This window comes from Pseudobacteroides sp., assembly GCF_036567765.1.
Classification (GTDB): Bacteria; Bacillota; Clostridia; order Acetivibrionales; family DSM-2933; genus Pseudobacteroides.
Map to the genome: position 1 here is coordinate 1 of NZ_DATCTU010000011.1, position 57,671 is coordinate 57,671.

The window sequence follows — 57,671 nt, forward strand, 5'->3', positions numbered from 1 at the left end:
AAATTTTTTCATCCTTTTACTGCAATAGCTTTTTTAGTTTATTCAAGCTCTTATCAAATATCTTTAAGTCTATCTTCATATTCATATTCATAATCGCTATATTTATACATGAGTCTTTTAGCCTTGTAAATGAAATCATCCTGATTTTTTTCTCGTTATTCATAATACTGTTTAATGAATAATCAACAGTAGCAAAACCGCCCAAAATAATAAAAACAAATAGTACAACGCATAAAAAAGACCTTCTTCTACGCATTCTCAATTCTTTAAACTTCTCAACTCTATTCATTTTTATTCCTCCGAGCCAAACTTTACTGAGTAAAAAAGTAATCACATTTACTCAAATAATATAAAAACAATATTATTTTACATTACTTTTCTGTCAGAATTTATATTTCCCCAAAATTAAGCTAAATAGACATGTAAAATTTTGATATCACTTTATTTTTTAACAACTTCATTAATTGCCTGTGCTAAGTACTTTGTGCTCTCAAGGCATTCTTCCATCAGGTTTCCATCTCCTCCGACCTCTATAATTAATGCCTTATTGGATACATGCTGATTATACCTGTTTTTGCTAAGATTAATTGGCTTCGCAAGTCCTGGACTTATTCGGTTAAGGCAATCCTGAAGCTTCAATGCAAACTTAAGGTTTTCCTCCCAATTCGGGTGATAAAGGCCGTTTTTATTAGTACCTATTACAAACATAACCTGTGCTGCCTTTTTTCCATTCACCTCCTTAACAACCCTGAGTTTCTTGCCTTGAACACCAAGACCGTCTCTGTGGAGGTCTATTACAACATTAATTGATGGATAACTTTTCAGAATACTTACGGCTGTATTAAGGGAATTTCCATAAGAGCCGTTATAATCCGGATAATCATGAACAGATCCGTTATGTATCACATCTATCCCATAGTTTTTTCTTAATATTGATGCAAGTTGTTCTCCCACTCTGACAACACTCTTATTGGGATCTTTTGTCCATGACGGATAATTTGCTTTATTTAAGTTGCCGGCCTTGTCAACATAGGATTCGGTAGTATGGGTATGATAAATTAAAACCTTTGGTCCTTTTTTGGCAGTCAATTTGCTTATTGGGGATTTTAAAAGCTCGCTAATATTGAGTTTTTCTTTTGTCTCGTTATTAATAACTATCTTACCTTGGGATTGATAACCGTTGTTTTTTGTTTTGCTTTCCTTTCCTGTTACATCTTCCTTTCCTGTTTTATCTTCAACTGTGCCTTCTTCAGAATATATGCTGCTCTGATCAACAAGCAGTCCACTTTTTTCAGTATCTTTAGTATTTTCCTCCTCGGAATAGTCCAGCTTGACCTGCTTCTCCCTTTCCAGTAAGACTTCAGGATAGTATTTGATATAATAGTTATTCAATATAACTGAATTTGAATTCAATACTGTCTCAGGACTATTAAAATCAAACCCGAATATACTACTGATGATACCTTTTATTTCTCCATAAAATGAAACACTTATGTTTCCACTATTATAAACCGAATCAATGATGGGAAATGAACTGCTTAATATTGATTTAAAGTTGTGAACATCTATTTTGCCCACAAATGTCCCTTCAAATCTTGATAGTAATGTGCCGCCAAGTGTTCCTCCCTTTACAGCTGCAATTGACAGAAATACAAATAAAGCAACCTTAAATATTGCTCGAACTAATTTACCTTTGTTTTTTAAACGTCTTGTCTTCATGTTTCCTCCGTTGCAGACTTTTTATAATAATATGCCAAGCCGTGGATGATTATTACCGTTTTAGCCTTTCCTTGTTTCCCATTGCAACACTACGTTAATTCACATTGAAATTTCTGTCGATTTTTTGTGTTTATTGTCGAAATATTTTCAATTGCATAATTTTGTTATATATTATAATTGCGTTGTTACAGCAATAATTCTTTAACAAACCTGTTATACTTCAGATTAATCGGGAATATTTACTATCATGGATTTATAATTCTTATATTTGTCCACATAAAAGTAATGGTAAAGTATGTTTAGTACAAAATCATTTGCGATTTTATTTCCTAGACATTTAAAAAATCCAGGCCTTAATTAAGGAGGAATTATTATGTACAGCTTCAAATCATTGCATTGTTACAATTGCAGAGCCGTTATCTTGAACCTGCCTGAATTGGAAATCAGCAAGCTCAACGGACTGAATTTTGTATGTGATTGCTGCGGACATCAGAATCTTCTTACAGAATTCAAGTTTTATAAGAGCAACAACAACGACCCTCAGCTTAACATTTTCAGCATGGAGAATTTGACAGCTTTCTGATACATGGACAAAATCACAAAGTGATTTTGCAATATGTGGACTTGATTTACTTCGCATCTGCCACTATAATATTAAATGTACATACAATATTATTGATTAGGCAGGTAGGATAATGAACACACAGATTATGGTTGTTATTGGAAGTTTAGTTGGCTTTACTGTTTTGGCTTTTTTCTTTTACAGGTCCATCAACAATCTGGAAAAGAAAAAAACAAGCAAGAAAAAAGGCCGTACAAAATATATGCCTCAGGCAAAAAATAAATTTTAAGAATTTCATGAGTTAAAAAGTACTAATATGAAATTAAAACAGAATGGTGGTGCTGCAAATTATTTAAATTTTGCAGCACCACCATTTTTATTTAAAGATTTTTAAATGCAGTCGAAAGCATTAATTTGATTCTATTTAATTGGTTCACTTCACTTGCTCCAGGATCATAATCAATAGCAACAATATTTGATTTCGGATAGCGTCTTCTAAGTTCTTTTATTACACCCTTACCGACTATATGATTGGGTAAGCATCCAAAGGGCTGAGTACAAACTATATTGCTTGCACCTGTGTGAATTAATTCAATCATTTCACCGGTTAGAAACCACCCCTCACCAGTCTGGTTGCCACATGAAACAATCTCTGAAGCCATTTTAGCCAAGTCTTCAATATGTGCAGGAGGATCAAAATGAGTACTCTTTTGGAATTCATCCCTCGCTGCAGAACGCAGCCATTCAATAGCCTTAATTCCTGCATTCGCTTTTATTGCCGATGATTTTTTCATTCCAAGCTTTTCATGCTTAAAGTTACTGCAATAAAAGCAGTAGAGGAAAAAGTCCAACAAATCAGGAACAACAGCTTCAGCACCTTCGGACTCCAGTAAATCAACGAGATAATTATTTGCAGCCGGCATAAATTTTACTAGAATTTCGCCTACAATACCAACACGTGGTTTTTTAATATCCTTACGAGGAAGAGAATCGAAATCCCGAATAATCCCGCGGCAAATCTTCTTATAAGTGGAAAATGAGGGATATTTGCTTTTTGTTATAAATTCTATACACCTATCATCCCATTTTTTATACAGTGCATTTGCAGCCCCTTCCTCCGCTTCATAAGGACGAGTGGCATAAAGGCAACGCATCAAAACATCTCCAAATACTACGCCAAATATTGCTTTCATTGCTAACTCCGGAGTTATTTTAAATCCCGGATTCTTTTCCAATCCAACTAAATTAAGCGAAAGCACGGGAATATTAGGATAACCCGCTTTACGCAATGCTCTGCGTATAAATCCAATATAATTGCTGGCACGGCATCCCCCACCTGTTTGAGTTATCATTAGTGCAGTTTTATCCAAATCATATTTACCTGACAATAAAGCTTCCATCATCTGTCCGACTACCATCAAGGAAGGATAACATGCATCATTATTTACATATTTAAGACCGACATCAACAGCCTTCTTTCCATCATTGTTCAGGAGTACAATATTATAGCCACATGACCGGAAGGCCGGCTCTATTATAGAAAAATGAATGGGTGACATCTGTGGAGCAAGAATTGTGTAACTGTCACGCATTTCTTTTGTAAATAGTACTCTTTCGAACTTAGCTGGTACAATTGTTCTTTTGGCTTTGCTTTGCTTTCTAACTTTTATTGCAGAAAGAAGAGAACGAATACGGATACGTGCAGCACCTAAGTTATTAACTTCATCTATTTTTAAACATGTGTAAATCTTGCCAGAGTCCTCCAGTATATCATATACCTGATCAGTAGTTACAGCATCAAGACCGCATCCAAAGGAGTTAAGTTGAATCAAATCAAGATCATCACGTTGTTTTACATAGTTTGCAGCAGCATAAAGCCTTGAATGATACATCCACTGATCCACTACAAGAAGAGGCCCTTCCACCTTTGATAGATGAGAAACGGAATCTTCAGTAAATACAGCTATGCCATAGGATGTAATAAGCTCCGGAATGCCATGATTAATTTCCTGATCGATATGGTATGGACGTCCGGCAAGAACAATTCCATGTCCGCCTGTTTCTTCCAAATATTTAAGGGTTTCTTCCCCTTTTTGCTGCATTTTCTTGTGGACCAATTCTGCTTCAGCCCAGGCAATTTTTGCTGCTTCTGCAACTTCTACAGCAGAAATATTAAACTGTTTTCCAAATTCTTCAACCAGCCTTTTAGTTAATACCTTAAGATTGGTAAATGGAAGAAATGGACTCATAAATAGAATATCCGGGTTCTTAAGCTCATCTATATTGTTTTTTATGTTTTCTGCATACGATGTAACAATCGGACAATTATAGTGATTGTTGGCATCTTCAAATTCCTTACGTTCATAAGGAATACATGGATAGAATATAAAGTTAACTCCCTTTTCCAATAGCCACATAACATGACCATGAGCTAATTTTGCAGGATAACATTCCGATTCACTAGGGATAGATTCTATACCAAGCTCGTAAATTTTTCTGGTAGATTCAGGTGATAATACCACCTTGAATTTAAGTGCTTTAAAGAACTCTGCCCAGAAAGGGTAGTTTTCATATATGTTTAAAACTCGTGGAATACCTACTGTTCCCCGCGTTGCTTCTTTTTCTTGGAGGGTTTCCCTGTCAAAAAGCAGTTTGGCCTTATAGTCATAAAGGTTTGGGATATTGTCCTTATTCTTTTGACCACCGGCACCCCGTTCACAACGATTGCATGTAACGAACTGCCTTCCTCCGCTAAAACGATTGATGGTTAAAAGACAATTGTTTGTACATCCCTTGCAATGTGACATTCTTGTAGTAAATTCCAACGTTTGGATTTTTTCGATAGACAGCATTGTTGTAGGTTTATCTTCGCTATATCGTTCCCTTGCAATCAGGGCTGCACCAAATGCACCCATAATACCTGCAATATCCGGCCTTATAGCTTCACAATCCGCAATTCTCTCAAAACTTCTGAGGACTGCATCATTATAGAAGGTCCCGCCCTGTACAACAATATGCTTTCCGAGCTCAGATGCGGAACTTACCTTAATGACCTTATACAATGCATTTTTTATTACTGAGTATGCTAGACCTGCTGAAATATCTGCAACCTCAGCACCTTCTTTTTGAGCCTGTTTAACCTTGGAATTCATAAACACAGTACACCTTGTCCCAAGATCAATAGGGTTTTTGGCAAATAAAGCAGCTTTAGCAAAATCCTGAACGGTGTAATTCAATGATTTGGCGAAGGTTTCAATAAAGGAACCGCAACCTGATGAACACGCTTCATTAAGCTGCACATTGTCTACAGTGCGGTTTTTAATTTTAATACATTTCATATCCTGACCACCGATGTCTAAAATACAGTCAACATCTGGATCGAAAAACGAAGCAGCATAATAATGTGCAACGGTTTCAACTTCGCCTTCGTCAAGTAAAAGTGCATTTTTAATTAAAGCTTCGCCGTATCCGGTAGCACATGAATGTACAATTTGTGCATTTTCAGGAAGCTTTGAGTAAATATCTTTTACTGCATTGATCGTTGTTGTGAGAGGACTGCCGTTATTATTGCTGTAGAAAGAATATAACAGTGTTCCGTCTTCGCCAACCAAGGCCGCTTTTGTAGTTGTAGAACCGGCATCAATACCGAGAAAACATTTTCCTTTATAGTCTTCCAGGTTACCGCGTTTTACCGATTGTCTGTCATGTCGATTCTTGAATGCATTATAATCTTCATCGGTCTTAAACAGCGGATCCAACCTTTCAACTTCAAACTCCATCTTTATATCACCTGAGAGTTTTGATTCCAAGGCAGAAAGAGAAGTATTAATTTGTTTGTTTGCAGTTATTGCAGAACCCATAGCTGCAAACAGATGAGAATTTTCAGGTGATATTCCATGTTCCTCATCCAATCTAAGAGTTCTTACAAATGCTTCTTTAAGCTCAGATAAAAAGTGAAGAGGTCCACCCAGGAATGCTACATGGCCGCGTATTGGCTTACCGCATGCAAGGCCGCTGATTGTCTGGTTAACAACAGCTTGAAAAATTGATGCTGATAAATCCTCTTTTGTTGCCCCTTCGTTTATTAATGGCTGAATATCTGACTTGGCAAACACACCGCATCTTGCGGCTATAGGATAAATTGCCTTGTAATTTTTTGCATAGTTATTAACACCTGTAGCATCGGTCTGCAGCAGGGATGCCATCTGGTCGATAAAAGAACCAGTACCCCCGGCACATATACCATTCATTCTCTGTTCAACGTTTCCGCCTTCAAAATATATGATCTTGGCATCTTCACCGCCGAGTTCAATTGCAACATCTGTCTTTGGTGCAAAAGTCGACAATGCAGTGGAGACCGCAATTACTTCCTGTGTAAACGGCACGTCAAGATGATTGGAAAGTGAGAGCCCACCAGAGCCGGTTATCATAGGTGCAACTCTTAAATCCCCCAATTTACTATGAGCTTTCGTAATAAGCTCACAAAGACTTTCCTTAATATTGGCAAAATGACGCACATAATCGGAAAATAAAATATTATTTTTATCATCTAATATTGCAATTTTTACAGTTGTAGAACCAATATCAATTCCTAAATTATAAATAGTTGTATTATACATAATAATATGCAGACAAAGTCAATCTGCTATATACCCCCTAATCAATTTGACCCTAAACTATAAAATGTATGAAACAAAATCAGGTTACATTATACAACAAGAAAAATCAAAATACAATATGGTGGGTGTTTTTACATACTCCCCAATTGGCATTATCCAAAAATCCATTTTCATATAATAAATTTACTAAAAAAGTGCAGCATTTATTCTAAAAAAATTAATTAATTCATACCCTTAATACAAATACCTAAACAAATATATTAAATTAGCCACTAAAAAAGTGGGGCTATTGCAAAACAACACTTAATCACACCATATTGTCCAGGTTTATAAATGCAAACCACAATATGGGCAACTAAAAGGCATTTTGCAACAGCCTCACTTTTAAAGTCATAACATATTTAAAACTGTCTCTTTGGGAAAAGTGATTTATCTCATACATTAAATGCACTTTTCATTTAGCTGCGGAAGTTATTTTTTGATGATGCCTAATTTTGAAATTCCGCACCATGTTTCTTTGGAGTTCCCATATTATCTAAGGGCCAGAACCTGAATACTGCTCTTCCTCCCACCCTTGATATATCAAAAGGCCCAAGTGATCTACTATCAAGGCTTCCTCCTGGAGTACGGTTGTCCCCTAGAACATATATTTGCCCCTTTTTAACCGTTAGGTCGCTGTATTTATCATTTACAATTTCTGTAGAACCCCCGTTAATGTAATCCTCTTTCAAGGCCTTCCCGTTTAAATACACCTTACCGTCTCTAACTTCTATCTTATCTCCCTCAACACCAATTACCCTTTTTATAATGGGACTTCTTTCTACGCCGTTCATATCACTGACGTCTATTGTAACAATATCACCATATTTTAGCTTTCCCACCTTCGGAGTAATTTTTTCGATTATTAGCTGATCGCCATCCTGCAATGTAGTTTCCATGGAAGAACCGCTTACAATAGTCCTCTGCCCCACAAATGCCACGATTAAAAAACCAATAAGTACTGCAACAGTAATATGGACTCCCCAGTCCAGAACTTCTCTTAAAACCGGATTCTTAATTCTTTTAAACGTAATAATCCCTCCCAGAATTATATTTTTTGTTGACTAAGTTTACAAAATAATTATAGCTAAAACATATTACCACTTTGTTAACAAACTTTGAATAATTCCAAAATTTCTTTATATAGCCAGTTTTATTTGCAACATAATGGCTTACGATTGGTCAGAATTAAACGTTATAGCCTTCCGATTTTATATGAAGTTCTTTTAACTGTTTAACCTCAACTACATCAGGTGCATTTGTCATTAAGCATGATGCGTTTTGAACTTTAGGGAATGCAATAACATCTCTTATGCTGCTCTTTCCTGCCATTATCATTACAAGCCTGTCTAAGCCGTATGCCATACCGCCGTGAGGAGGTGTTCCGTATTTAAAGGCTTCAAGCAGGAATCCGAACCTTGCCCACGCTTCCTCTTCCGCAAACCCTAGAAGTTCGAACATTTTTGACTGCAGTTCCTGGCTGTGTATTCTGATACTTCCCCCACCTATTTCAACACCGTTTAGTACAATGTCATAGGCTTTTGCACGTACTTTGCCTGGATTAGTTTCCAAGAAATCAATGTCTTCATCCATAGGTGATGTAAACGGATGGTGTTTTGCCACATAACGCTTTTCTTCTTCGTCATACTCATACAACGGAAACTCTGTTACCCAAACAAATTTATATTCATTTTTGTCAAGAATATCAAGCCTTCGTGCAAGCTCAAGCCTTAACTGGCCCAAGGAATCATAAACTATATCATTCTTATCAGCACTAAAGCATATTAAATCTCCTGGCTCTGCTTCTACTCTTTCTAATATTTTCTTTATTTCATCTTCACTCAAAAATTTGGTTATTGCAGATTTAAGTTCATTCTCCTCTACTACAATCCACGCCATTCCCTTTGCCTTATATATCTTTACAAATTCAACAAGGCTGTCAATTTCCCTTCTGCTGAATTTGGCTCCACAGCCCTTTGCATTTATAGCTCTTACACTACCGCCGTTTTTGATGGCATCGGTAAATACTTTAAAGCCGCAGTCAGCAACAATATCCGAAACATCTTTAAGTTCAAATCCAAATCTTATATCAGGCTTGTCAGAACCATATCTATCCATAGCTTCCTGATAAGGTATTCGCTGGATTGGAGTCTCAATATCGATATCCATAGCCTCTTTGAACACCCTCTTTATAAAGCCTTCATTTACGGTAAGCACATCCTCCACATTAACAAAGGACATTTCTATGTCGATCTGAGTGAACTCGGGCTGTCTATCTGCCCTTAAATCCTCATCCCTGAAGCATTTTGCAATCTGGAAGTACCTATCAAAGCCAGAAACCATCAAAAGCTGTTTAAAAAGCTGAGGTGACTGTGGAAGTGCAAAGAACTTTCCTGGGTGCACCCTGCTTGGAACAAGGTAGTCCCTTGCACCTTCAGGTGTACTCTTTGTAAGTATAGGGGTCTCAACTTCAAGAAATCCGTTTTCATCATAATAATCTCGAGCAATCTTTGCAACCTTGTGCCTAAGTATAAAATTTCTCTGCATGTCAGGTCTTCTTAAATCTATGTATCTGTGTTTGAGCCTGACTGTTTCGTTTACATCAGAGTCTTCCTCTATATAAATCGGTGGTGTTTCAGCTTTGCTTAAAATCCTGAGCTCAGAAACCATAACCTCAATTTCTCCTGTCGGAAGTTTAGGGTTTACTGTTTCAGGACTTCTCTTAACAACCTCACCTATTACCGCAAGGACATATTCACTTCTTATGGATTCGGCTTTTTCAAATATTTCAGCACTGACAGCACTGTTAAATACAACTTGGAGTACCCCGCTTCTATCTCTTAAATCAACAAAAATTACGCCGCCCAAGTCTCTTCTTTTATGAGCCCAGCCCATAACTGTAACAACCTGCCCCACATTGCTTATTCCTATATCACTGCACATGTGGGTTCTTTTTAGTCCGTAAATCGATTCTCCCATAAATTACCTCCTGTTAATAATTTCTTCATGTATATTATCTAAAGCAACCTCTATCTGTTCTCCGTTTTTCATACTTTTAAGAGTTGCCTTGTTGTTTTTTATTTCGTCATCACCTAAAACAATAGTATATTTTGCCCCAAGTTTGTCCGCATATTTCATCTGTGCCTTTAAACTTTTTTGGAGCAAGTCCTTTTCTGCAGGAATTTGCCTTTTTCTTAATTCATAAACCAGCTTCCCCGCATAAGTATCTGCTATTTCACCTATTGTGGCAATGTATATCTCAACTTCTTGTGGCAGCGGAATAGGCACACCCTGGCTCTCCATTTCCATCAAAAGCCTTTCAATACCGAGCCCAAATCCTATGGCTGGAGTTGAAGGGCCACCACATGCTTCAACCAATCCGTCATATCTGCCGCCTCCGCAAATGGTCCCCTGGGTACCTACATTCTCTGAAATAAACTCAAATACAGTCTTTGTATAGTAGTCCAGCCCTCTAACAATGTTCTTATCGATGTTATAGGCAATTCCCAAATTATCCAAGCCTTTTTTAAGCCCTTCAAAATGTTCTTTGCATTCCCCGCATAAATTATCTAGTATGGCCGGAGCACCGGAGGTAATACTTTTGCATTTTTCCTCCTTACAATCTATAATCCTTAATGGATTCCTTTCAAACCTGTTATTGCATAACCCACAAAGCTTTTCAAGGGATGGTCTGAAATAGTTCATAAGCTTTTCGTTATAGGCTTTTCTGCAAACAGGACAGCCTATGCTGTTTATATTAAGACCTACGTCCTTTAGTCCCAGACTTTCAAAAAACAGGCTGATCAAGCTGATTATTTCAACATCTATGGACGGACCCTTTGAGCCGAAAGCCTCCACACCAAACTGATGGAACTCTCTGTACCTCCCCTTTGCCATCTTTTCGTATCTATAGGCAGAAATATTATAATAAAGTTTTACAGGCTGAGGCTGAGACGACATACCGTTTTCGATATAGCTCCTGACCACGCCCGCTGTGCCTTCAGGCCTTAATGATATGCTCCTGTTCCCCTTGTCTAAAAAGGTGTACATTTCCTTCTGTACAATATCAGTAGTGTCTCCCACACCTCTCTGAAAAAGCTCCGTATGCTCAAATACGGGTGTTCTTATTTCCTTGTAACCGAAATTTGTACATACCTTGGCAATCTGACTTTCTATATACTGCCACTTGTAGCTCTCTATGGGTAAAATATCCTTTGTTCCCTTTGGTGTTTGTGTTAACATAACTTCCTCCAAATCAAAACTTTTTTAGGCATAAATAAAACCTCCAATCCCTGACAAGGGACGAGAGGTTATTCCCGCGGTACCACCCTAATAAGCTTATTAGCTCGCTTTTGCTCCTTTAACGCTGAGGTAGGCGGATCTGCCTAATTAGATAAAAAGTGATAAATCTGTAAGATTAGTAACACTTTTAATATATTTTCAGCAGACCGACTCTAGGGTGTTCTTTCACTATACTTTTCCTAAAAGCACTTTCAGTCACGGTGCTTTCTCCCTTAAGGCAGTTTATAATTACTTTTCCCCGTCATTGTCGTTCAATAGTCATAGACCATATAGTATATTTTAATTATGCTTATAAATATTGTCAACAACTTATTTTTAATTGCCATAATTTTACTGAGGCACGACTAAAAAACCAATCTATACCTAACCGAAAATAATAGATTCTTTTCTTGCGATCATTTCATCAGTCCGGTTTATATATTCGGTTACACTTTTAACATTAAAGACCCTTTCTATCCTGTTTTCTTCAGGGAACACCATTTTTGTAACAGCACCTGCTCCCATTGCAATAATGGGCTGTTTTTCCTCCATTATCTGAATATTATATATACTTTCATGTCCTTTAGTAGAGTACCCGATATTCTCCAGATTTCCAAGTATGTTTTTCTGCCTGTACAGATAATAAGGCTTCATATTCATCGTTGAAGCATAATCTGCTGCAACTCCTGCCATATCTTCTATACACCGGTTATCAATACAGGTACGATTGTTCTTATCCTCTATAAGCTTTGATCCCCTTTTAAATGAAAGTGTATGGACAGTGAGGCTATCTGGTGAAAGCTGTGTTATCCTTTCAAGACTTGCCTTAAACATACTAAGTGTTTCTCCCGGAAGTCCTGCTATAATATCCATGTTTATATTATCAAATCCTGTCTCCCGTGCCTTCATAAAGGCCCACTCTATATCTTTGGCCGTATGGTTTCTTCCTATTGCCTCTAGCACCTCATCATTCATAGACTGGGGATTTATACTTATTCTATCCACCCGGCTGGACTTAATTATGCCAAGTTTTTCAACATTTAATGAATCGGGCCTCCCCGCCTCTAATGTAAATTCCTGAAGTCCGTCCATTCTAAAAGTGCTTTCGACACCAAATAAAAGCTTTTTTAGGCTTTCCTCGTCAATGGATGTAGGAGTTCCTCCACCTATATATATACTCTGGACACTCCATCCCTTATCGGCAATAATTGCTGCAGTTTTCTCCATCTCGTATAAAAGTGCATCAATATAATTTTTAACTATGTCGGATGACCGATCTATAGGGTTTGAAGTGAAAGAACAATAAAGGCATCGAGTAGTGCAAAACGGTATACCTATATAAATACTGACTGCATCAGGAGGTGTTGCATTGAGTATAGACCGCTCTTTTCCGGCCACCTCCAAAAGCACTCCTGCCTTTTCCTCTTTTACCATGTAATAGTTTTTAAGCTTCTCGCTTATGAAATTACGAGAAAATTTCATATCCAGCATTTCATGGACTATTTTTGCCGGCCTTATCCCCGTCAGAATCCCCCATGGCATTGATTTACCTGTAATAAATTCAAAGGCCAGATAGAGCTGCCTCTTAAGCTCCATTTTTATTTTCTTTTTGTATCTATGGGATTTGATATGTTCATTCCCATCATCACATATAACTCCAAGCTTGCTTTCTGCATAATATGCTTTTAAGCCCTCTCTCCATAGCTCAATATAAATCTTTTCACCTTCTTCTACCCTGCTTAATATAAAAATCCCACCAAAATTAATGGGGGATGTATCGGCATATATAATATCTTCATTATAAAAAAACATCCTTATTACATCTTCAACCTGATATTTATAATCATGCCCTTCCAGCTTTACATAAATCATATTATATTGTTCCTTTTTTCAAAGCCTATTGTAGAAGCATCATTATGTCCCGGATACACCAATGTTTCATCAGGCAGTACAAACAATTTGTCTTTTATGGATGTTATTATGTTATGTTTGTTTCCTCCAGGCAAATCGGTTCTTCCGATCGAGCACCTAAAAAGCGTATCTCCGGTAAAAACAATTCCTCCCACCTTTATACACATACCTCCAGGAGTGTGCCCCGGTGTATGGATTATTTCCAGTTTAGTACCACCAAGCTCTAAAATATCTCCATCCTTGAGAGTTATGTCGGCAGGTTTGAATATTCTGTTGGACCCGAAAACAAATGAACAGTTAAAAACCGGATTAGTCAGAAATTCAGCATCATCCTCATGAATGGCCGCACTGCCTCCAACAGCTGATTTAAGCTCATCAAGCTCACAAATATGGTCTATATGTCCATGAGTCAGAATTATATATTTTACCTTAAGTTTATTGTCGTCAACTATTTTCCGTACCTGCGTTACATCAACACCTGCGTCAATTATCGCACCTTCGCCGTTTACTCCTAAAACATAACAATTTGATTCAAACATTCCATTAGGTATACATTCCAATATCATACTAAAACTCCTTTTTGCTATCAATCAGTAATGTCACAGGCCCGTCGTTATTTAGCTCTACATCCATCATGGCCTGAAATTTTCCTGTCTCTACTTTTATACCAAAGCCCCTGCAGTACTCTACAAACCTTTCATAGAGTATCTCAGCTTCTTTAAGTTTTGCTGCCTTGTCAAAGCTCGGCCGTTTTCCTTTTCTACAATCACCATAAAGCGTAAACTGCGATACTATCAATAGCTCTCCCTTTTGGTCCAGCAGGGATTCATTCATCTTTCCGCCAGCATCTTCAAATATTCTTAGATTAAGTATTTTATCCGCCAGATAATGAATATCCTTTTCATCATCTTCACTTCCAACTCCCAAAAAGACCAGAAGGCCCTTTTGTATCTTGCCTATCAGTTCACCGTCAACAGTAACCCCAGCCTTTTTTACTCTCTGAACAACCCCTCGCATTCCTCTTTCTCCATTCTTATTTATAACTAAATATACTTTTATATAAGTGATTTTATTGTTTGTTTCTTGTGACTTCAAAAACTCCTACTACTTTTTTCAGTTTCTTAATTATCTTTTCCAACTGCTCGGTATCTACTATCTCAAGTGTGAGATTCATTATTGCAATCTGTTCCTTTGTGGTTCTTGCATTAATTGCTTTTAGAGGGATCCGAGCCTCCCCTATCACATTTGTTATTTCCATAAGAAGTGCTGTCCTGTCATTTGCCATAACAGTAATATCTGCCTTGTATGCCACATTGTTGGCTGAGTACCAGCTGACTTCTATAATTCTGTCGGCGGTATCGGGTGCATTAGTAACGTTAAGACAGTCCTTTCTATGAACAGACACGCCCCTACCGCGGGTTATATAGCCTATGATATCATCACCCGGAACCGGATTGCAGCATCTTGAAAGCCTTACAAGACAGTTATCAATACCCTTTACAACGACGCCGTTTTCAGGTGTAGTCTTTTTCTTCTTTTCAGTTTTTTGATTGTTGATTGATTCAAAAAACTGCTCTTCCAACTCTTCCGGTTTTAGTGTCTTCTTATATTCCTCTTTTAGTTTACTAATAACCTTGTTTATGGTTATACCACCAAACCCAAGAGTTGCAAACAAATCGTCCAATGAGTTGTAGTTATACCGCTTTAGCAGCAAGTCCACCCATTCCGGCTTGAAGAGCTGAGCGTAGGTTAGCCCGTTCTTCTTAAGCTCCTTCTCAACAATTTCCTTACCGCGTATAATATTGTCTTCCCTTTTTTCTTTTTTAAACCATTGATTTATTTTGTTTTTAGCCTGGGAGGTCTTAACTATTTTAAGCCAGTCCCTGCTGGGTCCATGGACATTTGAGGCAGTCAAAATCTCTACAATATCACCGTTTTTTAATGAATAATCAAGGGGAACGATTTTGCCGTTTACCTTGGCTCCCATCATTTTATTACCGACAGCACTGTGGATGGCATATGCAAAATCAATTGGCGTCGATGCTGCAGAAAGGCTTATCACATCACCCTTTGGAGTAAAAACAAAAACCTCATCAGTAAACAGATCGATTTTTAATGTCTCCATGAATTCTGTTGCATCGCGCATTTCCTTCTGCCATTCTAAAAGCTGCCTCAGCCATGATAGTTTATTGTCGAGGTCCCCATCATTGGATTTACCTTCCTTATACTTCCAGTGAGCTGCTATACCTACTTCTGCAATCCTGTGCATTTCCCATGTCCTGATCTGAACCTCAAAAGGGACCCCCTCATGACCTATCAATGTAGTATGTAATGATTGGTACATATTAGGTTTGGGCATTGCTATATAATCCTTAAACCTTCCCGGCATGGGCTTATAAAGCTCATGAACCAGCCCCAACACAGCATAACAGTCTTTAACCGAATGAACCAAAACACGTACAGCAAAGAGATCATAGATTTGTTCTATGGTTTTATTTTGCTCATACATCTTTTTGTAAATACTGTAAAAATGCTTGGGGCGACCATCCAGGTGGGCATCTATCTCAATCTCTTTTGTTTTTTGAGTCAGGGTTTCCATGATTTCATGGATAAAAGCTTCCCTTTCTTTTCTCTTTTTAGCAATCTTTTCAACCAATTCATAATACCCTTTGGAGTCTATATACCTAAGACTTAGATCCTCAAGCTCCCATTTGACTCTTGACATACCCAGGCGGTGTGCCAAAGGTGCATATATCTCCAGGGACTCCTTGGCCTTTTCAAGCTGCTTTTCAGGTGCCATGTACTTTAGCGTACGCATGTTATGCAATCTGTCTGCAAGCTTTATAAGTATTACACGAATGTCCTTAGCCATTGCCAGAAACATTTTTCTTAAATTCTCCACCTGCTGTTCTTCCTTGGTGGTATAGGGAATTTTACCGAGTTTGGTAACTCCGTCAACCAGATTTGCAATTTCCTCGCCAAATTTACTCTTAAGCTGTTCAAATGTAAATGTGGTATCTTCTATTGTATCATGGAGGAGCCCTGCAATTATGGAGGTACAGTCCAATTCAAGCTCTGCAAGAATTATTGCAACTTCCACAGGGTGAGTTATGTACGGCTCACCTGATATCCTCTGCTGCCCATCATGTGCAGCCTTTGAAAGCTCAAAAGCTTCTTTCAGAAGCTCAAAGTCACAATTTTTGTTATATTGCTTAACTTTTTCGTATAATCGACTAAAGCCTTGGCTCATGGACCTACTCCCCTCCAAATACATACTTTATGTAAATTAGAATGTTATAACAGAATCAACATTATAGCCCTCAATCTTTTTACGCCCTTCCAAAAATGAAAGCTCAATAAAGAATAATATTCCTACAACTTTTCCGCCCAGCTTTTCTACAAGGTCTATGTTGGATTTTGTTGTCCCGCCCGTAGCTAAAAGATCATCCACTATAACTACCCTTTGTCCTTCACTAATGGCGTCCTCATGAATTTCAAGTATATCTACCCCATACTCCAGCTGATATTCAACACTTATAGTCTTATATGGAAGTTTTCCTTTTTTCCTGATAGGTATAAACCCCTTGTTTTCTAAAATCGCAAGTGGTGAACCGAAAATAAACCCTCTGGACTCCGGTCCCACAAAAAGATCAAAATCACCGAACCCCTTAAGTTTCTCTTGCATTTGTGTTAAAGCATCCTTAAAACTTTCTGCGTCCTGCAAAACCGTAGTAATATCGATAAAATCAATCCCTTCCTTGGGAAAATCCATTACATGCCTAAGCTTTGACTTTAAATCCATTGGTTCTGCCCCCCTAAAAATTAATTTGATTATTTTATATTTATTTGATTATTGTATACTTGAAGTTTTCTATATAAGCCCGAATTATCAAGGCTGGTCTTTTCTTTTATATTATTATTGAAGACAATGGATACGTGGTAATCGTTTTTATATTCTATCTTTAATAAGTTTAATTCATCAAGAATCTCAATGCTTTTCTTTAATTTAAATATATTCATGCTGATTTTATAATTTAATGCAATCTTCCTTGCTAAGACCAAAATATTGGCAAACAGTATATTGTTAGTGCAGTGTGATCTTATGAACTTATAAACTGCCTCTATGTCCTGCCTTTTTAATACAATATCTACAGCAAGTTCGTCACTCTTTGCCAGAATAAAAATGCATTCGGCAGCATAAGCCTTTATTCTGTTATAGATCATCTCCATGTATCCGGGGACGGTCCATGCCCCGTAAAACACCACCCTACCCCTGCCTAATTTATCTATATGTTCTATATCGGGATTAATTATAAGCGTTGTCCCGGTGTTGTCTTGATCATTAAAACAAGTATAACAGATATTCAATTTCTTTTTAATACACCCCTGTAAATTTTCATGCAATATTTTTATTTTCTTAGCACTTTCCAAGGAATTGACAAGAAATGTAGTATTTTTGTCATCATTTATCAGATAATTTATTCTATTATCAATTTGTTCCAAGTTTTGAAAAACGGTGTCATCTGATTGATTGCTTGAGTAATCACTACCGACATTTTCAATTGTATAATCCACACACTTCTCCAAGCTGCTAAAATATTTTTGTTCCATCACAATCTCTTTGGAATACCTTATATCCTTTAATACAAGTTGTGCCTTATCCATAGAGTTCCAGGTATTTTTATCAAGAGAACATACCACATCTACAAAGTCTTCATTTGCCAGATTTTTTATAAGGTTCCCCATATTAAAGCCTATGGCGTCAACAGTCAGCCCTTGATCCTCAAAAACTGCCTTGAGATGTTTATTGTTTCCCACAGCTCTTAGATCAGCTATCCTAATATTCTCATACAGGAATACTGGGTTTGGATTTCCTACACCAAAGGGTGACATCATTTCAATTTCCGAGATGCTTTTTAGATTTATTTCATTTTTTGAAAGCCGAACGTCTATATTTATCTTTGGTACCAGTTCTTCTTCTTTCATATTATTATCGGCAAAAGTATTTAACAATTTATTAAATTCCTCAAGGTTTTCCTCTTTGAGAGTGAGCCCTGCAGCCATCTCATGGCCTCCGTAATTATCCAGCAGACTTTCACAAGTACTAAGTGCCATAAACATATTAAGTCCTTCTATACTTCTTCCGGAGCCCTTACATACTCCATTTTCACAGGATAAAATAATGCATGGCTTATAATACCTTTCGGTCACCTTTGATGCAACAATACCGATAACACCATGGTGCCAGCCTTCCCCGCTAATCACCATGACTTTTTTATTTTTCAAGTTAGCATCCGATTCAATTTTATTCAATACCTCATCTATAATACCTGACTCTATATCTTGTCTTGCCTTGTTTTCACGATCTAAAAGACCTGCAATATCTGATGCAATTTCCCTGTCCCTGGTGGTAAAAAGCGTTACTGCCCTTTTTGCATCACCAATCCTGCCAGCGGCATTAATCCTTGGTGCAATTACAAAGGCAACCATCCATGTGGTTATATTTTCATTTTTCTTATTACAAAGTTTAAGTAATTCCATCAGACCGATATTTGTAGTATTTTTCATTATCTTAAAGCCATTACTTACTATAACCCTGTTTTCCTCAACAAGAGGCACCACATCAGCAATTGTCCCGATTGTTACCAGATCCAGATATTTATAATGGATATCCCCCAGCTCAAGCCTTTTACAAAGTGCGGCCACAAGCTTATAGGCAATACCTACACCACACAGTTCTTTAAATGGATATGTGCAATCCTGTCTTTTGGGGTTTATAACTGCAAAAGCATCAGGAATCTCTTCCCTGCATTCATGGTGATCCGTTATTATTACGTCAATTCCCTTACTATTAATATATTCTACCTCTTTTATTGCAGATACCCCGCAATCAACTGTTATTACAAGGGGGCATCCAGATTTTGCAATAGTTTCAGCCGTATCAAGGGTTATTCCATAGCCGTCATTTATTCTGTCGGGTATAAAAAAATCCAAACTGGCACCTAAACTGCTTAAAAAATTATACAAAACCGATGTGCTCGTTACTCCGTCCACGTCATAGTCACCATAGATCAATATCCTCTCACTGTCTTGTACAGCCTTTAATATTCTGTCAACAGCTTTGTCCATGTCCTTCATCAAAAAAGGATCATGGAGAGTTTCTTTAGAAGGATTCAGAAAGTTCTTTATATAATCCTTGTCCCTTATTCCCCTGCTTAGGAAAACCTTTGCTAGAAGTGTTGAAATCTGTGTTTCCTGGGATAGCTCTAAAACAGCTGCATCTTCTACATCGTTACAAACCCACTTTTTATCAAACATTCCAAGTCCACCTATGCACCACAATTTATTAGACATAACAAAATCATGAAATGATTTTGCAACCTTGGTCGTTGTCGTGAGAAATTGTGGTGCAGTATGAACCATAATTTCCTAGACATAACAAAATTACCTCACACTACTTAAAGTGTGAAGTAATATCTTATCCCAATTATAATGTATTTAATTTAAAGATGCAATAAAAGCCTCAACACTGGTTATTTCTTCCTTTGATAAACTGCGGTGAAATAACTTGTCGTTGAATCGCTATATGTTTTTGCTATCCTCGCAGAGTTATCATGACCCAAAAGTACCAGCTCACTTGTTCCTATTCCCTTCATAATTGTAAGAAAAGTCATTATTGACGGTGGTGAGTCCATATTGTCGTTGGTCATTTTGCTTATGGCTTCAATATCCCATCCCTTTATTGCTTTTAAAGTTATTTCATCCATTAGATCAGCCTTTTGTGGCGTAAGATAGTGGGAGAAATCCACTGATGCAATGACCAGTGTTTTCTTTTGGCTAATCACACTATTTAGGTTTCGTCCCAGTTCTATTGAGTTTTTCAGCCCATAATTGCCATGGAGCAGTATTGGTACAATTTTAACATCAGGTAAATAATACTTGATATATGGCACAATCGAGGAAATAGAATGTTCCTCCTCTAAAAGCCTGGGTTTATTATCCGCCAGCTTTAAATCAGTCAGGCTTTTTGTCATCTCATAATCGCATTCCAAAATACCAAAGGGCGTAGACCAGTTTTCCATAGCTGTGTTGACCGGCTTAGCCCCTTCTCTTTTATGATTCGGTGCAATAACCACAACGCACTCATAGCTTTCTTTGGAAACCTTTTTAAAAAATGAGGCAATAAGATCGCACGCCAGAAGATGGTGGGGGACAATGCCTCCGGCAATATCCCCATCATAAGCCTCTACCTTATTTGCGACCCTTATGGATTGCATAAATTCTACTTCATTGTAATACCTGCACCTGATTAAATCCTTTGTTAATCGCTCATCAGTTTTTTTACTGTTTTGACCGCATGCAACAAGGCCTACAGATAAGAAAATCGCTATTAAACTAACGTATATACATCGAAAATAGTTATTCATAATATCTTTACCTTGTTATTTTGACTTTTATCATATCGGAAATACCTGCTGCACTGCTTCCATAATGCTTTATAAATGCGTTATCTGCAGTAAATTCTCCGGTAGAAACCGCTCTTGCAAAGTACTTGATTTCCTTTGGCTTATCTTTATTGTTTTTGCTGTAATAAATGGTAAAAATAACCTTCTGCCCTGCTATTTCATCAGGATAGTACCTGTTCTCCACATATTCCTTGCCGTCAACATATCTTAATCCACAAGGGAGTACGTCGGTTATTTCATAATAGCCATCCGGTGCGGCCTTTGAAAACTCAGGCTTTATGGTGATAGAAACCACATCGGATTGCTTAAAGGAATTGGTATTTTTTCCGTTGTACTTTCTGTTAAGTTTGACAAGTTTGTTTTCATTGGTAATTGAGTCTTTTATAGGTCCCTTGAAGATTGATGTTACAGCTATATCACCATCTATGTTGGTAAACTTTATGCTTGAAAGGCTTTTTGCCGTTACTTGGATACTGTATTTATCAGCCTTTATAATCTCTACATTCTTTTCCTTACCATCAAGCTCATAGGTAAATCTACCGATTTTTTGAGTGTCAGGTACAGTGCCCATTGCATAATTGATTCTTTCAAGGTTTGATATAATATCCCTTCCAGGATTTTGTGATATATATTTATGAAGTCCTTCCTTATCAGGCAGATCAAGCTTAAGTGCTGCTAAAGAACATAACGCTGTAGCCTCAATTATATCATCTTTATTTGTTCCAACATCCATATATGCAAGGGGATGAATGTTTTTAAGTTTTCTGTCAGTCACCTTCATATACTCCTCCCTGGCCGACTTTATATCACCCAGCTCGGCCATTGCAAGGCATAAGTATATCCTATCTTTATAAGTTAAACCTTTTGAAGCAAGTAGGTTTTTAGCATCATATAGAACAGGCTCATTTAAGGATGCCAATCCATAGAAAGCCGCCGCCACGTCTGTTGCAGTTGATTCCTTATCCTCTATAATACTATAGAAATACAATTTGAGGCTGCTTATATCAAATTCATCCTTTGAAACGGCACATATTTGGGCTGATAGCTGAGGATCTGAGCTATCATACTTAAGCAGTGCTATTCCTCCGCTATCCAACTGGTATTTAGAAAAATCAAAATCATCCTGCCAGGTATCTACCTGGAAGTATTTCTTTAACAAATCCTGTGAAAGCTTCCTGGAAAGCTTCTGATCAACCCGCTCTCCCCAGCTGCACTGCATTTCCCATAGGGTATCTGAGAACTCGGATATTTGGGCATTGTAAAATTCAAGTGTTGTGAGGGTATTACCTCCTCCAAGCTTAAGACTCTCGGTAAGTTTGTAAGTTTTGAATTGCTGTGCTTCCAAAATATTGGTAACAACCGAAAAATCCTTCCTGACTGCATCACTGAAACCTTTGCATTTTACATTTACAGTTACGGAGTACTGCCCCTCTTTAAGGCTTCCAAGAGAAAGAGTGGTAAACAGGTTTACCTTTCCCTTTTTATTAAATTCCTTTTGTAGACCCTTATTATCCTTCAATGTAATGTTATATTCTACTTCATCCCCGCTTTTTACTTCTGTTCCAAAAGACCTTAGTGTTATTTCAGGGCTATCATTTTCCATAAAAACCTTATTGAATATAATATCTGCAAAGAAAGGCAGCTTGACATTTACATTGGTCTTGCCGTTTCCAGCTTTTAGGTCCTCCGATATTCCCTGGTAGGTAATTCGCCATGAGGTAAGGTTGTCAGGCAATTTGAAGCCTGCTTTTGCTTTACCGTCAGCTCCCACTTTGATAGTATCAAAGTAAGCATTATCCCTAAAGTCAAAACGGACAGCCTTGTCTCCTCCTTCGCCGCCCTCAGCCCCACCAAATCTGTTAAGGTCTATAGGCTGATATGAGAAATAATTTGCATCCTCACCTTCTGATACATTTTTAGAATATATGGATAACAGTGTATTTACATACTGGTCTTGAATTGCAAAAAACGCCTCGTCTACAACGCTTATATTTATATCCGCAGAGCAAGGATTTCCAGATTCATCCTTAACTTCGATATCCAGGCTTGCTGTATCCCCCGGCTTATAATCGGTCTTATCTGGAGTTATATTTATTTTTAATTCCTTTTCCGAATAATCATATAATATGTTATTACTGCCTGCATTATAAACATTCTTGCCGTCGAAGTATACGGCTTTCACATATACATTGGGTATCTTATTCTTATCCATCTCAAAGGAATACCTGAAGTCCTCCGATATACCATACCCTGCCAACCCCTTCTTCTGAGCCACGAACAACACCCTTGAACCCGGCTTTTGCTGAAGGCTCTCACCGCCGTATTTAACCTCTAAAGTAGCCTTTTCACCCATCTTGTATGAGCTTTTGCCCTCTTCACTTATTAATGAATATGTCTTAAATTGTGAATTATATATATGGTAATAGTTATTGATGTATACCGTTTCCTCTATTTGCCTTCCCTTGCTGTCGGCCCCTTCAACCTTTACGTAATAAACCCTGTAATCCTTTTGGTCGTTTTCCATCGGAATGCTAAACTCATATGTGCCGTTGGATGTGGTGAAACTTTCTACCTTTACAATATTTTCAACTTCGTTGTACTCATACTTTTTCTCAACCCTTTTGTTGATAAAATCATAATAATCTCCAACTACCTTTGCCTCCCAATGCCTTTCGTAGACCTTTGCCTTTAAAGCCGTATCTATAGGTTTTCCCTTATAATGATTTTCTTCAATGTATTCCGAATCGGCAAGCTTTTTGGCTTTATCAATATCTATAAGGCTTGTTTCAACCTTGATTTTAGCTGTATTATCCGATACTTCCGACTTTACCTCTACCATAGTATCCCTTGGAAACACTGTTGCATAGCCTGAAGAACTTATTGTTGCTTCCTCTGACTGATTGTTGCTCACATACAGGCTTATTGTTGTGGGTCTCCATGACTTATCTTCATAGAGTGCTTCCGGAAGGAAGCTTAAACTGCTATGGCCATCATCTCCACATTTGACAGTTCCAGTCATATTCTTATTGACTCTTGAATCATAGTCAAGCTTTAATCCGGGAACGGGAGATCCCTCAAAAAAGCTGGCCTGAATATTAAAATTTACCTTTTCCCATGCTGCTGCAACTTTCTTATCCGGTTCAACATTTATTCTGTATGCCGGCTTTGTGTACTCCTTTACTTCAAAGGAGCTTTCAATAATGGTCCTTTTTCCGATTTTGAGCATAATGGAATAGTTACCCTGTGCAAGATTGTCAAGTGTGATGTCATCTTTTATAAGCCCTGAAGCAGGCAGCTTGATTTCCTTTGTTTGAAGGCCCGGGAGATCATTTTCCTCAAAGTATGAGTAATCGTACCTATAAAGAACCAACTCAGCCTTTTCCGGCATTGCTTTTGCATCTCTAGGCCTAATCATTCCCCATAACCTGACTGTGTCATTAGGCAGATACATTCCTCTGTCCAGATACATATAAGTCCAGTACATATCGTTTACAGGTTCTTCACCCGATGCGTCCATATACCAGTTGGTCTTGGTAACATAAGCAAAGAATGTAGGTCTGTTATTAGTATTAATTTTAAAGATTAAGTACCCTTTATCCTCAGGAATATCAACCTTGTCATTTATAAACGCAAGACCATCCTTACCTGAAACAGCTTTTTGCTTTTCGCCTGCAGTAATGGCTGCACCCTCTAATGGCTTGCCGGTAATGGAGTCATTTAGCCAAACCAGTGTTTTATCCCTGCACACCGAAATATAAGCCGATATATCACTTACCTGTATCAGCGTTCTAAATACTTTATTACCATACTTTATCCTTATAAGGTACTGGCCTTCGGAAAGTTTTGATGGGAAGCTTATATAGCTATAATAATAGTCATCATTTGTGCTTTCCAGCTTGGAAGTAAATGACGAAGTTTTTTGGTGCTTGATGGAATCCAAAGCACTATTATTTGTGTCCCTAACAGCCCAATAAGGCTGACTGTTCATGATTTCAACAGCCTTCAGAAAGTCATTATCTTCCTGAAACCTTAAAACATCTATTGATACATTATTGTCCTTTTTCTGATCGTATGTATTAACCTGAAGTACAGGGACAACATCCGAAGCAAAGTTATATATAGCCTGTGAGAACCATAACCCGGCCTCAGATTGATTATTGGAATTCTGAGGACTATTTGTCTGGAATTTAAAAACATAATCCTTTTCCAGCTTATCTACTCCGTCTTTAAGTCCTAATCCCTTCCTTAAGGTAACTGTGTAAATCTCTCCAGGTTGAAGCTTCTCCGGCACAAACACTGCTACCTTTTTATGGTATTGAAAACGTCCCTTAACCTTTGGGCTTATTTCAAAATAATTGTCAATGTCATTAAAATTCTCATGGCTCATTGTAAACTCAATACCGGTGTTGGTTTCCACATTGGTAGCTTTATCCCTTGGCAGAGTTCTAATAACCCTAAAGGTCTTTTTAGTCTGAAACGCCCATGAATAGTTGTTCGGCTTTGGAGGCTCAATCGTTCCTGCCTGCTGCCCCTGTGAAGCCTCAAACTTATACACACTGTTTGGAGTAAGCGGCTCTTCTGCGTTAACATTGAATGTTGTCGCAGAAAGCTTCTTTACAGCAAGCGACACCTTTGGGGTTATCTTTAAAGCCTTTTTAATAAAGCTCTCATCACATTCCTTGTCACAAGTAACTTTAAAGCCCGAATTGACTTCAATCCCCGTACCGTCAAAGCTAAGTGGTTCAATATCGGTTATCTTTATTGTCTTTTCCGCTTCTGTAAATGTTGTACTTAATGAAGTCTTTTCCTTGTTGTCGGAATTGAAAAACAGTCTGTTAACCCCAAATGCTGCTACTGCTATAAAAAGTATTACTGCAATGCTTATGACAGTTACTGCCGATTTATTGCTTTTAAGTAGATTTTTAATGTTCATCAAATTCCCTCCTATGAAATTTCATATACTGACCAATAATATTAATTCTTAATACCCTAATATAAGAGCTCAAAACGTGCCTATAAATCTATAATACTACATTTATTTACTTAAGAATTTACAAAATAGTTAAGGTCAGTTGGAGGTATGATTTGCAGTTTTTAAAAAGCTGACATACTTTATATCAAAGCATGTAATACCATCATAAAAGAATTATCCTTATCATAGCTGCTTCCATTAAAGTCACCAAAAAACTCAATATTTTTAAAGCCTGCATCTATAAGCATTTTCTTTGTATCCTCATATAAAAGCGGATAAAGAGGTATTTCATTTTCATAGTTTTCATCATTTACCGATAAAACAGTTTTGAAATAAACCCGGTTTTTCTCTTCATCATACCCATAAAGCCGCTCAAAGGTCAAACCGATGTCCTCATTATATATTGTGGGTAATGATCTTATTCCTTTAGAAATTACCCTGTCATAATTAATCACCTGAACAATTAAACTTCCGCCTTCAGATATAAGGCCTTTAGCATTATTAAAAAATTCATTTATTTGATCCAGATTATCCAAGTGCACCACTGAATTCCCGATGCAGAATACAGCTTCAAATTTTTTACCGTTAAAATTGTCCTTTAAATCAAGCATATCTGCATTCAAAAAATCTATTTTTACATTTAAACTTTTTGCTTTAGATCTCAAGCCTTCAATCATGCTGCTGTCTATATCAACTGCAGTTACATCATAACCATGCTTGATCAGTCCAAAGGAATAGCCACCTGTGCCGCATGCCACATCGAGTACGGATTTTGGAGGATTACCAATAGTCCTCCTTAAAAACTCCACAGTCTCCTTTGAAATAGGAAAGATATAATCGTAATACTTTGAGATTTCTTCATAAAAAGCCATATCACATGCCTCCTTCATAAATATCTTTATTTAATCTTAAGTGTTTAGATGTTATAGATAGTTTCTAAAATCTTATTGCCGGTTTTTGTTTTAAAGTACTTTTCTTTGATAGATTTAATTGATTGATTATCAAAAGAATCCTCCTCAATATTTACAATAAAATCTGCTTCAATAAGAATCTGAAAATCTATTCCTTCGATTTTATTGTAGCTATGATGATTTCCTATTAAATAGCAAACCCTATCAATAACAGTCTTTTCTATCCCCATTTCCCTAAGCATGCACTCCGCGATAGGAGGCCCCTCGATCTCCTGATACCTTCCTGCGGACGAGTTGTATTTTCTTTCAGCCTCTTTTATCCCTATATCGTGTAAAATCGCTGCCAGCTCTATAACTTTTTCGTTTTCTATAGAAACAGCTTCATTTCCAGCTATAGTCTTTGCAAAACCATAAACTTTTATTGCATGATTTATTCTTTTAACATCTTGCTCATAATAATTTATTAAACAGCTTAGCACTTTTGAAACCATATAATTTCCTGCCTCCTTATAAGCTACTCGAAACACCAAAACATTCAATATAAAAATTCTATAAATACTTTATGCTTCTATATTTTAAGATATCAAACCATTTATTTGCAAATGCAGCAAGCTTGTCTCTTTCCATCAGAGAAAAGGATGCGAAATGCACTTTAAAGTCTTCAAAATCTTCATCTGAGTTTAATCTAATTCCATACCCCATCATGTTTACAGAGGGTGTTTCATCATACTCATATTCATCAATACGTACAATATCGCATAGCCTTCCTTCTCTTATTTTTCCCACTAACTTAAAATGCAAATCTATTATATTAAAGGTTCCAGGAAACTCATATGTATCACCATTGATCGGGAGTAACTTACCAATTTTAAATGTACCTGCGTTTTTAGGAATAGGTTTTACTATGCTCTCGGAAATTATGAAATAGTACTCGTCAAAACAAGCTGTAATCATTTCTATATTACCCTTTATCAACTTGCTTATTACCTGTTTTTTTTCACTCATGTCCGTATCCTCCCACCATTTATTAATCAATAGTATTAGCCTGTATAAAAATTATAAATCCATTACCATTAATGTGCGGTATCCCGGGATACAAAATTCCCTAGACAGAACAAAATTACGAAGTGATTTTGCAACATTAGTCGTTGTTGTGTGAAATTGTGGTATAGCATGCACCGCAATTTCTTAGACATATAAAAAACGCCATATGGCGTTTTTTATACATTGGTTAGTGAAATTTTTTTATGTTCATCGCACATTATCATTTTCCGTTTATCGTCAAGTGTGGTAAGGAGCACTACCTTGCCGTCCCATAAATCCTCAACATGCTTCAATGTTTCATAGGCATAGTTTAATTCCAGCTCTCTGCCATCATAAAAGTGCTCTAATACAAGTGTGTTATCCTTCTGGACATATTCCAACACTTTAATAACCGGTATTCCCGCCATACCCACTGAACTTGCCAAAGTGTCCCTTATTTTCTTCCAGCCTTCTTCATCGGCCACCTCGGAAATTATATATTCATTGCCCTTTTTTCCATATTCAAAAAGATTCATCTCCTGGCATAGCTCATAATTTAAATATCGCCTTAAGAAGGACTGGTCTCTTTCCACTTCCCTTATTTCAAATATCTTTCGTGGATTGTCCGGATAATTGTTCTTGATGTATTCGAAAATCTTAAAGCCTACATAATACGGATTAATCTGCCCCAAATGTGGCCTTATTACCTGGTTGTGCCTTTTTAGGAACTCAAAATGCAGCCCCTGGGAAAGCTCCAGCTTATTAAGTATGGTATAATGCCAGAAGCTGGCCCACCCCTCATTCATTATCTTTGTCTCAATCTGAGGTACAAAATAGGAGGTTTCATACCGCACAATGTCAATAAGGTCACGCTCCCAGGAATTAAGCTTTCCATATCTGGATACAAACCAAAGTAAATCCTCCTCCGGCTCTAACGGTATCTTCCTAAAATCCGGTATATCTTCAGGCTGGGTCTGCTTCGGCTCTAAGAGGGGATATTCGCTCTTAGGCTTTTGATACCTTTCTAAAAGCTCTTTCCTCTTCTCCTCCTCACTTAGTCGCTTTACTCCTATTACTCTGGAACACTGGAATTTCAAAGCATGGGCAGCGTTTAAAATCTTCTCAACCTTTGTATAACCGATGCCGGGGTCTGCAATATACTCTCTGATTCTGTCTGCATGGTTTTTAAAAGTCTCAATTGTTAAGTCTGCTTTGGTACCATCTCTGAAAAGCCTGTTGTTCTTAAAAAAGTCGTTATGCCCGTATACATGGGCTATAGTGAGTATCTGAAGGAGCAGCGTATTGTCCTTCATGAGGTAAGCCAGACATGGGTTTGAATTTATAACCATCTCATAGGGTAAGCCTGTGAGATTATATTTATGCAATGTTTTTATTCTCTCATAGGATTTTCCATAACTCCAGTGTGGGTAGTGGGAAGGCATACCGACATATGCTTCATATCCTATCATATCTTCATAACTGCAAATCTCAAATTCCTGTTCATAGTAATCAAGACCTACAGCTTTTGCTATTTCTTCTATTCGTTCATTCCAAGCTATCAGTTCACTTATTGTATAGTCAGACATATTGGTCCCTCCCTCAATTGGAGTCATCCTTTTCAAGCAGCTTCTTTAGTCCGGGCAGCACATCTTCCTTTTTTGTCATAGTTACTATGGAAAAATTTTTATGCTTTACACCCTTTTGATACTCACTCTTTATTGTGCTAATTGAGGAATAATACCCGGGCACAATCTCTCCATATCCAAAAAGATTGCAAACCTCACATAGTTTGTTCGCATATTCTACTGCTTTTATATTATCCTCAACCCAGTTATCCCCGTCACTGCAATGGAATGCATATATGTTCCAGCTCGAAGGGTTATATCTTTGCTCTATGATTTCCAGTGCTTTTTCATAGCCGCTGCTTATATAGGTACCACCCGACTCGCCCTTATGGAAAAATTCGTTTTCACTTACTTCCTTAGCGACGGTGGTGTGGGCTACAAACGCCACCTCAACATTAGCATATTTTAGCCTTATAAATTGGTAAAGCAAAAAGTAGAAGCTTCTAGCAAGGTATTTTTTTGACTGATCCATAGATCCCGAAACGTCCATAATGCATATTACAACTGCGTTGTAATCCTTTTTATGCTCTTCCCTAACTCTCCAGTACCTTAAATCGTCCTCAATAAAGGGGAACCGTTTTTTCACGCCGGAGTCATTTTGATCAATCTCATTATCTATATCTTCATCCTCATCAATATAATCATGAATATTATCTTCCACATCACTAGAGCATGTTTTATCACCCATTTCCCTTATGGTTCTTTCATACCCCTGCTTACGTTTAATCTTTTCAATAATAGACCGTTTTTTTGCAAGCCTCGGTGGAATTCCCTTTCTTTGAAAACCTGAACGTTTGGAATATTTGATAGAATCAAGCTCTCCAATTCTTTTACGGTCAAGGTCAGGCAGGTTTAGATCATCAAAAAGGTAGCTTATAAGCTCATCTATGGTAATTTCTGTCTCATAGTAATCCTCACCTTCCTGATTGCCAGCTTGACCAGAACCATTCCCCTGACCTTGACCCTTGTCTTCACCTACTATATCCCCCCTCTTTTCATTACCTGTTCCGCTTCCGGTTCCCGAAGAATTTTTTCCATAAATGAACTGGTATTCCTTTATACTTTTTATGGGGATTTTAATTTTTTTGTCTTTTCTCTGACCTATAATACTTTCCTCTGCTATAATATTTCCAATATTCTTCTTAATAGAGTCCTCAACCAATTGACGATGCCTCCGCCTGTCTTCTGCCGCTCTATCTTTGCCGCTGCTGCTGAACTCCTTGAAAATAGCCATTTTAATCACCTCACCAGGTAATTTCTAGGAAACCTCTAGTCCTTCCACAAATTGTTTGCTGCATATTTTAATATTACATTGCAACAGTTACCGCAATAACCATTCTTCTTCATCTCTTCAACCATAGCATTGTACTTTTCGCTTTGCTCCTGATCCCTAACCTTGGCCATGGTTACAACCCTGCTCAACTCTCTAACAGATGCGGTAAGCTTCTTCTCAATGGCTTCCTTCAATGGCTCATAGCTGTTATAATCAAGCTTTCCTCCGTTTCTTAATACAAAGAACATATATGCGGTAACATCAGCCCTAAAGCCCTTCGCTGCCGAGTCTGTGATTCCTATCTGCTCCTCAATGGATCTTAAGAACTTTTCATCGGGCTCCAATTCCTCACCTGTGTTACGATCCTTTATCTTCGTCTTGTTAACATATGCCTCTGCATGGTCAAGGTAGTTGTTAAAGAGGCTTTCTGCCTGTTCTCTGTATCCATGAATAAATGCCTTGGTTATTTCCTTTTCAAGTATTTTATTATACTCTTTTCTGATGGTGTCCTGTATGAAAGCAAGGTATCTTGATTTGTCATCATCTGATATTGCAAGCTCCTTAACAGCTTTAACAAGTGTTTCCATTACAGAAATAGGATTTATACAATCATGCTCCGATTCAGATAAAGCAGTATCAATAGATTTCATGATAAACCTTGTTGAAATACCTGTCATACCTTCCCTTGCTGCTTCTTCATGGAGCTCAAATATGTCAATCTTTCTAGCCATGCCCTTTTCAACAATCTCTTCCCCGTTATATATCTTAAGTTTGGTCATTGGGTCAACCTTTGCTGACGGTGCAAGCCTTGTAAGGATAGCAAACATTGAAGCCACCTCAATGGTATGGGGTGCAATATGGGCTTTGAATCTGCTCTTTTTGAGTATCTTTTCATAAATTTTCTTTTCTTCACTAAGCTCCAGACAATACGGTATTTCAATTTTTACAATTCTATCCAAAATAGCTTCGTTGGTATGATCAGACTTAAACTTGTTCCACTCAGCTTCATTTGAGTGTGCAAGTATTATTCCATCAAAATAAATCATTGAGCCCTTACCAGGTGAAGGTACTGATTTTTCCTGTGTTGCAGTTATCATTGTATGAAGATATTCGGTTTCATTCTTAAAAACTTCTATAAACTCTACTATACCTCTGTTTCCAACGTTAAAAGCTCCATTTAATGATAATACCCTTGGGTCATCCTCAGGATACATGTCAATCTTTGATATATCCACCGATCCAATAAGTACGGATGTGTCTTGATTATTAGGGTCAACAGGAGGTACAACCCCGATTCCTTTTCTTGATCTTATGGAGAAACCTACCGTTTCGACAGGGAACTTCTCATACTCTCCATTGAATTCATTCTTAAGCCTGTATCGGCATATAGGACAGAGGTCTCCTTCTATCTTTACATTCAGTATTTCTTCAAACTGTTTTCTAAGGTGCTTGGGAATCAAATGAAGAGGTTCCTCCCTGATGGGGCAGCCTTTTAGTGCATACACCGGCGGGCTCATTTCAAGGGCCTTTTTTAGTGCTTCCATAAGGGATGACTTACCTGATCCAACAGGACCTACAAGGTACAAAACCTGTCTTGATTCCTCACCTGCCATTGCAGCTGAGTGAAAATATCGTACAAGCTTCATTATAGTCTTATCAATACCAAAGAAATCATCTTCAAAAAACTTATACTTCTTTACAACATCATTACCATAAATCCTTCTTAACCGGGGATTTTCATCTGTTTTGATTATCTCAACTCCAGGGTTTGTTATAATATTATACATTCTTTGGTGAGCCAACATGGAAATGTCCGGATTTTGTTTTAGAATCTCCAGATAATCCAAAAATACGCCTTCAAAAATACCAGTTTTTCTCTCTTCCCTATCCTTTTGAATAATGCTAGAAATATCTACCTTTCCCATAATAATTGCCTCCTTTTAATAGGATGTGTTGGTTCATTAAACATACAAACGCTATTTCAAATTTATCAAATTCAATTATTCCTTACTTAATGACAAAATCGTTTGGGATTTTTGCACTCTTGGTTGTTGTCGTGAAAAACATCAACAAAATTATAAAAGAATAATATGAAGGAACAACTTTTCCTATGCTATTTATATATAACTTATAATATTAATAAAGGTCATTTATATTACCTTTATTGATTAAATATTTCTATGCTTTTTGTCCTAAACACTTATCTATTAAATTTACTTTATATGTACCGGAAAAAGAGAAACTTTAAACAAAATTTTATTTTAGTAATAAATAATCATTGCTAAAGCTACAAGCCAGAATTTGCTTTGATTTAGTCATGATCAAAAAATAACTTCCGCTATAAGTTTCGCTCATGTGTTGACTTAACTCGTCAACACCCGCTCAAAAGCGTAAGTAATTTTTTATTCATGTCTTAATTACTATAATTTTATCATATATACCGAAAAATAACTATATCCAACTTTATAATAAAATCGCATTTTTTACCATTATATAGGTTTTTATTTAATGTTATAATTATCTTGCTATAATTCTCGTTTTATAGAAAGGTATGATTATTATCAAAGCATTAAGACAAAATTTCTATAAATGTTTATATATACTATTGGCTATTACGGCAGGATTATGCCTTTTTCTGGTTTCTTCCGCAATTACTCTTGAAAAGACCATTATGAATTCGGAATTTCACAAGAAGCAAGTTGAAAAGCATAATCTATATTCATATACACAAGATCAAGTAATAGACTCTCTTGGAAACATAAATTTAAATACCAGTTCTGAAACTGACTCGGACCAGTTTTCAAGTATTTTGGGAGCTCTAAAAAAGTCCATTACCCCAGACCTTATAAGACTGAATCTTGAAAGCCTCATAGAAGGAATTTTCCAGTATCTCCATGGCAAAAGCAACTTTCTGCCCGATATAGTTTTAAACACCGATGCTAACCAAAGTAATATTAATATCGGCGAAATGACCGATCACAACCAAAAGTATTCATATGCATTATCAAAAATAAAAAAGGTAAACTTAAGCTTGATACTTCAGTATTTTGACAGGAGTGACATAGCTGACAGCCTGTCAATTTTTAAGCTTTATTTTTACGTTATAAATACAATACCTTTATTTCTTTCCCTATTGGCAGTATTACTTTTAATAACAGCCATAGCCTTTTCAAACAATATAATAAAATTATTAAAGTGGCTTATGCTTCTGTTTATAACTTGGTCAGCATCCTCTTTGACATTTGCACTATTTCTTATCTATAAAAACAGTATAATAGAAAGCAGTATTTATCCTGTGACTTCATCAATACCGCTGCCGAATGATATTACACTGTCCTATGTAGCCGATTGCTTGAAAATTATATGGGAAGTATTTGTGGTACTAGGGTTAGTCATAGGTGTCGTAAGTTTACTATTCTTAATTGCTCTTAAAAGAAAGGCTGCAAACATTATCAAAGATCAGACCTCCTGCAATAAAAACAGGACTATTGGTTCCATTAAATATGGAGTATGCATTTTCATATTTCTGCTAGTAATATCGGTATTAATAAATAAATCATATATAGTTAAAAAGGAATTTTTAGAAAATAATTTTCCGGTTGTTTTAAATAAGCTAAAAAATTACAGTACCGTTACGAAAATCATTCCTGCAAAGGATACTTCAATCTCCATGCTTCTTGTAAAGCTTGTTGACAAAAAAGACAAAACACCTGTTTCGGGTTTAAAGATGCATCTGACAGGCGAAACAGCTGCTGGCGGAGTAAGCAGTGTCGATATCATCTCTGATGAAAATGGTGATGCAAGACATACTTTAGACAAGGGTAAATACAGGCTTAGCTTTGATCAAGACAGTTTTCCCGATTTATACCAACTACCTTCGCCGGTTTTCTTTGAATTGAAGTCTGCCGGAACTACCATAATATCAATCGAGCTTGATAAAGCTCAGGATCTTAACCTGAACAAGTGGGGCATTGCAGAAGTTGAGGTCTTTGATAAAAATAACATACCTGTCCCTGATATCGAGTTGTATGTTGTGGGTAACCTAATGGCACCTGGAAACCCCGATAACTTAATTGCAGTCACAAATTCTGAAGGAATTGCAGTTTTAAGGCTTAATGAAGGAAGCTATAAAATAAGCTTTACAACTGCATCATTCCCACAAAACTACAAAACTCCGCCTTCTATTGACATAAAAGTAATAGCCAACAGTATTGCAAGATATAGTATAAAGCTCTCTGAAAAAAAGGCTGACTCTCCCATGGAACAATAAAATGCCCAATGGAATATCATAAATAATATGCCAAAAGTATCATTATAGGGGAGGAAGAAATATGCCATATTTTGCATACCCATTCTCTAATTCAGGAAACGGAAAGAAAACCGGTAACAAAGCAAACAGCACAATACCTGAGGCACAGGAAATTAAAGAAACTCCTAATACCGAAGCAGTTGAAGAGGCTGTTCAGAATGTAATTGAAGAGCCGCCTTTAGACATAAAAGCACCTTTAGATAACATAATGCCTTCATACGCTGAAATGCCTCTGCCTCCAAATATGCCTGTTAATCCGCAAATGTATTCTAACCCACAAATGTTTACCAACCCACAAATGCCTGTTAATATGCAAATGTGTACCAGCCCGCAAATGCCAATCAATCCGCTGATGCATTCCATGCCTCAGATGCCCATGGTACATAACCCCAATATGCACACGTGTCCATATTTAATGTACACACAAATGATTCCTGAAGTGTATAATACACTTCCTTTTGATACAGCACCTACAGGCGTTCAAAGCGATATCATTCGGCCAGCTGGAGATCCCCCACCTGTTTTAAGCAATAACCCGCCATCTATAAACATAGTAATGTTCAAGGAACTTACAGGTTACCCCAATTATGGTAACCCCAGCAGAAATGCCGATATTCTATATACAGGAAATAGGGGTACTTGGACATTCGAGCTGCCCGGTATTCAACAGCTGCTCCTTAATCAGTCTGCACAGGTAATAATACGTGCAGTACTGGACGACCATAACAACGTGCCCATTAACAGGTATTCTGCCAGAATATCAATAAATGAGAGAGTAGTTCACAACGGCCCGGTACCTTTAGACCACGGTACGCCTGCCGGTTCTATGTTTACCAACTGGAAACCCTTAACCTTCACAATTAACAACATCAGAAGAATGAACAGGATAACAATTGAGAACACTTCAAGGACCGGACCTGAGGACTGGATGGCCTTCGATTGGATAGAAATAAGGCTTATACAGAGATAAAACATATTCTTGGAGCCCTAGGCCTTTAATTATCAATGAAATTATGGTGTCTATCAAGACCTGAAATTTTGCAGAATATATAGATACCATAATTTCCATATGCCTTTATTCCTTCATCAATAAATGCTATACTGTATTAAGGGTAAAGCTTAAAAAGTTTTATCTGCAAATTGGAGTCCAAAAGGAGTGTCAGCATTGCCATTTGACGGTATAGTAGTAAAGTCCATAGTTAAAGAACTATCAGAAACACTTATAGGAAGCAGAATTGAAAAAATATTTCAGCCGGAATCCGATGAAATAATTATAAATATACGAGCCAAGGGCCAGAACTATAAGCTTTTACTCAGTGCAAGCCCAAATTATCCCAGAATTCATTTCACAGATTCATCAAAAGAAAACCCCGCAACCCCACCGGTTTTCTGCATGCTTCTTAGAAAGCACTTATCCGGCGGAAAAGTAACAGGAGTAGAGTTTCATGATTTTGAAAGGATAATCAGCCTTTATATCGAATCATTAAATGAGCTTGGGGATTTGACAAAAAAACATCTCATAATCGAAATAATGGGAAGGCACAGCAATATTATTCTTACCAACGACGAGGGAAGAATACTTGATTCAATAAAGCATGTTGATAATGAGGTAAGCCGAATAAGAGAAGTTATGCCCGGAAGGCAGTATATTATGCCTCCAGCCCAAGACAAGCTGAACCCAGAGTTTATTGATCCTGCAAAATTTGTTGGGGATGGAGCAGCTGATTGCAAGACAAATACAGAAAAATTCCTCCTTAATAATATAAAAGGTTTTAGCCCTCTTATTTGCAGAGAAATAACTTATCTCTCGGGAGTTGATGACAGGGTTTCCCTTGAAGACCTGACCCAGGAAAAAATCGCAAATCTCGTAAGTGTATTGAAAAGCGTTTTTGAATCAATAATTACATCCAGCTTTAAGCCATGCATAGTTTTTGACTCTCAGGACATGGTTAAACCCATCGAATTTCATTGCCTTGACTTAAAGCAGTATGGCTATGTAAAGCACTATACCACCATGAATCAAGCTTTGGATGCTTTTTATAAAGAGAAGGACAGAAATGAAAGAGCCAAGCAGAAAAAATCGGATGTTTTAAAGGTGTTAAACAACAACCTTGACAGGTGCAATAAAAAGCTATCTCTTCAGCAGGAAAAAATGCGGGAGGTATCAGACAGGGATGACTTAAAGCTTTATGGTGAATTGTTAACTGCTAACATATACAGCATTCCCAAAAACGCCAAGTCTGTATGTCTTTTAAACTACTACAGCGAGAATAACGACACAATTGAAATTCAACTGGACCCGGATCTTACACCCCAGGAAAATGCACAGAAGTACTTTAAGCAGTATAATAAGGCTAAAAGTGCATACCTATCCACCAGCAAACAAATGGAAGAAAACGTTAAGGAAATAGAGTACCTGGAAGGCGTCCTTCAAATGCTGGACAACTGCAGCACACTGCAGGAAATAAACGAGGTGAGGCAGGAACTGGCAGAGGAGGGCTATCTATCAAAAAGAAACAAGAACAGCATAAATAAAAAGGACAAACCGTCAAGCCCTCATCATTTCAAATCCTCAGACGGCTTTGAAATACTTGTAGGGAAAAATAACCGACAGAATGACCTTTTAACCATGAAACAAGCTTCCAGCTGGGATGTTTGGCTTCATACCCGTAATATTCCCGGCTCCCATGTAATTATAAAGAGCAATAGGCAAAGTATTCCTGACAGGACACTGCTGGAAGCTGCAATTATCGCTGCATACCACAGCAAGGCAAAAAATTCATCAAATACTCCGGTTGATTATACTGCCGTAAAAAACGTGAAAAAGGCTCCTGGAGCAAAGCCTGGAATGGTTAACTATGATAATTTTAAAACGATTATTGTTGCCCCTGATGAAAGCTTGATTAATAAGCTCAAGGCAGATTAAAACTCTTTGAATTGATTGTATCAAATGCTTAAACGGAAGTCATGGATAGGCCCCTGTTTTTCAGTGCGTCAATAAATTTATACATGCCATCCTTGTCAACACAGAACTCAAGTGCATCTTCGACAGATATTCTGTCCTGTGCAAGCAAGTCTGTTATGGATTTATCGAGAAGCTGCATGCCCATTGCTCCGCCCATTTGTATGGAAGAGTTTAATGCTGTTGACTTTCCTTCCCTTATCTGATTGCTTATAGCCGGTGTGACGACCATGATTTCAAGGGCAGCTACCCTACCCTTGTTATTTTTTTCCGGTATAAGTCTTTGGGATATAACGGCCTTTAATGCAGTAGAAACCTGAACCCTTATCTGTTGCTGTTGGTGAGGCGGAAAAACATCTATCATTCTGTCAATGGTTTTTGCAGCTCCAAGGGTATGAAGTGTGGAAAGAACCAGATGGCCCGTCTCAGCAGCCGTAACAGCAATACTTATTGATTCTATGTCCCTCATCTCACCTATGAATATTACGTCAGGGTCTTCCCTTAGTGCTGCCCTGAGTGCATTATTATAGGTCTTGCTGTCATGTCCGATTTCTCTTTGATTTACTATACACTTGTCATGATTGAAAATATACTCAACCGGGTCCTCAAGGGTGAGTATATGACCATCCTTTGATGAATTGATCTCGTTTATTATGGATGCAACAGTGGTTGACTTTCCGCTTCCGGTGGGTCCTGTAACAAGTATCAGCCCTTCCTTTATTTCACTGATTTGCTTTACTACCGGCGGAAGGTTTAAAGAAGAGAATGAGGGTATGTTTGAAGCTAAAGCACGGAAAACCATGGCTATTGATCCCCTCTGAAAAAATGCGTTAACTCTGAATCTGGAGACATTAGGCACTGTCATTGAAAAATCAACTTCTCCTACAGATGTCAAATGCTCCATCTTTTCCTTATCCATGCAAGCTCGTGCGTACTGCATTGTATCATCAAAAGTCAGCTTATCTGTCTCAACCTGCTTCATGTGTCCGTTAATTCTGAAGCATGGTGCTCTTCCTGTTGTTATATGAATATCGGAAGCTCTGTTGTCAACTGCCATCTTTAATAATTGATTAAGCTCTATAATCATAGACATCTCCTTGATAGATTTTACTTATTCCTTTAGGGATTATGAAAAAAGAATATTGAAGATTTATGAATTGAGATATTTCTTAAATCAAATTATATATCGGCATTTTTCTTTATATTTTTTACACCTAAATTACACCTAAATTGAAATATTTATTGTGCCACATTTCCTAGTCTTTTTAGTTTATTCCAGCCTACCTTAACACCCATAAGTGCAGAAAGGATGGACTTATAAACAACATAGGTCATTAGCTGCCTGTAAACAATCCTCTGAATGAACAAAGATATGAGAGGTCTCTTTTTTTCTCCCTCAAGGTGAAAGGCATAGCATGTTATGAGTAAATCTATCAGGAAGAAGACTATATAGGTAATTACAGTTTCAATTCTATGGCCTCCTATAATTCCTAAGAAAAACAATACATCTGTCAATGGAGATAAAGATTGAAATACAACCTGGTAGAGCCATGTGTTAGGCAGTGCGATAAACCCAAGAGTTTTCTGCTTCTTGGAAAACAATGCATCCCTATGCTTCCACAGGCATTGAAGAGTTCCATAGGACCATCTTACCCTTTGCTTAAGCAAACTTTTCAAATCCTCAGGTGCCTCAGTATATGCCTTTGCCCCTTCTTCATAAACAATTTTATAGCCCTGCCTCAAAAATGTCAGTGTAATATCCGCATCCTCTGCCAATGTATCCTCTTTATAATACCCGGCACTTGCAACCAGCTCTTTTCTCCATGCACCAATTGCACCAGGAACAACCGTAATGCAGTTTAACGCATCAAACGCTCTTCTCTCAAGGTTCAGTCCTGTCACATATTCTACATGCTGCCAAGTAGTCCATATGTTACCTACATTTCCAACCTTAACATTACCTGATACGGCTGCAACATTTTTATCTATAAAGTGACGTACAAGAAGTGAAATAGCATCCTTCGATATAACAGTATCTGCATCCAACACCACTACAATTTCTCCGTCAGCCTCCATAAACCCTCTGTTAACGGCAGAGGACTTCCCTCCGTTTGCCTTGTTTATCAGCCTGACTTTCTCTACATCCCTGTAAGCCTTCTCTACCACATCTGCGGTATTATCCTTCGAGCCATCGTTTACAACTAATACTTCCAGGTTTTCATAGTCGCTCTGCAAAAGGGAGTCTACAGTTTTGCATATCACTTTTTCTTCATTATATGCAGCAACAACAATACTTACTATAGGATTAAAATTTCTTACATTGTCAAACTTTTTTCTTAAATAGTTTCTCCTCTGCATCGTTGCAAAGAAAATCAAAAATACAAACCTTATAAGTCCGATTGCTGTGGCCAGATAGAAAAACTTTGTCAGTACTTCAGGCAGGAACTTAAGGACCACATTAACAAATGAATATACCTTTCCAAGAGACAGATTAAATGCGTCAGCTGCCGGCATAACCTCTTTTTCATCCATTCCCATCAATTGCCCAACCGATACAAACTTCATCCCCTTATCCCTTAGCATTTCAATTACGTGTGGAAGTGCCCTAACTGTTTGGGTTCTATCTCCGCCGCTGTCATGCATTAATATTATATTGCCGCTGCCCAGCCCATCTTCTATATTTTGAATTATTCCGTCCGAATCACGTTCCTCCCAGTCCAGTGAGTCAATATAGTTCCCGATCATTCTATAACCAAGATCGTTAATGTTAACAAATGTATTTAATGCTTTTTCTTCAGAAACATCAACCCCACTGTCATAAGGAGGCCGAAACAGAATTGTACCATGACCTGTTGCATTCTCAATAATGCTATTGGTCATTTTAAGCTCTTTTTCAGTATTTTCAGAGCTTTCCATCATTGTATCTATGTGATTATATGTATGATTTCCAATTTCGTGTCCTTCTATATAAATTCTCGATATGAGATCGGGAAATTTTTCTCCGTTAGAGCCTACAATAAAGAATGTTGCTTTAACATTGTATTTCTTTAATATATCAAGAATCTGCGGTGTATATCTAGGATCAGGCCCATCGTCAAATGTCAGTGCAATGGATTTTTTATCCTTTGTAGATGTGCTTTTTACTTTGCTTTGCATTGGATATGAAATATAGTTTTCTTTTTCTATATAACCGTTGTCATCAAACTTAAAAACCCTTATTCCATTTGTTTTGGGAACATATCCTTCTACTATCTCCCCATCCCCTTCAAAAATAAACTCTTCAACAAGCTGGGGCCTCACAAATCTGTCGGTGTCTATAATTTTATTGCGAGCTGCATATAGCAAGTTCCATATGCTCATATCCTCGCTACCTAGCCTCCACAGCCCTATAGAATTTATACCGTTCTCTGCTGCAATTCTAAATTGGTTATAAAACACCGATGCATCATTGAAATAAATAATATGCTCCTTGTCTTTGGCTTTATACTCCAAAACCGGTGCTTTACTTCGTCCATCCCATGAAAAAGCTGCCTTACTGTCACTTGCTATTTGCATTATCTGATTAAAGGTAAGGCTCACTCCCTGTTCGCTTGATCCCTTTTTCCAGTCATATCCATACATGCCTATGCCCGCAATGAGTTTGTCCTTTTCCAATTTGTACTTTGAAAGGTTACTTTTAAACCACTCCATGGATGAAACAGGCCCAGGCCGTGTAGAGTTTGTATGCTCGTCATAAAGCATCATTACAATCTTATCAGCTGCTTTGGAGAGTCCAACATAGTCAAAGGATTTATTGTTTATCTGCACATCCACAATAAGCATTAGCCCTTCTTTTTTCAAAGCCTTTTTAAGCTTAACCACAAACTCTGTATAATTCTTTTTAAATTTTGAATCTATACATTCAAAATCCAGATTTAATCCCTCATACCTATTTTTAACAAGAATCCCGGTTAATTTCCTAATAAGCTGGTCCTGCTGCTTTTTATCTTTAAGCAAGCTATTTACATAAGCCCCATCCCATTTATCACCAATATAGTTGCTAAGGGAAGGAATAACAGATATATTGTGCTTTCTAGCTATGTTGTCAATCTCTTTTTGCGGTTTGTATTCCAATACATGCTTTTTGTTGATGGACAGCCAATCAGTTATTAAAACATTTATTTTATCAACATTCTTTTCAAAAGATATTCTGCTTTTTCCATCCCATGTTACATAAAAGGCGTAAACTTCTGTCTTACAGCCAAAAGCAGGGTTGGATATTTTCAATTGTTGTGTTTCCTCAGCTTCCAAAGCGTCAAGATCCACAGCATAATTGCCTGATTTGTTGTCTGCATCGGCATATGCTCTTAGGCTCAGTCCAAAAAGAACTACAACAGTCATTATCAGAATAAAAAAGGCAGCAGATATCCTTTTAACCATGATCCATCTGGTACCGCTAACATCATGGAATATGTAATTCCCCTCTTCAAACATGTTGTTGGAGGCAAATCCAAACAAGATGCGAACCCAGCTGTAACTGCTTATTATGACCAATACAAAAAGTATAGTTAACATATAGATGAGGTTTTGCTGAGAATAATCCATACTTAAAATATCATTCACAGACAAGCTTCCTGTAAGAACTTTTGATACACCGTAAGCGTTTTCACAGCTTCCAATAGTTAACATCGCATACTTAATGACTGAACCGCTTATTATGATTCCTGCAATATAGCCAAACAAATATGAAAGTATATTGAACCTGAATACAAGGAGTATGACTCCAAACAAAACCATAGAGTATTTTGATATTGGAAAGGCTCCGACAAAAATACCCGCTGATGCTGCCACCGAGAGCTTTAATATGCTTTTTTCCTTTTTTATTACCCGATTTACAAAAAAATCTATTACCAAATAAAACAGGCCGATCGAAGCAAATGATATTATAAAATTAAGTATTAAAAATAATGCTGTTTCATTCTTGCTGTATTGCTCTACTGCAAAGAAGCCATCTGTGAACAGTGCACTCACTAACCCATAAATTTTATCGGATGATGCAATATTCTCCCATACTTTAGAAAATACAGTAAAGACAAATGGTACTACAAGCGAAACTCCGAACCCCAAAACAACCGAAATGATATTAAGCCTCATTAGAAGAACAGCCAATGCCATTAAAATCCCTCTAAATCCGTAAAAAGGCAGCATTCCTATTGCAAGTCCAATGCACACGGAAACAGCTATTTTTTCTGTTGATTTGAAAGAAAACAAGGATGAAATAAACCTTCTAACCATAATCCCCACCTCTAAAAACAAAATAATCAAGTGATGTTGAAACCTTTTTCTTTATATATCTAATTCTTCCCGTTTTTATTTCCCTGCCCTTTGTCACTTTGACCAGTACTTCCTTTTTTAACCTGTCCGGGAGCTGTTTCACTTTTACCTGATTCATTTTTACCCGAACCGGAAGTTGGCACCGGGGTACTAATCACAGCTGACGGTGTATGGACAGGTGTATTGTGGTCATTTGCATGTGATGTGCTTGTATTACTCGCACCAGGTGTCGGAGTATGTGAAGCTGTTGATAAAGACGTTGCTTCTGGTGTCGGTGTTGTTGCAACAGGGTTAGGTGTATGTTTATTGTTGTTCTTTGCATTATTATCCTTATTGCCATTTCCATTCCCGTTGTTATTCCTGCTATTATCTTCTTCATCAATTGGGTGTGACTCCTTATTGTCTGAGGGTTTTAAACTGGTCGTCGGTGCAGGAGTATGAATATAGACTATAGAAGGCAATTTATTGTTATCATTTCCTTCATATATATTATCTGATTTCTTTTCATCATCCTTTTTAGAATCATCATTGCTTTTGTCATTTTCAAGCTTATTTTTGTCCTTCTGATCAGAAAGAGGCGTGATAGTTGGTGTCAGAGAAGGAGTAACAGTTACAATGCTGTTATTGCTACTTGCAAGACTCTCATGTGATTTTTTATCGCCTTGAGCTCCCTCTTTGTTTTGTTTACTTTTACCTGACTCTTTTTCTGCTGTAGCTAACTTGGATATTCCCGGTTTCCCGTTATTTTCTTTAATAAGCTCACTATCAATTGCTGCTTGCCTTTGCTCCTCTTCAAAGTAAGTGTAATCCTTGGTTGGAAGCAAATTGAATAGTTCTGATATTTTAAGGCTTTTTGCATCTTCCAAGGCTAGCTTAATTCCTTGATTATCAGCATTGGCATATATAGAATAACGGCCTAGAGACATATTATTTTGATGAGCCTCTTTAAGCTTAATTGGGGAAGTGTGAAATGCAACAAGCTGTAATTCCTTCTTTTCCTTCTTAATCCTGTCTTTTATTTTTTCAATTAAGCTTCCCATCTCTATATTTAATTTTTGATATTTATCCGATGATATTTTTTCGTCCACCATTAGTGCTCCTGCAACAAGTACAAGCTTTGTCTTGTCTTGAAAATACCCTAGTTCTGCTGACTTGTTGATAATGTCCATAACACCGTTTTCTGCTTTTTTACCTATAAAATCTATATTCTGGCATAGTTCTTCCCCATCTTTATTTAAGGTTTTCACTCCTATTATACTGCTATCCTTGTTTATTTTTAATTCGATGCTTGGGTTTATATCCACATCAATATAAGCAAATGTTTCATTAACTGCCTGCCTTGAAATGATTGCAAACAATGCTACTATAAATATAAAAACAGCTGCACTTCCAAATGCATAAACCAATTTGCTGTTCTCCCTTAAAAAACTAAACAGCTGCTTTTTATCGGTATTTATAACATCACTTTCCGAATATTCCACTAAAACCCCAGGAATCAGTTCTTTTTTGTTTCTGATTCTTATATAATTTCCCTCATTATTTATAAGAATCGCACCCTTCTCATCTATTTCCAAAACAATACCTTTTAATCTCATAATGATACTCCCCCTCCGAGATTAAGCAAAAATCCCTTAACTATCTCTAAATCACTTTTTAATACCAGACATGCTGCAATTATGTACTTCCGGTTTCTTTCAACAGTCCTCTCACTGACGTCTATATTGCTTAATATGTCCTTGACCGGAAGATTTTTCTTATCCATCAGTCTGGCTAACATATTTTTATCGGATGTGATAAACTTCGCAATCCTAATGCAACTTACCCGAGCATCCTTATGCTTTGGACCATGGCTTATCAGATCTTCAAACCTGATATCAAAATGGCCCAATTCCCTTTTGAATTGCTCGATTTCCGATCTTGTTTCAACCTGATCGAAATGTACAATCATGGAATCATTCTCAATGAAATTCATTCTTTGATCCTCATTTGACAAGTAATTTGTAATAGGTATAACATTTTTATGCTTAAGCTCTTTCTTAAGATAGTTTTTTACACGACGATCAATAACCAGCTCCGCAAAAGTCAAAAAGTGGGCATTTTTATTGACTTCATAGCATTCAATTGCTTCGTTGAAAGCAATAAGCCCTATGCTGTATTCTTCTGAATTATGTGTATCAATGTATTTTTTTGAAGCTTTTGAAACGCATTTTAAAATAAACGGCTTGTAATCCTCAATAAACAATTCTTTAAGCTGACTGTTGCCAAGCTTTATTTCTTTTATCGTTTCATTTAGCGAACCGGTTTTATTTTTCTTGCTTCTCTTTATACCAAACACTTATTACACCCCTTTAATATATGGTTTCCATGCTTTAGCATATTTTGTGACGGGGTTGATAAAATAATTTTGACTATATGGGATTTATTTTGAATTTTTCTAGTCGATGGACCTAATAACCAGAAGTAAGCCCTTATCTATTGATATTTCTGCAATATCTTCAATAAATTCGTTGCTAACTCCTCTAGATGAGCCAAGTTTTAGACTTTGGTTTTCCAAAGGATATAAAAGCCCCTTGGAAGTTATACCTTCTACACTTTCAGATAGGGAAAGAATGGTGAGCTTCATTTTGTTTTCATTCTTAAGAATTATGTGGTCTTTTACCAGCTGTATTTCATTTCGTTCATTTGCTATTATACAATTGATATTTTTATCTGCCATCTTTTTTAACAAAAAGATATTTGAAAGGGAATGATCAAAGCGAGTACCCAGGCATCCAAGTAAAACTACCGATCGGGCACCCCTTTCCAAAGCGTATTCCAATGCAAGCTCGGAATCGGTCATATCCTTTTGGGAAGGATACCTTAGAAAACTTATTCCTGCATCTTTGAAATAATCAAAATCCTCTTTAAAAATTGAATCAAAATCTCCCATCATTATATCAGGAAAAATGCCGAGCTTCCGAAGATGCTTCGCACCCCCGTCAACTCCTATAACTATTTGGCTGTCTTCAAAGTATCTTTTATGGTAATCATAATCCTCAATGCTTCCGCTACAGACTATGACAGCTTTCATTTTGCCTCCTTGTAAGAATCCTCTCGGAGAATCTTTATCATTTGTTCCATATCAGGTGCATTATATATGGATGATCCTGCAACTATAACATTTGCTCCGGCTTCAGTTACTTTGTATATGTTTTCCGGCCCTATTCCTCCGTCAACCTCTATATCTATAGTTAATCCTCTCTTTGTAATCAAACCTCTTAAGTCTCTGATCTTTTCCGTTACCGAATCTATGTATTGCTGCCCCCCAAAACCCGGGTTAACTGTCATCAAGAGAACCATATCCAATTCATCTAGAACCCATTGAATCGAGCATAAAGGAGTTGCCGGATTTAATACCGCTGCAGCCTTAACTCCTCTTTGTTTGATGCTTTGTATTGTACTATGGAGATGTTTACATGCTTCAACATGAACAGAAATTATACTGGCACCTGCATCGCAAAATTTGTCTATATACCTGTCAGGCTCTATCAGCATAAGGTGTACATCCAAAGGCAGCTTTGTATAAGGTTTGATAGCTTCTATAACCGCTGGGCCCACAGTGATGTTCGGAACAAAACATCCATCCATTACGTCTATATGTATAATGTCGGCACCCGACTTCTCCGCTCTTGCGACCTCCTCGCCAAGACTGGAAAAATCTGCCGACAAAATTGACGGTGCAATTTTAATCATTTTTCGCCCCTACTTTCTATATCTCTGGTCTTTTTGTTTCTTTAGCATGCAATAGAAATGGACGAATCTCTCATACCTTTCATTATCTATATCGCCATTAACTACCGCTTCCTTTACAACACAATCCGGCTCATTTATGTGGCTGCAACCATTGAATCTGCATCTTCCCAAATGATTTTCAAACTCCGGATAATGAAGCTCAAGGTCATTAAGCTCAACTCCTGCAAGCTCGAAAGAACTGAATCCCGGAGTATCTACCACAAGTCCTCCGTTTGGAAGATCAAAAAGCTCCGCATGCCTTGTAGTATGCCTTCCTCTTTCAATTTTGTCGCTGACCTCACCGGTCTCCATGAGTACAGATCCCGCTAATCGGTTTAGAATTGTTGACTTGCCGACTCCCGATTGGCCTGCAAAAACCGTTATTTTATCCTTTAGAATATCCATTAGCTCATCAAACCCTTCATGAGTCTTGGCACTTAAAAAGAACATCTTGTAGCCAGTATTTTCATATGCTTTTTTTACTTTTTCAACATCCTCTTCAGTACTTTTATCGATTTTATTAATCAAAATAACAGGTTTTATATCCTTGATACTTGCAGTAATAAGCATTTTATCCAATAATAAGAAATCTGGCTGCGGTGATTTGATTGCTACAACAACTACAAGCTGAGTAACATTTGCTACAGCTGGCCTGACAAGCTCCGAGGTCCGTGGCAAAATTTCCTCAATGAGCCCTGTATTCTTATCTGTATCAACTATTGAAAAAGAAACCTTGTCTCCAGGCAAGGGTATAATATCGTCTTTTCTGAAAATCCCTCTCGCCTTGCATTCAACTATGCCATAGGAGGGGGATTTTATATAATAAAATCCCCCTATCCCCTTCATTACAACACCTAAAGGCAACTTACCTACCTCCCGGAATAATCAACGTTCATATCTGAATTAGGCTTATTATCAACATATACTTTAATATTTGTACTTCCATTTTCAGGCACAGGCACTGTAACACTTAATGGAAAATCCTGTTTGTTTGCTGTACCATCCATTATTACAGTACTTTTTCCAGTATCACTAGGTGTCATTTCAATAAGAACCCTTACAGTATCACCAAATGTATCCGCATTGGCCAGAGGAATCTTCACAGGGATATCCTTAGTCTTTGCAGGCGTAGGAGTTTGTGTCCCATTTGGTGTAGCATTTTGGTTAGGAACCTCAGTGATTTTTACAGTATCAAGGGTTATATTAACAGCCGACATCTCAGTTACAGTAGTATTAGGGGCAGGATCCTGATTTACGATCCTGTCTATATGGTTTGCACTGTCCTCAGGCAATACTCTTCCAAGGGTAAGCTTATTCTGAGCAAGAGACCTTTGTGCCTCTACCCTTGTAAGTCCTATGAGGTTTGGTACGACTGTTTGGATTATCTCAGGCCCCTTGCTAAGGTATATTGTCACAGTTGAGCCTGGAGAAATTTCTTCATTAACACCGGGCTCAGTTCTAATAACCAATCCATTTGTTATTACATCGCTGTATTCGTCTTCCACTCTGGCTGTCAGGCTAATGTCTTCCAACATTTTCTGGGCTTCCCTTGAAGATTTCTTGCTTAGATCAGGTATCCTCACCATTTCCGGACCATTGCTGACAGAAAAGGTTACCGGATTATACGGGTCAGGCTTGATTTTGGTTCCTTCCTTTGGCTTTTGTGAGGTAATGGTATCCTTTTCGGCATCCTTGTCATTCTTCCTTTCAACGACAACGGTTATGCCTTCGCTTTCAAGTGCCTGTTTGATATCGTCAATATTTTTTCCGACATAGTTTTCCAGTACAAAATCTGATTTTGGTGCAGGCATTATTCCCGGAACAATAAACTTAAATGCTGTAAAAACAAGCAACCCAATTATTAGCATTGATGCCGCTAAAGCTAGTATCCATGTAATCCTGTCCTTCTTTTTATTTTTCATATCATCAATCGCTTCCTCTTGATTTTGTTTTACAGGAGCTTCTTTCACAGGGTTTTCAATGGGCTTATCTGACTGTACAATTTGAATCCTTCTTGTCGGTGAGCTATCTATATCTATTTTTGTCGAAGGCTCGCTGGAGGGATCTTTTAGGACCATTCTCAAATCGTCAAGCATCTCGGTGGCCGTGCTGTACCTGTTGCTCTGCTCCTTTTGTATAGCTTTCATTATTATGCTGTTTACACCTTTTGGAAGATCACTTTTTATGTTGATGGGCTCCTCCGGCATTTCCTGCAAATGCTTCAGTGCAACCGCAACCGGAGTTTCACCCTCAAAAGGAACCTTTCCGGTAACCATTTCATAAAGTGCTATTCCGAGAGAATATAAATCCGATTTTTCATCGGTAAACCCACCTCTGGCCTGCTCCGGTGAAAAATAATGCACAGACCCTATGGTACTTCCAACCATTGTTATAGTTGATGACGATACCGCTCTGGCAATACCAAAGTCTGTTACTTTAACAATTCCATCCTTTGTAATAAGTATGTTATGGGGTTTGATATCCCTATGTACTATACGCTTTTTATGTGCATGTTCAATCGCAGAGCATATCTGCACCTCTATATTGACAGCTTCCTTCCAATCCAACGCACCCTTTTCTTCAATGTAGTCTTTAAGAGTAACTCCCTCAATATACTCCATGACTATATAATGTATATTGCCATCCTGTCCCACATCATATATTGAAACTATATTTGGGTATGACAGGCTTGCCGCAGATTGTGCTTCGATTCTGAATCTTTTTACGAACTCCTGGTCATTTGTAAACTCCTGTCTTAATATCTTAACCGCAACAAATCTATTAAGCAAACTGCATTTTGCTTTATATACAAGGGCCATTCCGCCCCCACCTATTTTCTCAATCAATTCATACCTGTTTCCAAGAATTTGACCTTCCACAATCAATCCTCCTTATTCCTCACTCTATAACACTTTTATCTTGATTCTTTCCTTATTCTTTGAAAATTATAACAGTTATGTTATCCTCTCCACCCATTTCGTTGGAATCCCCTATTAACTTCTCGCAGGCAAGATCTAAATCATCATAATTATTTACTACTTCCAATATTCTCTCTTCATTTAACATATTGGTTAAACCGTCCGTGCACATCAAAACTACATCATTTTCTTGTATATCATATGTATAAGTATCAACTTCTAACACTTCTCCGCAACCTAAAGCTCTTGTAATGAGGTTTTTATTGGGATGCTTTTCCGCTTCCTCTTTAGTAAGTGTACCATTTCTGACTAATTCTTCAATATATGAGTGATCTATAGTAAGCTTTTCCATTTTATTATCTCGAATCAAGTATACTCTGCTGTCTCCAACATGTCCTATATACAGCCTTCTGTTTACAACTACTGCCGCTATAAGGGTGGTGCCCATACCGGAATCCGTTTCATTTTCAAGAGATTTTTTAAAGACATCTACATTAGCCTTTTCTATAACAGATTTGATGGCTTTTTCGACATCCTCTCCCTCTTTAAAGATATCAGGATTTTCAGATATATTTTTACTTATTGATTCTACAGCTGTCTTACTTGCAATCTCCCCGGAATTATGTCCGCCCATTCCGTCTGCAATTATAAAAGTAACAGGAATACCTGGAAGGCTCGCTAATATATTATAGCTGTCTTCATTAATTTCTCTGACTTTTCCTTTATCACATCTGACCCCGAATCTCACCAAACCACTCCTTAGTATGGACAATTTGTAAAAATAGACTGTAATCTTTGTTCCCCTATAAATTCAATCGTCTGTTATGCTTTTTCTCAGTTGCCCGCAAGCTGCATTAATGTCGCTTCCTAATTCTCGCCTTACAGTTGTTTCGATCCCATGCTTTTCGAGAACGTTTTTAAATTTTTGTATCTTATCCATCCTTGCTCTCTTAAACTCATTACCTTCAATCGAATTAACCGGTATTAGGTTCACATGGCATAACATCCCTCTTAGCCTATTTGAAAGCTCTTTTGCATTTTCAGGCGAATCATTGAGAGCCGATACCATTGCGTACTCAAATGTTATCCTTCTACCAGTTACCTCTGTATATATCTTACATGCTTCAATCAATTTGTCAATAGAATATGCTTTATTTACAGGCATTATTTTTTCTCTAATTTCACTATTGGGTGCATGCAGAGATATTGAAAGTGTAACAGGAAGGTTTTCATGAGCCAGATTGATGATTTGAGGCACAAGGCCGCAGGTAGATACGGATATATGTCTTAATCCAATATTGAGACCATCCTTATGGTTTACAAGCCTTAAAAACTTAATCAGATTGTCATAGTTATCAAGGGGTTCTCCAATACCCATAATAACCACATTACCTACCCTTACACCCTGGTCCCTTTCTATAGTGTGAATCTGGTCCACCATTTCACCGCCTGTAAGGTTTCTTCCAAAATCAATGCCTGTTGATGCACAAAATTTGCATCCCATTTTACACCCGGCCTGGGAAGAAATACATGCCGTATAACCATGCTTGTACTTCATCAAAACACTTTCAATTACATTTCCATCAGCATACTCCAAAACATATTTTATTGTACCGTCAATATTTGACACCAGCCTGTTACGAATTTTAAGCCTGTCAAATCTGAAGTTTTCTTTAAGCAATTGCCTTAAATCCTTTGAAATGTTTGTCATTTCATCTATAGACAAAACACCTTTTTGGGACCACTGAAAAATCTGTTTTGCCCTGTACTTAGGCTGTCCCATTGAAATAAGTGCTTCTTCCAGCTCTTCAATTGTTAAATCTATTAGGTTTTGCTTTTTCTCCATACTATCCTCTTTTTCTCATCTTTGCAATAAAAAATCCGTCTATCTTGTTTATATTAGGATATATTTCTATATATCCATTACCCGAGTATTCCCTTAAAACCTCAGGCAATAGCTCATTAAATCCGCAGAAATCAAATTCTTTATTATTAGTCAGGAATCTTTCTACCAGATCCCTGTTTTCTTCCTTTCCAATAGTACAGGTACTGTACACAATAAAGCCGCCCGGCTTTACATATTTAGATGCAGCACTTAATATTTTAAGCTGCAGTTCTGTTATCTCCTTTAAATCTGACATGGTTCTGGACCATTTTATATCAGGTTTTTTCCTGATTATTCCATAACCTGTGCACGGTGCATCAACCAGCACCCTGTCAGCCTTTTCCACCAAGCTTTCATCCACCATCAAAGCATCATAGACTTGTGCTTTAATAATGCTGATTCCAAGCCGCTCTGAAGCTTCATTTATAAGGCTGATTTTATGTTCATGAATGTCTCTTGCGATTATACTTCCTTTATTATTCATTAGCTGTGCCATATGCGTCGTCTTACCCCCAGGAGCACTGCAAACATCTATAACCAACTCACCCGGCTTTGGATCAAGTATTTTGGAAGGCAGCATGGAGCTTTCGTCCTGTACCTGAAAATGTCCAGCTTTATACACATCCAGCTTTAAAAAAGATCCTGGATTTTTCAAAACAAGGGCCTCATCCACCGCCCGGCCTTCCGATGCTTCTAAACCGCTCTCTCTAAAATTGGAAATCAGTTCTTCTTTGGTTGTCTTGAGTGTATTTACTCTTATGGTAAAATCAGGAACCTCATTGTTGCTTATCAGCAAACTCTCAGTAAACTCTACACCAAAGTTATTTATCCATTCGTTTACCAGCCAATCAGGATGGGAGTATTTAACAGACAAATAAAGAACAGGGTCTTTCTGTTTGTCGGGATAGGATATGCTATTCTTTTTTCTGGCAATATTCCTTAATATGCCATTAACGAACCCGCTTGATGCGGCATGTCCATACTTTTTAGACAGCTTGACGCTTTCATTGCAAGCTGCAGACTCGGGAATCCTGTCCATATAAAGTATCTGGTACACACCAAGTCTCAGTACATTCAGTATCCAGGGTGATATCTTCTTTAGCTTGGTACTGGAAAAATTACTTATTATGTAGTCAATGGTGAGCTTCCATTTTATTGTGCCATATACCAAATCTGTAACAAATGCTCTGTCCACATCTTTAAGCGTGTTACTTTCAAGCTGTTTGCTTAATGCTATATTAGAATACGCACCCTTTTCATTTATGTCGTAAATTGTCTTTAATGCAATTTCTCTTGGTAAATCAATAGCCATATAACTGTCTCACTTTTTTGTAAATTTGTAATATATTGTTGGCAATAAGGTTATGTAATATTACATCATAAAATTATGCTGTTTATCTTTTTCCTTAGGGTTTCAACTTGAACAAAGGTGTCTTTGCATGGGCCGTTAGGCCTTTCGTTTGTTACACCTATTACACACAAGTTTCTCACATCAAATATACCACTTATAAGGTCTCTTTCACAAGCAACCGCTATTACAACTTTAGGCCTCTCTTGTAAAATGATATTTCTTGCAGCTGTACCACCAGTCACTACCATTACCTTTATCCCCATATCATAAGCCATATTTTTTATGTCTCCGATTGTGCATAACCCGCAGTTTTTACAGTTTCCTATGTCAGCAGTTATTTTTATGGAGCATTCAAAATTCTGAAGACAATGGGGCAAAACCAGAAGCACCTCCTGGGGCTTAAACTTTGCACCTTCTGACTCCGTTAATATATTGTTGATATTTATATAAAATCTCCTAATTGCATCCTTATTATTCCTCAGAAGTTTTAACATCAGAGAAATAAGAGGAAATAGAATATTAAGGCTCTTTCTTGCAAAAACAGCCATAGAAGGCCTTATTCTTCCAGTCCTGTAGGTTGAAAAAATAATTGGAATTGACACAATCAATAAGGCAGTTACAGCTCCAAAACCAAGCATTACCAAAAGTATTATGAAATTATAATTGGAAATAGTAAAATTGCGGTAAATAAGAGCCATGCCCATAATTATAAGGCAAAATGCAGTTACAACCGCTATAGAAAAAAGTATAAATTTCTTTAAATATTTATCCAATTACTTCACCTTCATTTATTCTATGCCCGCACAGATATTCCTCAACAGTCATTCTTCTGGCTGACTCTAGCTGTATCTCGAGAACATTAATGATTCCTTCACCACACGCAACTATCAGACCACTCTTACCAACTTTTATTATTGTACCCGGTTTATGCCCTTCATTACTTCCTTCCACAGGCATGGTCTTCCAGACCTTAAGCTTGGCTCCTAAGTACTCCGAATAAGCTCCTGGCCAAGGATTTGTCCCCCTTACCAGATTGTGTATTTCCCACGCACTTTTAGTCCAGTCGATAAGCCCTGTCTCTTTTGTCATCATAGGTGCATATGTGGCTTCCTCTTCCGGCTGTTTTTCCCTTTTAAGGGCCCCAGCCTTAAGGCATTCAAGCGTTTGACCCAGCACCTGTGCACCTACTATGGACAGACAATCGTGAAGTTCTCCGGCTGTCATATGTGCAGGTATTTCTACCTCCTGCTTTAGAAGCATGTCTCCTGTATCCATTCCTATATCGGTAAACATTGTAGTAATACCTGTTACCTTCTCCCCATTTATGACAGACCACTGAATCGGTGCAGCTCCCCTGTATTTAGGAAGCAGTGAGCCGTGCACATTTATGCATCCCAATGGCGGAAGCTCAAGTATGTCCTGGGGCAGAATTCTGCCATATGCTACAGTCACAAATAAATCCGGATTTAACGCCTCTAATTGCCTATAAAATTCACCCGTCCTTATCTTTTCAGGCTGCAGCACAGTTATACCTTTTTCCTGTGCATATACCTTAACAGGCGGAGGTGTTAGTTTATTGCCCCTGCCCTTAGGTTTATCAGGCTGTGTAACAGCAGCAACTACATTGTAATTATTCTCAACCAGCATTTTGATGCTTGGAACTGCAAACTCGGGAGTTCCCATGAAGACTATTTTCAATATTCTCACTCCTATATTCTTGCAATAATTCTTCTCTCTAATCTATTTTTCTTGGATTCTGTCTTCTTTCATTATTCAAATCACTTTTATTTATGATTTTTTGTGCTCTGTCGGTAAACAACACACCGTTTAAATGATCTATTTCATGGCATAAGGCCCTTGCAAGAAGCCCTTCACCCTCAACTACAATATCCTGACCTTTCAGGTTTTTTGCCTCAACAGTTACCTTTGTGGGTCTTACTACCTCACCTACCACATCAGGAACACTTAAGCACCCTTCAATATCTGTTTCTCCGCCGCTTTCCATTACAATTTTAGGATTTATCAATTCAAGGAGTCCTTCGCCTACATCAATGACAACAATTCTCTTTAAGATTCCTACTTGTGGTGCCGCAAGGCCGACGCCATCAGCATCATACATAGTTTCTGCCATATCTTTTACAAGTTCTGCAATTCTATCGTCAATTTCATCTACTACTCTTGCCTTCTTCCTTAAAACTTCATCTCCATCTTCCCTAATAATTCTTATTGCCATATAAGATCTCCTCCAAAAGGTTTAATTACAAAATTAATTTGATTTCATTGTTTTATATAAATTTCACATTTTTAAATTATAACATATTAAACGGATTTATATCCATACTCATTTCTACACAGGATTTTTCAAATTTTTTGTAGTATATGTCTCTCAATTTGGTAAATCCATCAATAATTTTATCTATTTCATTGCACTTTATAATAATTCTCCATCTGTATTTATTTTTTATATATGCTAAAGGTGCCCTCATGGGACCATATATTTCAGGCTTACAGCCCACACTGTCCATTTGCCCAGTTATTGCATCCCCTGCCTCTTTTGCACTTGAGGATGCCGCTTTATCATCAGGTCCGCTTATAATAACAACACCTATGTTTGTAAACGGCGGATACCCCAGCTTCTCCCTAATCATTATTTCATGCTTGTAAAACCCTATATAATCATGCTTGCAGGCAGTCAATATACTAAAATCTTCTGTGTTGTACGACTGTATTATAACCCTTCCTAGAAGCTGACCACGTCCTGCACGGCCTGCTACCTGTGTAATTAGCTGAAAGGTCTTCTCGGATGCCCTGAAATCACCTAAATTCAGCATGCTGTCTGCCGCCAGGACTCCAACCAGTGTAACATTTGGAAAGTCATGTCCTTTAGCTATCATTTGGGTTCCTATCATTATATTTATGTTTTTTTCTTTGAAGTCGGTAAGTATTTTTTCGTGGGAGTCTTTAGCCGACGTTGTATCCATATCCATCCTTATAACGGAACTCTCATTAAAAACTTTTCTGGCTTCTTCCTCTATTTTCTGTGTACCTGTTCCAAAGTGCCTGATGTTTTTGCTGTTGCACTTAGGACATATTGCAGGGTTTTTCACTGTAAAGCCGCAGTAATGGCATATAAGCCTTTCATTATTGGCATGGTATGTCAGGTTAATGCTGCAATTTGGACATTTCATCGTAAAGCCGCAGCTCCTGCAAATAACAAATGAAGAATGTCCTCTCCTATTCAAAAATAGTATTGTCTGCTGGCCAAGTTCTATGTTCTTTTTAATTTCCTGTGAAAGCCTATTGCTGAACATAGACCTGTTGCCTTCATTTAGCTCGTTTCTCATATCAATTATTTCTACCTTGGGAAGAACTGCATTGTTGGGCCGCTCCAGCATTTTATAAAGGCCTATTTCTCCATTTACAGCCCTAAAATATGTCTCAACAGCGGGTGTAGCTGAACCGTAAAGCAATAATGCATTGCTCATAACACATCTTTGCCTCGCTATATCTCTTGCCTGGTACTTTGGCGTAGTTTCCGATTTGTAGGAACTCTCATGCTCTTCATCGAGTATTATTATACCCAAATTTTTTAGGGGAGCAAAAACCGCTGATCTGGCTCCAACAACCACCCTTTTTTTACCATCCCTAATAAGTCTCCACTGATCATACCTCTGCCCCGCAGAAAGCCTGCTGTGAAGAACTGCTACCTCGTCCCCGAACCTGCTTTTAAACCGCTCAACCATCTGTGGCGTAAGAGAAATCTCAGGAACAAGCACAATTGAACTCATTCCTCTATCAAAGCAAGCTTTAATCAGCTGTAAATAAACCTCCGTCTTTCCGCTTCCTGTGACGCCATGAAGCAACACCTCGTAAAATTCCCTTCTCTGGATTTTGTCTAAAGCATCCTTCAATACTAAAGCCTGCTCCTTAGTGGGCTGGAAGGCCTCTGTCCTTGCATAATATCTTCCTACATAAGGATCTCTACTTACTTCAATCTCTTTATAATATATATACCCATGTTTTTTTAATGTATTTATAGAACTCGATGTAGCACCTGAAAATTTTGTTATGTCCGCAATTGAAAGACACCCTGCCTCTTTCAATATTTCCAAAACCCTGATCTGCTGAATATTTTTTATCTTATTTCCGTTTATAGCTTCATCAATATCCTTGGGAGGTAATGCCAAGCAGGCTACCCTTATCTTCTTTTCCCTGGCTTTATTAATAAACTCTTCTTTTATTGCTATGAAACCTTCTTTTTCCATCTGACTAATGTATTTACTGAAGGTAGTCTTGTTAATATGGGCAGACAGTTCATCCAAGCCACATTCACCGCCGTTTTCAGCAATAAAGTCAATTATTTCCTGAATAGTTTGATTTTTATGCTCTATATTCTTTTCAAGAACAACTGCTTTCACGCTCTTTACTCCTACTCCAGGCGGGAGCATGCATTTTAAAGCATCATGGAAAGTACATACGTATCTTTTTCTCATCCATCTGCTCAAGTTAATGGACCACTCATCCAACCACTTTATATCATCCAATACCTTTTTAATATACTTTAGCTTATATGAGATATCCAGTTCCTCAGCATCCCGAACAGCCATAACAAAGCCTTCTGCGTTCCTATTGGAAGCCCCGAACGGAACAATTACTCTGCTTCCGGCAAACACCTCTCCCATAAGGCTATCAGGCACAAGATATGTATACTCTTTATCAAAATCTCTTGATGAATCACTTAATATAACAAAAGCAATACGG

General features: G+C 37.6%; 40 protein-coding genes and 1 other annotated feature (1 of these 41 running past the window's edge). Of the genes, 5 read left to right on the forward strand and 35 right to left on the reverse strand.

Annotated elements, in window-relative coordinates; translation table 11 throughout:
• Window positions 1–16: 16 nt before the first annotated feature.
• Both VIO64_RS03105 and spoIIP read right to left on the reverse strand, forming a co-directional pair.
• The gene (locus tag VIO64_RS03105; RefSeq protein ID WP_331915047.1) at window positions 17–289 is read right to left on the reverse strand and encodes a hypothetical protein; all 273 of its coding nucleotides are present in this window, start codon (window positions 287–289) and stop codon (window positions 17–19) included.
• Window positions 290–441: 152 nt separating this feature from the next.
• Complete coding sequence (gene spoIIP, locus VIO64_RS03110; protein ID WP_331915049.1) at window positions 442–1,719, reverse strand: stage II sporulation protein P; 1,278 nt, start codon at window positions 1,717–1,719, stop codon at window positions 442–444.
• Between the two features lie 373 nt (window positions 1,720–2,092).
• Here spoIIP and VIO64_RS03115 point away from each other — a divergent pair, with 373 nt between their 5' ends.
• Together VIO64_RS03115 and VIO64_RS03120 are read left to right on the forward strand one after the other, a co-directional pair.
• Window positions 2,093–2,302 carry a hypothetical protein gene (locus VIO64_RS03115; RefSeq protein WP_331915051.1) on the forward strand — a complete coding sequence of 70 codons (210 nt, stop codon included), beginning with the start codon at window positions 2,093–2,095 and terminating at the stop codon, window positions 2,300–2,302.
• A gap of 112 nt (window positions 2,303–2,414) precedes the next feature.
• On the forward strand, window positions 2,415–2,570 hold the full coding sequence (locus tag VIO64_RS03120; RefSeq protein ID WP_331915053.1) for a hypothetical protein: 156 nt from the start codon (window positions 2,415–2,417) through the stop codon (window positions 2,568–2,570).
• Between the two features lie 91 nt (window positions 2,571–2,661).
• On the opposite strand, the gene VIO64_RS03125 is transcribed toward VIO64_RS03120, so the two are convergent.
• The 18 genes from VIO64_RS03125 to VIO64_RS03210 all read right to left on the reverse strand — a co-directional run bounded on the left by VIO64_RS03125 (window position 2,662) and on the right by VIO64_RS03210 (window position 32,326).
• The gene (locus VIO64_RS03125; protein WP_331915055.1) at window positions 2,662–6,900 is read right to left on the reverse strand and encodes an acyl-CoA dehydratase activase-related protein; all 4,239 of its coding nucleotides are present in this window, start codon (window positions 6,898–6,900) and stop codon (window positions 2,662–2,664) included.
• A gap of 488 nt (window positions 6,901–7,388) precedes the next feature.
• Entirely contained in the window at window positions 7,389–7,991 is a 603-nt protein-coding gene (lepB, locus tag VIO64_RS03130; RefSeq protein WP_331915131.1) for a signal peptidase I, read from the reverse strand.
• A gap of 136 nt (window positions 7,992–8,127) precedes the next feature.
• Window positions 8,128–9,918, reverse strand: coding sequence for an aspartate--tRNA ligase (gene aspS / locus VIO64_RS03135; RefSeq protein ID WP_331915057.1), 1,791 nt, complete (start codon window positions 9,916–9,918; stop codon window positions 8,128–8,130).
• Between the two features lie 3 nt (window positions 9,919–9,921).
• The gene (gene hisS, locus VIO64_RS03140; RefSeq protein ID WP_331915059.1) at window positions 9,922–11,181 is read right to left on the reverse strand and encodes a histidine--tRNA ligase; all 1,260 of its coding nucleotides are present in this window, start codon (window positions 11,179–11,181) and stop codon (window positions 9,922–9,924) included.
• Window positions 11,182–11,234: 53 nt separating this feature from the next.
• Window positions 11,235–11,495: a binding site (T-box leader), on the reverse strand.
• A 109-nt stretch (window positions 11,496–11,604) separates the two neighbouring features.
• Complete coding sequence (hemZ, locus tag VIO64_RS03145; protein ID WP_331915061.1) at window positions 11,605–13,092, reverse strand: coproporphyrinogen dehydrogenase HemZ; 1,488 nt, start codon at window positions 13,090–13,092, stop codon at window positions 11,605–11,607.
• A complete protein-coding gene (locus VIO64_RS03150; RefSeq protein ID WP_331915063.1) occupies window positions 13,089–13,697 on the reverse strand; it encodes an MBL fold metallo-hydrolase in 609 nt (202 codons plus the stop codon). The genes hemZ and VIO64_RS03150 overlap by 4 nt, the downstream gene beginning before the upstream one ends.
• A 1-nt stretch (window position 13,698) precedes the next feature.
• Window positions 13,699–14,148: a D-aminoacyl-tRNA deacylase gene (gene dtd, locus VIO64_RS03155; protein ID WP_331915065.1), complete on the reverse strand. Its 450-nt coding sequence runs from the start codon at window positions 14,146–14,148 to the stop codon at window positions 13,699–13,701.
• 52 nt (window positions 14,149–14,200) lie between these two features.
• Window positions 14,201–16,381 carry a bifunctional (p)ppGpp synthetase/guanosine-3',5'-bis(diphosphate) 3'-pyrophosphohydrolase gene (locus tag VIO64_RS03160; protein WP_331915067.1) on the reverse strand — a complete coding sequence of 727 codons (2,181 nt, stop codon included), beginning with the start codon at window positions 16,379–16,381 and terminating at the stop codon, window positions 14,201–14,203.
• Window positions 16,382–16,417: 36 nt separating this feature from the next.
• Window positions 16,418–16,933 carry an adenine phosphoribosyltransferase gene (locus tag VIO64_RS03165; RefSeq protein ID WP_331915069.1) on the reverse strand — a complete coding sequence of 172 codons (516 nt, stop codon included), beginning with the start codon at window positions 16,931–16,933 and terminating at the stop codon, window positions 16,418–16,420.
• Window positions 16,934–16,962: 29 nt separating this feature from the next.
• Window positions 16,963–19,449: a single-stranded-DNA-specific exonuclease RecJ gene (gene recJ / locus VIO64_RS03170; protein ID WP_331915071.1), complete on the reverse strand. Its 2,487-nt coding sequence runs from the start codon at window positions 19,447–19,449 to the stop codon at window positions 16,963–16,965.
• Between the two features lie 215 nt (window positions 19,450–19,664).
• Window positions 19,665–20,558, reverse strand: a complete 894-nt coding sequence (gene amrB / locus VIO64_RS03175) for an AmmeMemoRadiSam system protein B (protein WP_331915073.1) — start codon at window positions 20,556–20,558, stop codon at window positions 19,665–19,667.
• 7 nt (window positions 20,559–20,565) lie between these two features.
• On the reverse strand, window positions 20,566–25,530 hold the full coding sequence (locus VIO64_RS03180) for an Ig-like domain-containing alpha-2-macroglobulin family protein (RefSeq protein ID WP_331915075.1): 4,965 nt from the start codon (window positions 25,528–25,530) through the stop codon (window positions 20,566–20,568).
• Window positions 25,531–25,709: 179 nt separating this feature from the next.
• Window positions 25,710–26,441, reverse strand: coding sequence for a class I SAM-dependent methyltransferase (locus VIO64_RS03185; RefSeq protein WP_331915077.1), 732 nt, complete (start codon window positions 26,439–26,441; stop codon window positions 25,710–25,712).
• Window positions 26,442–26,485: 44 nt separating this feature from the next.
• Window positions 26,486–26,971, reverse strand: coding sequence for an HD domain-containing protein (locus tag VIO64_RS03190; RefSeq protein ID WP_331915079.1), 486 nt, complete (start codon window positions 26,969–26,971; stop codon window positions 26,486–26,488).
• Window positions 26,972–27,029: 58 nt separating this feature from the next.
• On the reverse strand, window positions 27,030–27,485 hold the full coding sequence (locus VIO64_RS03195; protein WP_331915081.1) for a hypothetical protein: 456 nt from the start codon (window positions 27,483–27,485) through the stop codon (window positions 27,030–27,032).
• Window positions 27,486–27,700: 215 nt separating this feature from the next.
• Complete coding sequence (locus tag VIO64_RS03200; RefSeq protein WP_331915083.1) at window positions 27,701–29,089, reverse strand: SpoVR family protein; 1,389 nt, start codon at window positions 29,087–29,089, stop codon at window positions 27,701–27,703.
• Between the two features lie 13 nt (window positions 29,090–29,102).
• Window positions 29,103–30,362, reverse strand: coding sequence for a sporulation protein YhbH (gene yhbH / locus VIO64_RS03205; RefSeq protein ID WP_331915085.1), 1,260 nt, complete (start codon window positions 30,360–30,362; stop codon window positions 29,103–29,105).
• A 35-nt stretch (window positions 30,363–30,397) separates the two neighbouring features.
• On the reverse strand, window positions 30,398–32,326 hold the full coding sequence (locus VIO64_RS03210; RefSeq protein WP_331915087.1) for a PrkA family serine protein kinase: 1,929 nt from the start codon (window positions 32,324–32,326) through the stop codon (window positions 30,398–30,400).
• A gap of 626 nt (window positions 32,327–32,952) precedes the next feature.
• Between VIO64_RS03210 and VIO64_RS03215 the strand changes: the two genes are divergently transcribed.
• The 3 genes from VIO64_RS03215 to VIO64_RS03225 all read left to right on the forward strand — a co-directional run bounded on the left by VIO64_RS03215 (window position 32,953) and on the right by VIO64_RS03225 (window position 37,636).
• Window positions 32,953–34,671, forward strand: a complete 1,719-nt coding sequence (locus VIO64_RS03215; protein WP_331915089.1) for a hypothetical protein — start codon at window positions 32,953–32,955, stop codon at window positions 34,669–34,671.
• Between the two features lie 61 nt (window positions 34,672–34,732).
• Window positions 34,733–35,680, forward strand: coding sequence for a hypothetical protein (locus tag VIO64_RS03220; protein ID WP_331915091.1), 948 nt, complete (start codon window positions 34,733–34,735; stop codon window positions 35,678–35,680).
• 186 nt (window positions 35,681–35,866) lie between these two features.
• Entirely contained in the window at window positions 35,867–37,636 is a 1,770-nt protein-coding gene (locus VIO64_RS03225; protein ID WP_331915093.1) for an Rqc2 family fibronectin-binding protein, read from the forward strand.
• Between the two features lie 28 nt (window positions 37,637–37,664).
• Here VIO64_RS03225 and VIO64_RS03230 read toward each other — a convergent pair whose 3' ends face one another.
• The 15 genes from VIO64_RS03230 to priA all read right to left on the reverse strand — a co-directional run.
• Window positions 37,665–38,759: a type IV pilus twitching motility protein PilT gene (locus VIO64_RS03230; RefSeq protein ID WP_331915095.1), complete on the reverse strand. Its 1,095-nt coding sequence runs from the start codon at window positions 38,757–38,759 to the stop codon at window positions 37,665–37,667.
• A gap of 152 nt (window positions 38,760–38,911) precedes the next feature.
• A complete protein-coding gene (locus VIO64_RS03235; RefSeq protein ID WP_331915097.1) occupies window positions 38,912–42,946 on the reverse strand; it encodes a DUF2062 domain-containing protein in 4,035 nt (1,344 codons plus the stop codon).
• A 59-nt stretch (window positions 42,947–43,005) separates the two neighbouring features.
• Window positions 43,006–44,580, reverse strand: coding sequence for an anti-sigma-I factor RsgI family protein (locus tag VIO64_RS03240; RefSeq protein ID WP_331915099.1), 1,575 nt, complete (start codon window positions 44,578–44,580; stop codon window positions 43,006–43,008).
• Complete coding sequence (gene sigI, locus VIO64_RS03245) at window positions 44,577–45,320, reverse strand: RNA polymerase sigma-I factor (RefSeq protein ID WP_331915101.1); 744 nt, start codon at window positions 45,318–45,320, stop codon at window positions 44,577–44,579. Before sigI ends, VIO64_RS03240 begins: the two co-directional genes overlap by 4 nt.
• A 99-nt stretch (window positions 45,321–45,419) precedes the next feature.
• Window positions 45,420–46,055: a thiamine diphosphokinase gene (locus VIO64_RS03250; RefSeq protein ID WP_331915103.1), complete on the reverse strand. Its 636-nt coding sequence runs from the start codon at window positions 46,053–46,055 to the stop codon at window positions 45,420–45,422.
• Window positions 46,052–46,717, reverse strand: a complete 666-nt coding sequence (gene rpe, locus VIO64_RS03255) for a ribulose-phosphate 3-epimerase (RefSeq protein ID WP_331915105.1) — start codon at window positions 46,715–46,717, stop codon at window positions 46,052–46,054. The genes VIO64_RS03250 and rpe overlap by 4 nt, the downstream gene beginning before the upstream one ends.
• Before the next feature lie 9 nt (window positions 46,718–46,726).
• Window positions 46,727–47,620, reverse strand: coding sequence for a ribosome small subunit-dependent GTPase A (gene rsgA, locus VIO64_RS03260; protein ID WP_331915107.1), 894 nt, complete (start codon window positions 47,618–47,620; stop codon window positions 46,727–46,729).
• 5 nt (window positions 47,621–47,625) lie between these two features.
• Window positions 47,626–49,635 (reverse strand): Stk1 family PASTA domain-containing Ser/Thr kinase, encoded by a 2,010-nt coding sequence (gene pknB / locus VIO64_RS03265; protein ID WP_331915109.1) that lies wholly within the window; start codon window positions 49,633–49,635, stop codon window positions 47,626–47,628.
• A gap of 52 nt (window positions 49,636–49,687) precedes the next feature.
• On the reverse strand, window positions 49,688–50,422 hold the full coding sequence (locus VIO64_RS03270; protein WP_331915111.1) for a Stp1/IreP family PP2C-type Ser/Thr phosphatase: 735 nt from the start codon (window positions 50,420–50,422) through the stop codon (window positions 49,688–49,690).
• Window positions 50,423–50,485: 63 nt separating this feature from the next.
• Window positions 50,486–51,520 (reverse strand): 23S rRNA (adenine(2503)-C(2))-methyltransferase RlmN, encoded by a 1,035-nt coding sequence (rlmN, locus tag VIO64_RS03275; protein ID WP_331915113.1) that lies wholly within the window; start codon window positions 51,518–51,520, stop codon window positions 50,486–50,488.
• A gap of 1 nt (window position 51,521) precedes the next feature.
• Window positions 51,522–52,871: a 16S rRNA (cytosine(967)-C(5))-methyltransferase RsmB gene (rsmB, locus tag VIO64_RS03280; RefSeq protein ID WP_331915115.1), complete on the reverse strand. Its 1,350-nt coding sequence runs from the start codon at window positions 52,869–52,871 to the stop codon at window positions 51,522–51,524.
• A 65-nt stretch (window positions 52,872–52,936) separates the two neighbouring features.
• The gene (locus tag VIO64_RS03285) at window positions 52,937–53,683 is read right to left on the reverse strand and encodes a DUF116 domain-containing protein (protein WP_331915117.1); all 747 of its coding nucleotides are present in this window, start codon (window positions 53,681–53,683) and stop codon (window positions 52,937–52,939) included.
• On the reverse strand, window positions 53,676–54,608 hold the full coding sequence (gene fmt / locus VIO64_RS03290) for a methionyl-tRNA formyltransferase (RefSeq protein ID WP_331915119.1): 933 nt from the start codon (window positions 54,606–54,608) through the stop codon (window positions 53,676–53,678). The genes VIO64_RS03285 and fmt overlap by 8 nt, the downstream gene beginning before the upstream one ends.
• A gap of 37 nt (window positions 54,609–54,645) precedes the next feature.
• A complete protein-coding gene (gene def, locus VIO64_RS03295) occupies window positions 54,646–55,143 on the reverse strand; it encodes a peptide deformylase (RefSeq protein WP_331915121.1) in 498 nt (165 codons plus the stop codon).
• A 76-nt stretch (window positions 55,144–55,219) separates the two neighbouring features.
• Window positions 55,220–57,671, reverse strand: the 3' portion of a protein-coding gene (gene priA / locus VIO64_RS03300) for a primosomal protein N' (RefSeq protein WP_331915123.1). Its footprint extends 5 nt past the window's final position; only the last 2,452 of its 2,457 coding nucleotides appear in the window; its start codon lies beyond the right edge, outside the window — the gene reads right to left on this strand; it ends in the stop codon at window positions 55,220–55,222.

What these genes read in the sequence shown, in the direction of transcription:
- VIO64_RS03215 (WP_331915089.1), top strand. Translation starts at nt 32,953, where the DNA reads ATGATTATTATCAAAGCATTAAGACAAAATTTCTATAAATGTTTATAT.
- VIO64_RS03125 (WP_331915055.1), bottom strand. Translation starts at nt 6,900, where the DNA reads ATGTATAATACAACTATTTATAATTTAGGAATTGATATTGGTTCTACA.
- VIO64_RS03185 (WP_331915077.1), bottom strand. Translation starts at nt 26,441, where the DNA reads ATGGCTTTTTATGAAGAAATCTCAAAGTATTACGATTATATCTTTCCT.
- VIO64_RS03235 (WP_331915097.1), bottom strand. Translation starts at nt 42,946, where the DNA reads ATGGTTAGAAGGTTTATTTCATCCTTGTTTTCTTTCAAATCAACAGAA.
- rlmN (WP_331915113.1), bottom strand. Translation starts at nt 51,520, where the DNA reads ATGGAGAAAAAGCAAAACCTAATAGATTTAACAATTGAAGAGCTGGAA.
- VIO64_RS03150 (WP_331915063.1), bottom strand. Translation starts at nt 13,697, where the DNA reads ATGATATTGGAATGTATACCTAATGGAATGTTTGAATCAAATTGTTAT.
- VIO64_RS03195 (WP_331915081.1), bottom strand. Translation starts at nt 27,485, where the DNA reads ATGAGTGAAAAAAAACAGGTAATAAGCAAGTTGATAAAGGGTAATATA.
- VIO64_RS03240 (WP_331915099.1), bottom strand. Translation starts at nt 44,580, where the DNA reads ATGAGATTAAAAGGTATTGTTTTGGAAATAGATGAGAAGGGTGCGATT.
- VIO64_RS03165 (WP_331915069.1), bottom strand. Translation starts at nt 16,933, where the DNA reads ATGGATTTAAAGTCAAAGCTTAGGCATGTAATGGATTTTCCCAAGGAA.
- VIO64_RS03210 (WP_331915087.1), bottom strand. Translation starts at nt 32,326, where the DNA reads ATGGGAAAGGTAGATATTTCTAGCATTATTCAAAAGGATAGGGAAGAG.
- VIO64_RS03220 (WP_331915091.1), top strand. Translation starts at nt 34,733, where the DNA reads ATGCCATATTTTGCATACCCATTCTCTAATTCAGGAAACGGAAAGAAA.
- VIO64_RS03250 (WP_331915103.1), bottom strand. Translation starts at nt 46,055, where the DNA reads ATGAAAGCTGTCATAGTCTGTAGCGGAAGCATTGAGGATTATGATTAC.
- rsmB (WP_331915115.1), bottom strand. Translation starts at nt 52,871, where the DNA reads ATGGCTATTGATTTACCAAGAGAAATTGCATTAAAGACAATTTACGAC.
- recJ (WP_331915071.1), bottom strand. Translation starts at nt 19,449, where the DNA reads ATGTTTGATAAAAAGTGGGTTTGTAACGATGTAGAAGATGCAGCTGTT.
- hemZ (WP_331915061.1), bottom strand. Translation starts at nt 13,092, where the DNA reads ATGATTTATGTAAAGCTGGAAGGGCATGATTATAAATATCAGGTTGAA.
- def (WP_331915121.1), bottom strand. Translation starts at nt 55,143, where the DNA reads ATGGCAATAAGAATTATTAGGGAAGATGGAGATGAAGTTTTAAGGAAG.
- yhbH (WP_331915085.1), bottom strand. Translation starts at nt 30,362, where the DNA reads ATGGCTATTTTCAAGGAGTTCAGCAGCAGCGGCAAAGATAGAGCGGCA.
- VIO64_RS03180 (WP_331915075.1), bottom strand. Translation starts at nt 25,530, where the DNA reads ATGAACATTAAAAATCTACTTAAAAGCAATAAATCGGCAGTAACTGTC.
- VIO64_RS03230 (WP_331915095.1), bottom strand. Translation starts at nt 38,759, where the DNA reads ATGATTATAGAGCTTAATCAATTATTAAAGATGGCAGTTGACAACAGA.
- amrB (WP_331915073.1), bottom strand. Translation starts at nt 20,558, where the DNA reads ATGAATAACTATTTTCGATGTATATACGTTAGTTTAATAGCGATTTTC.
- VIO64_RS03115 (WP_331915051.1), top strand. Translation starts at nt 2,093, where the DNA reads ATGTACAGCTTCAAATCATTGCATTGTTACAATTGCAGAGCCGTTATC.
- VIO64_RS03120 (WP_331915053.1), top strand. Translation starts at nt 2,415, where the DNA reads ATGAACACACAGATTATGGTTGTTATTGGAAGTTTAGTTGGCTTTACT.
- dtd (WP_331915065.1), bottom strand. Translation starts at nt 14,148, where the DNA reads ATGCGAGGGGTTGTTCAGAGAGTAAAAAAGGCTGGGGTTACTGTTGAC.
- VIO64_RS03200 (WP_331915083.1), bottom strand. Translation starts at nt 29,089, where the DNA reads ATGTCTGACTATACAATAAGTGAACTGATAGCTTGGAATGAACGAATA.
- aspS (WP_331915057.1), bottom strand. Translation starts at nt 9,918, where the DNA reads ATGGGAGAATCGATTTACGGACTAAAAAGAACCCACATGTGCAGTGAT.
- spoIIP (WP_331915049.1), bottom strand. Translation starts at nt 1,719, where the DNA reads ATGAAGACAAGACGTTTAAAAAACAAAGGTAAATTAGTTCGAGCAATA.
- VIO64_RS03160 (WP_331915067.1), bottom strand. Translation starts at nt 16,381, where the DNA reads ATGAGCCAAGGCTTTAGTCGATTATACGAAAAAGTTAAGCAATATAAC.
- VIO64_RS03105 (WP_331915047.1), bottom strand. Translation starts at nt 289, where the DNA reads ATGAATAGAGTTGAGAAGTTTAAAGAATTGAGAATGCGTAGAAGAAGG.
- hisS (WP_331915059.1), bottom strand. Translation starts at nt 11,181, where the DNA reads ATGTTAACACAAACACCAAAGGGAACAAAGGATATTTTACCCATAGAG.
- rpe (WP_331915105.1), bottom strand. Translation starts at nt 46,717, where the DNA reads ATGATTAAAATTGCACCGTCAATTTTGTCGGCAGATTTTTCCAGTCTT.
- VIO64_RS03190 (WP_331915079.1), bottom strand. Translation starts at nt 26,971, where the DNA reads ATGGTTTCAAAAGTGCTAAGCTGTTTAATAAATTATTATGAGCAAGAT.